The 53,307-nt window shown below is 44.5% G+C and carries 75 protein-coding genes, 5 tRNA genes and 1 other annotated feature (1 of these 81 only partly in view); of the genes, 4 read left to right on the forward strand and 76 right to left on the reverse strand.

Going from position 1 to position 53,307, the window contains the following annotated elements:
- Positions 1-156: 156 nt before the first annotated feature.
- Positions 157-885 carry an HAD family hydrolase gene (locus ACUB3H_RS07405; protein ID WP_459130045.1) on the reverse strand — a complete coding sequence of 243 codons (729 nt, stop codon included), beginning with the start codon at positions 883-885 and terminating at the stop codon, positions 157-159.
- A gap of 169 nt (positions 886-1,054) precedes the next feature.
- On the opposite strand from ACUB3H_RS07405, the gene ACUB3H_RS07410 reads away from it, so the two are divergent.
- Entirely contained in the window at positions 1,055-1,990 is a 936-nt protein-coding gene (locus ACUB3H_RS07410) for a magnesium transporter CorA family protein (protein WP_459130046.1), read from the forward strand.
- A 19-nt stretch (positions 1,991-2,009) separates the two neighbouring features.
- Here ACUB3H_RS07410 and ACUB3H_RS07415 read toward each other — a convergent pair whose 3' ends face one another.
- Genes ACUB3H_RS07415 through pyrB form a run of 6 tightly spaced genes read right to left on the reverse strand, consistent with a single transcriptional unit; the run spans position 2,010 to position 7,118 of the window.
- On the reverse strand, positions 2,010-2,909 hold the full coding sequence (locus ACUB3H_RS07415; protein ID WP_459130047.1) for a dihydroorotate dehydrogenase: 900 nt from the start codon (positions 2,907-2,909) through the stop codon (positions 2,010-2,012).
- Entirely contained in the window at positions 2,902-3,648 is a 747-nt protein-coding gene (locus ACUB3H_RS07420; protein ID WP_459130048.1) for a dihydroorotate dehydrogenase electron transfer subunit, read from the reverse strand. Before ACUB3H_RS07420 ends, ACUB3H_RS07415 begins: the two co-directional genes overlap by 8 nt.
- On the reverse strand, positions 3,638-4,483 hold the full coding sequence (gene pyrF, locus ACUB3H_RS07425; RefSeq protein ID WP_459130049.1) for an orotidine-5'-phosphate decarboxylase: 846 nt from the start codon (positions 4,481-4,483) through the stop codon (positions 3,638-3,640). Before pyrF ends, ACUB3H_RS07420 begins: the two co-directional genes overlap by 11 nt.
- A complete protein-coding gene (locus tag ACUB3H_RS07430) occupies positions 4,467-5,735 on the reverse strand; it encodes a dihydroorotase (protein ID WP_459130050.1) in 1,269 nt (422 codons plus the stop codon). The genes pyrF and ACUB3H_RS07430 overlap by 17 nt, the downstream gene beginning before the upstream one ends.
- Before the next feature lie 35 nt (positions 5,736-5,770).
- Entirely contained in the window at positions 5,771-6,202 is a 432-nt protein-coding gene (locus ACUB3H_RS07435; protein WP_459130051.1) for an aspartate carbamoyltransferase regulatory subunit, read from the reverse strand.
- Position 6,203: 1 nt separating this feature from the next.
- Entirely contained in the window at positions 6,204-7,118 is a 915-nt protein-coding gene (gene pyrB / locus ACUB3H_RS07440) for an aspartate carbamoyltransferase (protein ID WP_459130052.1), read from the reverse strand.
- 123 nt (positions 7,119-7,241) lie between these two features.
- Here pyrB and ACUB3H_RS07445 point away from each other — a divergent pair, with 123 nt between their 5' ends.
- Positions 7,242-8,183 (forward strand): D-2-hydroxyacid dehydrogenase, encoded by a 942-nt coding sequence (locus ACUB3H_RS07445; protein WP_459130053.1) that lies wholly within the window; start codon positions 7,242-7,244, stop codon positions 8,181-8,183.
- On the opposite strand, the gene ACUB3H_RS07450 is transcribed toward ACUB3H_RS07445, so the two are convergent.
- Positions 8,164-8,472: a DUF1893 domain-containing protein gene (locus tag ACUB3H_RS07450; RefSeq protein ID WP_459130054.1), complete on the reverse strand. Its 309-nt coding sequence runs from the start codon at positions 8,470-8,472 to the stop codon at positions 8,164-8,166. The genes ACUB3H_RS07445 and ACUB3H_RS07450 overlap by 20 nt on opposite strands.
- An 89-nt stretch (positions 8,473-8,561) precedes the next feature.
- On the opposite strand from ACUB3H_RS07450, the gene ACUB3H_RS07455 reads away from it, so the two are divergent.
- Positions 8,562-9,593, forward strand: a complete 1,032-nt coding sequence (locus tag ACUB3H_RS07455) for a M42 family metallopeptidase (protein ID WP_459130055.1) — start codon at positions 8,562-8,564, stop codon at positions 9,591-9,593.
- A gap of 34 nt (positions 9,594-9,627) precedes the next feature.
- Here the strand turns inward: ACUB3H_RS07455 and rpsI are convergent, their stop codons facing one another.
- The 59 genes from rpsI to ispD form a co-directional block, all read right to left on the reverse strand.
- Entirely contained in the window at positions 9,628-10,017 is a 390-nt protein-coding gene (gene rpsI / locus ACUB3H_RS07460; protein ID WP_459130056.1) for a 30S ribosomal protein S9, read from the reverse strand.
- Between the two features lie 8 nt (positions 10,018-10,025).
- Positions 10,026-10,454, reverse strand: a complete 429-nt coding sequence (gene rplM, locus ACUB3H_RS07465) for a 50S ribosomal protein L13 (protein WP_459130057.1) — start codon at positions 10,452-10,454, stop codon at positions 10,026-10,028.
- 59 nt (positions 10,455-10,513) lie between these two features.
- Positions 10,514-10,999 (reverse strand): HutD family protein, encoded by a 486-nt coding sequence (locus ACUB3H_RS07470; protein ID WP_459130058.1) that lies wholly within the window; start codon positions 10,997-10,999, stop codon positions 10,514-10,516.
- Positions 10,992-11,717 carry a tRNA pseudouridine(38-40) synthase TruA gene (truA, locus tag ACUB3H_RS07475; RefSeq protein ID WP_459130059.1) on the reverse strand — a complete coding sequence of 242 codons (726 nt, stop codon included), beginning with the start codon at positions 11,715-11,717 and terminating at the stop codon, positions 10,992-10,994. Before truA ends, ACUB3H_RS07470 begins: the two co-directional genes overlap by 8 nt.
- A complete protein-coding gene (locus tag ACUB3H_RS07480; RefSeq protein WP_459130060.1) occupies positions 11,710-12,510 on the reverse strand; it encodes an energy-coupling factor transporter transmembrane component T family protein in 801 nt (266 codons plus the stop codon). Before ACUB3H_RS07480 ends, truA begins: the two co-directional genes overlap by 8 nt.
- Positions 12,507-13,355 carry an energy-coupling factor transporter ATPase gene (locus ACUB3H_RS07485; protein ID WP_459130061.1) on the reverse strand — a complete coding sequence of 283 codons (849 nt, stop codon included), beginning with the start codon at positions 13,353-13,355 and terminating at the stop codon, positions 12,507-12,509. Before ACUB3H_RS07485 ends, ACUB3H_RS07480 begins: the two co-directional genes overlap by 4 nt.
- On the reverse strand, positions 13,331-14,152 hold the full coding sequence (locus tag ACUB3H_RS07490; RefSeq protein ID WP_459130062.1) for an energy-coupling factor transporter ATPase: 822 nt from the start codon (positions 14,150-14,152) through the stop codon (positions 13,331-13,333). Before ACUB3H_RS07490 ends, ACUB3H_RS07485 begins: the two co-directional genes overlap by 25 nt.
- Positions 14,153-14,190: 38 nt before the next feature.
- On the reverse strand, positions 14,191-14,532 hold the full coding sequence (gene rplQ / locus ACUB3H_RS07495) for a 50S ribosomal protein L17 (protein WP_459130063.1): 342 nt from the start codon (positions 14,530-14,532) through the stop codon (positions 14,191-14,193).
- 12 nt (positions 14,533-14,544) lie between these two features.
- The gene (locus tag ACUB3H_RS07500) at positions 14,545-15,498 is read right to left on the reverse strand and encodes a DNA-directed RNA polymerase subunit alpha (RefSeq protein ID WP_459130064.1); all 954 of its coding nucleotides are present in this window, start codon (positions 15,496-15,498) and stop codon (positions 14,545-14,547) included.
- A gap of 23 nt (positions 15,499-15,521) precedes the next feature.
- Entirely contained in the window at positions 15,522-16,145 is a 624-nt protein-coding gene (rpsD, locus tag ACUB3H_RS07505; protein WP_459130065.1) for a 30S ribosomal protein S4, read from the reverse strand.
- 8 nt (positions 16,146-16,153) lie between these two features.
- Entirely contained in the window at positions 16,154-16,549 is a 396-nt protein-coding gene (rpsK, locus tag ACUB3H_RS07510) for a 30S ribosomal protein S11 (protein WP_459130066.1), read from the reverse strand.
- A gap of 9 nt (positions 16,550-16,558) precedes the next feature.
- Entirely contained in the window at positions 16,559-16,927 is a 369-nt protein-coding gene (rpsM, locus tag ACUB3H_RS07515; RefSeq protein WP_459130067.1) for a 30S ribosomal protein S13, read from the reverse strand.
- An 11-nt stretch (positions 16,928-16,938) separates the two neighbouring features.
- Complete coding sequence (rpmJ, locus tag ACUB3H_RS07520) at positions 16,939-17,052, reverse strand: 50S ribosomal protein L36 (protein ID WP_178252557.1); 114 nt, start codon at positions 17,050-17,052, stop codon at positions 16,939-16,941.
- Positions 17,053-17,056: 4 nt separating this feature from the next.
- Positions 17,057-17,275 carry a translation initiation factor IF-1 gene (gene infA, locus ACUB3H_RS07525; RefSeq protein ID WP_459130068.1) on the reverse strand — a complete coding sequence of 73 codons (219 nt, stop codon included), beginning with the start codon at positions 17,273-17,275 and terminating at the stop codon, positions 17,057-17,059.
- Positions 17,276-17,545: a hypothetical protein gene (locus ACUB3H_RS07530; RefSeq protein WP_459130069.1), complete on the reverse strand. Its 270-nt coding sequence runs from the start codon at positions 17,543-17,545 to the stop codon at positions 17,276-17,278.
- Positions 17,530-18,306, reverse strand: a complete 777-nt coding sequence (map, locus tag ACUB3H_RS07535; RefSeq protein ID WP_459130070.1) for a type I methionyl aminopeptidase — start codon at positions 18,304-18,306, stop codon at positions 17,530-17,532. The genes ACUB3H_RS07530 and map overlap by 16 nt, the downstream gene beginning before the upstream one ends.
- The gene (locus ACUB3H_RS07540; RefSeq protein ID WP_459130071.1) at positions 18,303-18,953 is read right to left on the reverse strand and encodes an adenylate kinase; all 651 of its coding nucleotides are present in this window, start codon (positions 18,951-18,953) and stop codon (positions 18,303-18,305) included. Before ACUB3H_RS07540 ends, map begins: the two co-directional genes overlap by 4 nt.
- 2 nt (positions 18,954-18,955) lie before the next feature.
- Positions 18,956-20,221 (reverse strand): preprotein translocase subunit SecY, encoded by a 1,266-nt coding sequence (secY, locus tag ACUB3H_RS07545; RefSeq protein WP_459130072.1) that lies wholly within the window; start codon positions 20,219-20,221, stop codon positions 18,956-18,958.
- Positions 20,221-20,661 (reverse strand): 50S ribosomal protein L15, encoded by a 441-nt coding sequence (rplO, locus tag ACUB3H_RS07550; protein ID WP_459130073.1) that lies wholly within the window; start codon positions 20,659-20,661, stop codon positions 20,221-20,223. Before rplO ends, secY begins: the two co-directional genes overlap by 1 nt.
- 8 nt (positions 20,662-20,669) lie before the next feature.
- On the reverse strand, positions 20,670-20,849 hold the full coding sequence (gene rpmD, locus ACUB3H_RS07555; protein WP_459130074.1) for a 50S ribosomal protein L30: 180 nt from the start codon (positions 20,847-20,849) through the stop codon (positions 20,670-20,672).
- Between the two features lies 1 nt (position 20,850).
- Positions 20,851-21,366 (reverse strand): 30S ribosomal protein S5, encoded by a 516-nt coding sequence (gene rpsE / locus ACUB3H_RS07560; protein ID WP_459130075.1) that lies wholly within the window; start codon positions 21,364-21,366, stop codon positions 20,851-20,853.
- An 8-nt stretch (positions 21,367-21,374) separates the two neighbouring features.
- Positions 21,375-21,743 (reverse strand): 50S ribosomal protein L18, encoded by a 369-nt coding sequence (rplR, locus tag ACUB3H_RS07565; RefSeq protein WP_459130076.1) that lies wholly within the window; start codon positions 21,741-21,743, stop codon positions 21,375-21,377.
- 12 nt (positions 21,744-21,755) lie between these two features.
- Positions 21,756-22,292: a 50S ribosomal protein L6 gene (rplF, locus tag ACUB3H_RS07570; RefSeq protein WP_459130077.1), complete on the reverse strand. Its 537-nt coding sequence runs from the start codon at positions 22,290-22,292 to the stop codon at positions 21,756-21,758.
- 8 nt (positions 22,293-22,300) lie between these two features.
- Positions 22,301-22,699 carry a 30S ribosomal protein S8 gene (gene rpsH, locus ACUB3H_RS07575; protein ID WP_459130078.1) on the reverse strand — a complete coding sequence of 133 codons (399 nt, stop codon included), beginning with the start codon at positions 22,697-22,699 and terminating at the stop codon, positions 22,301-22,303.
- A gap of 8 nt (positions 22,700-22,707) precedes the next feature.
- Positions 22,708-22,893, reverse strand: coding sequence for a type Z 30S ribosomal protein S14 (locus ACUB3H_RS07580; protein WP_459130079.1), 186 nt, complete (start codon positions 22,891-22,893; stop codon positions 22,708-22,710).
- An 8-nt stretch (positions 22,894-22,901) separates the two neighbouring features.
- The gene (gene rplE / locus ACUB3H_RS07585) at positions 22,902-23,441 is read right to left on the reverse strand and encodes a 50S ribosomal protein L5 (RefSeq protein ID WP_459130080.1); all 540 of its coding nucleotides are present in this window, start codon (positions 23,439-23,441) and stop codon (positions 22,902-22,904) included.
- 8 nt (positions 23,442-23,449) lie between these two features.
- Entirely contained in the window at positions 23,450-23,761 is a 312-nt protein-coding gene (rplX, locus tag ACUB3H_RS07590) for a 50S ribosomal protein L24 (protein ID WP_459130081.1), read from the reverse strand.
- An 8-nt stretch (positions 23,762-23,769) separates the two neighbouring features.
- Positions 23,770-24,138, reverse strand: a complete 369-nt coding sequence (gene rplN / locus ACUB3H_RS07595) for a 50S ribosomal protein L14 (RefSeq protein ID WP_459130082.1) — start codon at positions 24,136-24,138, stop codon at positions 23,770-23,772.
- 9 nt (positions 24,139-24,147) lie between these two features.
- On the reverse strand, positions 24,148-24,402 hold the full coding sequence (gene rpsQ / locus ACUB3H_RS07600; RefSeq protein WP_459130083.1) for a 30S ribosomal protein S17: 255 nt from the start codon (positions 24,400-24,402) through the stop codon (positions 24,148-24,150).
- Between the two features lie 9 nt (positions 24,403-24,411).
- Positions 24,412-24,606 (reverse strand): 50S ribosomal protein L29, encoded by a 195-nt coding sequence (gene rpmC, locus ACUB3H_RS07605; RefSeq protein ID WP_459130084.1) that lies wholly within the window; start codon positions 24,604-24,606, stop codon positions 24,412-24,414.
- Complete coding sequence (gene rplP / locus ACUB3H_RS07610; protein ID WP_459130085.1) at positions 24,596-25,027, reverse strand: 50S ribosomal protein L16; 432 nt, start codon at positions 25,025-25,027, stop codon at positions 24,596-24,598. The genes rpmC and rplP overlap by 11 nt, the downstream gene beginning before the upstream one ends.
- Complete coding sequence (rpsC, locus tag ACUB3H_RS07615; protein ID WP_459130086.1) at positions 25,014-25,784, reverse strand: 30S ribosomal protein S3; 771 nt, start codon at positions 25,782-25,784, stop codon at positions 25,014-25,016. The genes rplP and rpsC overlap by 14 nt, the downstream gene beginning before the upstream one ends.
- 8 nt (positions 25,785-25,792) lie before the next feature.
- Positions 25,793-26,128, reverse strand: a complete 336-nt coding sequence (gene rplV / locus ACUB3H_RS07620; protein WP_459130087.1) for a 50S ribosomal protein L22 — start codon at positions 26,126-26,128, stop codon at positions 25,793-25,795.
- 8 nt (positions 26,129-26,136) lie between these two features.
- Positions 26,137-26,421, reverse strand: a complete 285-nt coding sequence (gene rpsS, locus ACUB3H_RS07625; RefSeq protein WP_459130088.1) for a 30S ribosomal protein S19 — start codon at positions 26,419-26,421, stop codon at positions 26,137-26,139.
- A gap of 12 nt (positions 26,422-26,433) precedes the next feature.
- On the reverse strand, positions 26,434-27,264 hold the full coding sequence (gene rplB, locus ACUB3H_RS07630; protein WP_459130089.1) for a 50S ribosomal protein L2: 831 nt from the start codon (positions 27,262-27,264) through the stop codon (positions 26,434-26,436).
- Positions 27,265-27,272: 8 nt separating this feature from the next.
- Positions 27,273-27,560, reverse strand: a complete 288-nt coding sequence (gene rplW / locus ACUB3H_RS07635) for a 50S ribosomal protein L23 (protein ID WP_459130090.1) — start codon at positions 27,558-27,560, stop codon at positions 27,273-27,275.
- Positions 27,560-28,183 (reverse strand): 50S ribosomal protein L4, encoded by a 624-nt coding sequence (gene rplD / locus ACUB3H_RS07640; RefSeq protein ID WP_459130091.1) that lies wholly within the window; start codon positions 28,181-28,183, stop codon positions 27,560-27,562. The genes rplW and rplD overlap by 1 nt, the downstream gene beginning before the upstream one ends.
- Before the next feature lie 11 nt (positions 28,184-28,194).
- The gene (gene rplC / locus ACUB3H_RS07645) at positions 28,195-28,827 is read right to left on the reverse strand and encodes a 50S ribosomal protein L3 (protein ID WP_459130092.1); all 633 of its coding nucleotides are present in this window, start codon (positions 28,825-28,827) and stop codon (positions 28,195-28,197) included.
- Positions 28,828-28,875: 48 nt separating this feature from the next.
- Complete coding sequence (rpsJ, locus tag ACUB3H_RS07650; protein WP_459130093.1) at positions 28,876-29,184, reverse strand: 30S ribosomal protein S10; 309 nt, start codon at positions 29,182-29,184, stop codon at positions 28,876-28,878.
- 221 nt (positions 29,185-29,405) lie between these two features.
- A complete protein-coding gene (gene tuf, locus ACUB3H_RS07655; RefSeq protein WP_459130094.1) occupies positions 29,406-30,599 on the reverse strand; it encodes an elongation factor Tu in 1,194 nt (397 codons plus the stop codon).
- Between the two features lie 13 nt (positions 30,600-30,612).
- A complete protein-coding gene (fusA, locus tag ACUB3H_RS07660; protein WP_459130095.1) occupies positions 30,613-32,676 on the reverse strand; it encodes an elongation factor G in 2,064 nt (687 codons plus the stop codon).
- A gap of 21 nt (positions 32,677-32,697) precedes the next feature.
- Complete coding sequence (gene rpsG / locus ACUB3H_RS07665) at positions 32,698-33,168, reverse strand: 30S ribosomal protein S7 (protein WP_459130096.1); 471 nt, start codon at positions 33,166-33,168, stop codon at positions 32,698-32,700.
- A gap of 56 nt (positions 33,169-33,224) precedes the next feature.
- Positions 33,225-33,638, reverse strand: a complete 414-nt coding sequence (rpsL, locus tag ACUB3H_RS07670) for a 30S ribosomal protein S12 (RefSeq protein ID WP_459130097.1) — start codon at positions 33,636-33,638, stop codon at positions 33,225-33,227.
- 83 nt (positions 33,639-33,721) lie between these two features.
- A complete protein-coding gene (gene rpoC / locus ACUB3H_RS07675) occupies positions 33,722-37,231 on the reverse strand; it encodes a DNA-directed RNA polymerase subunit beta' (RefSeq protein WP_459130098.1) in 3,510 nt (1,169 codons plus the stop codon).
- 11 nt (positions 37,232-37,242) lie between these two features.
- Positions 37,243-40,860 (reverse strand): DNA-directed RNA polymerase subunit beta, encoded by a 3,618-nt coding sequence (gene rpoB / locus ACUB3H_RS07680; protein WP_459130207.1) that lies wholly within the window; start codon positions 40,858-40,860, stop codon positions 37,243-37,245.
- Positions 40,861-41,045: 185 nt separating this feature from the next.
- Complete coding sequence (rplL, locus tag ACUB3H_RS07685) at positions 41,046-41,417, reverse strand: 50S ribosomal protein L7/L12 (RefSeq protein ID WP_459130099.1); 372 nt, start codon at positions 41,415-41,417, stop codon at positions 41,046-41,048.
- A gap of 16 nt (positions 41,418-41,433) precedes the next feature.
- Entirely contained in the window at positions 41,434-41,925 is a 492-nt protein-coding gene (rplJ, locus tag ACUB3H_RS07690; protein ID WP_459130100.1) for a 50S ribosomal protein L10, read from the reverse strand.
- Positions 41,926-41,927: 2 nt separating this feature from the next.
- Positions 41,928-42,048: a sequence feature (ribosomal protein L10 leader region), on the reverse strand.
- Positions 42,040-42,720, reverse strand: coding sequence for a 50S ribosomal protein L1 (gene rplA, locus ACUB3H_RS07695; RefSeq protein ID WP_459130208.1), 681 nt, complete (start codon positions 42,718-42,720; stop codon positions 42,040-42,042). Its footprint overlaps the feature before it by 9 nt.
- A gap of 52 nt (positions 42,721-42,772) precedes the next feature.
- Entirely contained in the window at positions 42,773-43,198 is a 426-nt protein-coding gene (gene rplK / locus ACUB3H_RS07700; RefSeq protein ID WP_459130101.1) for a 50S ribosomal protein L11, read from the reverse strand.
- Between the two features lie 32 nt (positions 43,199-43,230).
- Entirely contained in the window at positions 43,231-43,758 is a 528-nt protein-coding gene (nusG, locus tag ACUB3H_RS07705; RefSeq protein ID WP_459130102.1) for a transcription termination/antitermination protein NusG, read from the reverse strand.
- Between the two features lie 11 nt (positions 43,759-43,769).
- Positions 43,770-43,988, reverse strand: coding sequence for a preprotein translocase subunit SecE (secE, locus tag ACUB3H_RS07710; RefSeq protein ID WP_459130103.1), 219 nt, complete (start codon positions 43,986-43,988; stop codon positions 43,770-43,772).
- Positions 43,989-43,994: 6 nt separating this feature from the next.
- The gene (gene rpmG / locus ACUB3H_RS07715) at positions 43,995-44,144 is read right to left on the reverse strand and encodes a 50S ribosomal protein L33 (RefSeq protein ID WP_459130104.1); all 150 of its coding nucleotides are present in this window, start codon (positions 44,142-44,144) and stop codon (positions 43,995-43,997) included.
- Positions 44,145-44,337: 193 nt separating this feature from the next.
- A tRNA-Thr gene (locus ACUB3H_RS07720) sits at positions 44,338-44,414 on the reverse strand.
- Positions 44,415-44,453: 39 nt separating this feature from the next.
- A complete protein-coding gene (gene rlmB / locus ACUB3H_RS07725) occupies positions 44,454-45,158 on the reverse strand; it encodes a 23S rRNA (guanosine(2251)-2'-O)-methyltransferase RlmB (protein ID WP_459130105.1) in 705 nt (234 codons plus the stop codon).
- The gene (locus ACUB3H_RS07730; protein ID WP_459130106.1) at positions 45,151-45,543 is read right to left on the reverse strand and encodes a Mini-ribonuclease 3; all 393 of its coding nucleotides are present in this window, start codon (positions 45,541-45,543) and stop codon (positions 45,151-45,153) included. Before ACUB3H_RS07730 ends, rlmB begins: the two co-directional genes overlap by 8 nt.
- On the reverse strand, positions 45,528-46,898 hold the full coding sequence (cysS, locus tag ACUB3H_RS07735) for a cysteine--tRNA ligase (protein WP_459130107.1): 1,371 nt from the start codon (positions 46,896-46,898) through the stop codon (positions 45,528-45,530). The genes ACUB3H_RS07730 and cysS overlap by 16 nt, the downstream gene beginning before the upstream one ends.
- Positions 46,895-47,149, reverse strand: coding sequence for a cysteine-rich small domain-containing protein (locus tag ACUB3H_RS07740; RefSeq protein WP_459130108.1), 255 nt, complete (start codon positions 47,147-47,149; stop codon positions 46,895-46,897). Before ACUB3H_RS07740 ends, cysS begins: the two co-directional genes overlap by 4 nt.
- The gene (gene ispF / locus ACUB3H_RS07745; protein ID WP_459130109.1) at positions 47,136-47,609 is read right to left on the reverse strand and encodes a 2-C-methyl-D-erythritol 2,4-cyclodiphosphate synthase; all 474 of its coding nucleotides are present in this window, start codon (positions 47,607-47,609) and stop codon (positions 47,136-47,138) included. Before ispF ends, ACUB3H_RS07740 begins: the two co-directional genes overlap by 14 nt.
- On the reverse strand, positions 47,597-48,235 hold the full coding sequence (ispD, locus tag ACUB3H_RS07750; protein WP_459130110.1) for a 2-C-methyl-D-erythritol 4-phosphate cytidylyltransferase: 639 nt from the start codon (positions 48,233-48,235) through the stop codon (positions 47,597-47,599). Before ispD ends, ispF begins: the two co-directional genes overlap by 13 nt.
- A 91-nt stretch (positions 48,236-48,326) precedes the next feature.
- On the opposite strand from ispD, the gene ACUB3H_RS07755 reads away from it, so the two are divergent.
- Positions 48,327-48,403 (forward strand) — tRNA-Arg (locus ACUB3H_RS07755).
- Positions 48,404-48,494: 91 nt separating this feature from the next.
- On the opposite strand, the gene ACUB3H_RS07760 is transcribed toward ACUB3H_RS07755, so the two are convergent.
- The 9 genes from ACUB3H_RS07760 to ACUB3H_RS07800 form a co-directional block, all read right to left on the reverse strand.
- Positions 48,495-48,980, reverse strand: a complete 486-nt coding sequence (locus ACUB3H_RS07760; RefSeq protein ID WP_459130111.1) for a GNAT family N-acetyltransferase — start codon at positions 48,978-48,980, stop codon at positions 48,495-48,497.
- Positions 48,981-49,175: 195 nt separating this feature from the next.
- A tRNA-Arg gene (locus ACUB3H_RS07765) sits at positions 49,176-49,252 on the reverse strand.
- Positions 49,253-49,287: 35 nt separating this feature from the next.
- Positions 49,288-49,363: transfer RNA gene (locus tag ACUB3H_RS07770), tRNA-His, on the reverse strand.
- A gap of 10 nt (positions 49,364-49,373) precedes the next feature.
- Positions 49,374-49,450: transfer RNA gene (locus tag ACUB3H_RS07775), tRNA-Pro, on the reverse strand.
- 27 nt (positions 49,451-49,477) lie between these two features.
- The gene (locus tag ACUB3H_RS07780; RefSeq protein WP_459130112.1) at positions 49,478-49,924 is read right to left on the reverse strand and encodes a YfcE family phosphodiesterase; all 447 of its coding nucleotides are present in this window, start codon (positions 49,922-49,924) and stop codon (positions 49,478-49,480) included.
- Complete coding sequence (gene rdgB / locus ACUB3H_RS07785; RefSeq protein ID WP_459130113.1) at positions 49,905-50,489, reverse strand: RdgB/HAM1 family non-canonical purine NTP pyrophosphatase; 585 nt, start codon at positions 50,487-50,489, stop codon at positions 49,905-49,907. Before rdgB ends, ACUB3H_RS07780 begins: the two co-directional genes overlap by 20 nt.
- The gene (rph, locus tag ACUB3H_RS07790) at positions 50,452-51,165 is read right to left on the reverse strand and encodes a ribonuclease PH (protein WP_459130114.1); all 714 of its coding nucleotides are present in this window, start codon (positions 51,163-51,165) and stop codon (positions 50,452-50,454) included. Before rph ends, rdgB begins: the two co-directional genes overlap by 38 nt.
- A gap of 3 nt (positions 51,166-51,168) precedes the next feature.
- On the reverse strand, positions 51,169-53,115 hold the full coding sequence (gene ligA, locus ACUB3H_RS07795) for an NAD-dependent DNA ligase LigA (protein WP_459130115.1): 1,947 nt from the start codon (positions 53,113-53,115) through the stop codon (positions 51,169-51,171).
- Positions 53,116-53,122: 7 nt separating this feature from the next.
- On the reverse strand, positions 53,123-53,307 hold the final stretch of the coding sequence (locus tag ACUB3H_RS07800; RefSeq protein ID WP_459130116.1) for an ATP-dependent helicase. The gene runs 1,930 nt beyond the window's last position; only the last 185 of its 2,115 coding nucleotides appear in the window; the start codon falls outside the window, past its right edge; the stop codon is at positions 53,123-53,125.

The raw sequence follows: 53,307 nt of genomic DNA on the forward strand, positions 1-53,307 counted from the left end.
CGCTTACCGCGACAACGTTATTATCTTACAACAACCCTTAGGAACTTGTCAAGCACTTTTTTAAAAGTTTTTTTGGTTAACACGTTCTTTACGTGGTTGGTGCTTTATTAATATATAATAAATCCTAAGGTGGGTCAAGCACTTTTTTCTGTTTTTCTATAGAATTTTTATCGTTTTTGGATCTATCTCATAAATCATATCTTTTCGTTCAACGACAATCTTCACCTTTTCTAACATATCAACAGATTCCTTAATGCGAAGAAAAAGGTTTCTATTAGGATTTATCGCCACTGGATTTCCCACAAGTTCAAGGAGTGTATAGTCTCCTCCCGTATCGCCGTAGGCGTAGCTTTCCTTAAGATCGATGTCAAACGTCTCTCTTAGTTCCATCACTGCTCGCTTCTTACTTTCACTATCCCACATGGGAAGCACTTCCCCGTGGAAGATTCCCCCTTCATCCTTTACATAGGTACTCGCTTTATAAACCTTAACGCCATAGGCGTCGGCCATCTTCCCTACGAGAAAGTCGGGAGAACCTGAAATGAAGATGACTTCATGGCCATGCTCCTGGTGCCATTTAATTTGATTTCTCGTATAAACATAAGTCTTCTGCCAGTTCTTTTTAATGACGTGCTTTGCTAAAAATTCGATCTCGTCGAGATTGAAACCAACGAGAGCATTTCGGTAGGCTTCTGCAACAACATACGTATAGTACTCGTAGTCACCTTTTCTTTCGGTCCATTCGGTAAAGGGAACTTCAATGCGATCAAACCACACTCGTTCATCGATCATCTCGTATTGAATGAGTTTATTAAAGTGTTCTATTAGAAGAGAGTTTCTATAAAGCGTGCCGTCGATGTCAAAAAATGCGCCAATTTTTTTCATCTGTATCTCCTTTTAGTTGAAACAGTGCTTTGAAAGCGGTATAATTTTACTATCTTTGTACTAATGAAAGGATTCGAGATGGACGAAAAACCTGGAAGTAGCCAGACAATTTAACACTTGCTTTGTTGTTCCAGGCCTTTCTGCGTCAACAAAGCAGAAAGGAAAACCTATGATTCGTATCTTTCAATCCGAAAAGGATGAACTTTTAGAACGTTACACCCCGGTAGAAAAAGCTTGGATCAGTCTCATCAATCCCACAGAAGAGGAGATGAACACTGTAAGTCAATTCTACCACGTCCCGATGGATCATTTAAGAGCTGCGATGGACGTTGAAGAACGTTCGCGCTCTGAAAGCGAAGACGGCATCACCTTGATCATTGTCGATGCGGCGATTGAAGAACCAGAGGAAGATTACCTCTCCTACTGGACTCTGCCTTTTGCCATCATTCTCGTAGACGAAAACATCATTACCGTTTGTTCACGAGACATTCCACTGATCGACGACTTCGTCAGACAGCGCGTTCGAAACTTCTTCTCTTATAAGAGGAGTCGCTTCGTACTACAGCTTCTTTATAAGAATGCGACCTATTATCTAAACTATCTGAAAAAGATCGACCGCATGAGTAATGTCATTGAAAGAGAATTACATCGCTCCATGCGTAATGAAGAGCTCATTCAGCTCCTAGAGCTTGAAAAGAGCTTGGTCTATTTCTCCACTAGCCTTACAGCCAATGAACTCGTTCTCGAAAAGCTTTTAAAATTAGAAAGCTTTAAACGCTATCCTGAAGATGAAGATCTTCTAGAAGACGTCATCATCGAGAACAAGCAAGCGATTGAAATGGCGAACATTTACACGAATATTCTAAGTGGAACGATGGATGCCTTTGCTTCGATCATTTCAAATAACCTGAATATCGTCATGAAGACACTCGCGATCATCACGATTATACTAAGTATTCCTACTTTGGTATTCAGTTTCTTTGGAATGAACGTCAATCTTCCCTTCGAGAATAACCCCTTTGCTGTAGTATTAGTACTTCTACTCACGGTCTTATTGACCTTCGTAACATACTTGTTCCTAAAAAAAGACAAGCGCTTACGCTAAGAGCCTCCTTTCGGAGGCTCTATTTTTTTGCGATTCCTATGATACTTTTCACTTCATCTTCTTTTAAATACGATTCGATGCCCTCGATGACCTTTAGGGGAAGTAAGGGATCAGAGAACAAACTCGTTCCTAGGGCGATAGCCGAGCTTCCTGCTAAGAGGAACTCGATCGCATCGGTTGCATTTTGAATACCACCCATCCCTAAGATCGGAATATCGACTTCACCGTAGACATCAAAGACCTTTTTAAGGGCTAAGGGCTTGATCGCAGGTCCACTTAACCCTGCTCCTTTTAAATAGAAGACAGGCTCTCTTTTTTTCACATCGATCGCCATACCACTAAAGGTATTCACAAGACTTAAGCAGTCTGCTCCTTCCCTCTCAGCGATCTTTGCCATCGCAACGATATCTGTGACATTCGGCGTAAGCTTTACGATGAGGTGCTTTTTTGTCGCTTTTCTGACACCTCTTACAACTTCTTCAAGCATCTTTGGATTCGTTCCAAAGCCCATACCACCTGCTTTTACGTTAGGACAACTCACATTGAGTTCGATGCTATCGACATCTTCTTTATCGAGAACACCCGCGAGTTCAACGTATTCTTCGATGGTCGAACCATTGATGTTTGCTATGATCTTCGTATCAAAGGTGCGAAGAAATGGGATTTCTTCTTTAATAAAGTGCTCGACTCCAGGATTTTGTAGTCCTACACTATTTAATAATCCCATGGGTGTTTCATGGAGTCTCGGAGCAGGATTTCCCTTTCGCTCCTTCAGTGTGATACCTTTAACGCTGATCGCTCCAAGAATCGATAGATCGTAAAATTCACTGTATTCATGACCGCAGCCAAAGGTTCCACTCGCTACCGTCACAGGATTTTTTAGACTTAGTCCATTGAGATCGACACTTAGTTTACTCATACATGACCTCACTTGCTAAAAAGACTGGGCCATCCTTACAGACGCGCTTGTAGACAAAGTCCTCTCCGCGTTTTACCTTTACAGAGCAACCGACACAAGCCCCTACGCCACAGGCCATTCGCTCCTCTAGTGAAAGATAAGCTTCAATACCCTTTTCATTCGCGAGCTTCTGAATGGCTTTTAAAAGTGGCGTCGGTCCACAGGCGTAGATCGAAACGTTAGAATCCTTCTCTATTCGCTCTTGAAGTTCTTCAATAATAAAACCAGGTCTTTCCTTTTCTAGGTGAATGGTGAGTGTTTTCTTATGAAAAGCATCGGTTCCTACGACTTCTTCTTTAAAGCCCAAGAAAGTCTCGTAAGGAATGCCTTCACGATTCAGTTCTTCTGCAAAGTAGCTAACGGGAGCGACTCCGATACCTCCTCCAACGAGTAGGATCGGTTGATCCGTTTTCTTCTCAAAGCACGTACCAAGGGGTCCTAGGACACTAATGACATCTCCCTTTTTAAGGGTAGTAAGCTTTTCCGTGAGTTCTCCGACAACTTTAATGAGTAAGGAAAGGCTATTTTCATCTTCTGAATAAATGGAGATGGGACGCCTTAGAAGAGGATATTTTCCTTCGAGTTTAAGTTCTACAAATTGGGCAGGACGACTCTTAAACTCTGCTGGCTTTTCGATTCGAAGTAGAAAGGTATCCTTTGATACGAACGTATTTTCAAGTATTTTTCCATCAAAGAGCATTTCTGACTCCATTTAAGTCATCGCGCATGGCTCGTGCTGCTTCTCTTGTAGCTTCTCCTAGAGGTAAGCCATTCTTTTTGTAGGCATAAAGGATGCCTCTCGAACTATTTACGATAGCTCTTAATCCGTCTTCACCAAAGGCAGCTTTTAGGTCTTCGCTCGTTCCACCTTGAGCACCATAACCAGGGACTAAAAAGAGTGTGGTTGGCATTTTCTTTCTAAGGAATTCAAGTTCTCTCGGGTGAGTCGCACCTACGACACAGCCGATGAGATCATCGCTATAAAGAGGATGATTTAAAACCATCTCGCTCACGTGTTCAAAGATGAGTTTTCCATTACACTCAAGGTTTTGGAGTTGACTCGAAGTGGGATTAGATGTCTTTACGAGCACAAAAACGCCTTTTTCATTTTCTTTTGCCAGTTTATAAAAGGCTTCATTGTTATCATCCCCTAAGTATGGGTTTACGGTAATGGCATCACTTGAAAAGTCGCCAGTTCTACCTAGAAAAGCTCTAGCATACGCTTCGGCCGTTGAACCGATGTCACCGCGCTTTACATCACTGATCATGAAGACGCCTTTTTCTTTTCCGTAGTCGAGTACGTTTTTAAAGGCCTTCATACCTTCTAAGCCGTACTGCTCAAAGTAAGCAATTTGCACTTTGTAGCAAGCTGCATACTCTTCTGTGGCATCGATGATGCATTTCGAAAACTGAGTCAAGCGCTCTTCAATTGAAGCATCTTTATAAAAGTCTTCTGGAAAGCTCGTGAGATTGGGATCAATTCCAACACAGACGGCTGAATTTTTCTTCTTCATGGCATCAAAAAGTTTCTTCATAAACGACCTCTCCTCCTACAATTGTCATCTTCACTCGTCCCTTTAGTTCCATGCCAAGAACGGGTGTGTTCTTACCCATGGAGAGCATATCAGCATATGTGGCTTTCCAAGATTCTTTGGGGTCAAAGAGGACGATATCGGCAAAACTTCCTGCTTCAATACTTCCCTCTCCCTCGAGTCCAAAGCATTCACTTGGAGCCTTACTCATCAGGCGAATGAGTTCGACGAGATCCATTTTTCCCGTCTCTACGAGTTCTTTTATACCTAGGCTTAGGCTAAATTCGATACCAGAAAGGCCATAACTTGCTCTTTCTAGCGATGTAAACTTGCTCTTTAATTCATGCGGTGCGTGATCGGATGCGATCATATCGACCGTGCCATCTTGAAGGGATTCGATCACGGCTTCCACATCTTCTTTCGACCGAAGCGGAGGATTCACTTTGGCGATTCCTCCTACGCGAAGCACTTCTTCATCCGTAAAAGTAAAGTGATGAGCGCAGGCTTCGCAGGTGACGGGATAACCTTTCTTTTTCGCTTCTCTTATAAAAGCGAGACTTTCTTTTGTGCTGATGTGGCAGAAGTGTAGGTGAATGTTGTGCTTATCTAATAGATCGATATCGCGCTTTACCATGTTGCTCTCGGCTTCATTGGGAATGCCATCGAGACCTAGTAATTCACTGACAAACCCTCTATTAATCGCACCTACGGTAAAGGTCGAGAGGTCCTCTTCATGTAAAAGGAGATGTCCACCCGTCCTATGAATCACTTCCATGACCTTCTCCATCATGGATCCATCCATAATGGGTCTTCCGTCATCGCTAAAAACGGTGACTCCTTTTTTCGAAAGTTCTTCGATGGCACCTAGTTCTGCGCCTTGCGAACCACGCGTAGCACTTGCTACGATCGTCACTCGAATGGGACTCTTCTTTGTAAGGTCACAGATGGTTTCGTAGTTTTCTACGCTATCTGGGGCAGGATTTGTATTTGGCATAGCAAAGACGTGCGTAAAGCCACCCTTAGCCGACGCTCTTCCCTCTGAAAGGAAGGTTGCCTTATGGGTAAAGCCAGGTTCTCTCATGTGCGTATGAACATCGATAAGTCCTGGAATTACATGGAGTCCCTTGGCATCGATAATATCGCCCTCTGTTCGATCACTGACTTCTTTAATCTTACGCCCATCGATGATGACATTTTTGGGGATAAATTTCTTTTGGGACCAGTCGAGTACGAGTCCTCCTACAATTGTCTTCATGTCACCTCCAAAAAAAGAAGTAAGTTTCCTTACTTCTATCGCTTATACTCTGTAATTTCATCACAGTACTGACATTGATAACGAAGCGTTCCATTCGCTTCTTTAAGCTTAAAGTGAGGCGTTGCTAGGCTATCTACGTGTGTAATGCAACGAGGATTTTGACACTCAAAGAGACCTTCGACTTCTTGAGGAATCGTTAGTGTCGACTTCTCTACGAGAACGCCATCCTTAATGTGACTGATCGTCACGTGCTCATCGATGAGTGCGATGAGTTCAAGGTTTACGTCATGACGACCTTCGATCTTAATCATGTCCTTTTGACCTTGACGATTGCTCTTAACACCCATGAGTAAAACGACGGGTGTTTCCATCGTATCGAGACCGAGCTCAGAGAAGATCTTAATGCCCTTACCAGCTGTAATATGATCGATTACGATGCCGTTTTCAATACCACTGACGTTAATCACGCTACACCTCCAGAAGCTTCATAATGAGCGCCATACGAATATACATTCCATTGATGGCTTGGTCAAAGTAGACGGCTCTTGGGTCGCTATCTACATCGGTTGCAATTTCATTGACTCTTGGTAGCGGATGCATCAAAATGGCATCTTCCTTGGCATACTTCATCTTCTCCTTGTTTAAAAGGAAGGAGTTTTTGAGCTTTAAGTAGTCTGCCTCGTTAAAGAAGCGTTCCTTTTGAATACGTGTCATATATAGGATATCACAATATGGCATGGCTTCTTCCATGGAAGTGACTTCTTCAATCTCAAGATTCGGATGGTTCTCTTTGAGATATTCTAGAATCGAACTCGGCATGCGAAGTTCCTTAGGGCTTACGAGATAGAACTTCTTGGTGTTAAAACGAGCGAGCGTCTTAATGAGTGAGTGAACGGTACGACCATACTTTAAGTCACCGATAAGAGCGATAGTGTGTCCTTCGAGTGTTCCTTTGTACTTTACGATCGTAATGAGGTCGGTTAGAGTCTGCGTTGGATGCTGATGACCACCGTCTCCTCCGTTAATGATCGGAACTCTTGTGTTGTTACTTGCGAGTAGTGCTGCACCTTCATAGGGGTGGCGCATCGCAATGATATCTACGTAGCCACTCATGATGCGAATCGTGTCGGCTAAACTCTCTCCCTTTTTAGAAGAGGTGGAGTTTGCGTCACTGAAGCCCATGACGTTTCCGCCTAAGCGGAGCATGGCAGCATCAAAGCTGAATTTTGTTCTCGTCGAGGGTTCGAAAAATAAAGAACCCAAAATCATACCCTTGCATTTCTCAGAGTATTTTTTTGGGTTTTTCATAATATCAAGACCCGTAGCGATGAGTTCATTGTACTCATCGTTCGTAAATTGACCCGGCTCGATAAAGTGTTTCATATGTTTCCTTTCCATTTCTCAGAATAGATTAAAGGTGTTCTTTTCCTGAACTATATTACCAAATGGTCCCCTACACTGCAAGAATTATTTTTCTTTTTGGGTAAAAAAAAATCGGAGGTTATTATGAAAGAATTTCTCGTACTCATTCCCTTAGAAGATCAAGAAAAGAAGCGACTAGAGTCTTACAGTCAAGACTATAAGATTGTTTTTAAGTCCCCAAGTGATGTCACAAAAGAAGAGGTAGAAAACGCCTCGATCCTTTGGGGAAACCCAGATCCCAGTCTCTTAAAGGATGCGAAGAAGCTCGAGTGGATGCAGACACAATCTGCAGGCTACGAGCAATATACCGCTCCTGGTGTATTAAGAGATGAAGTGATTCTAACGAACGCACGTGGTGCCTACGGTCAAGCGATCGCAGAGCACATGCTAGCAAGTCTCAGTTTTCTAATGAAGAAACTGAACCTCTATGTAAAGAACCAAGAGAAGCACCTTTGGAAGAGCGAAGGTAAGGTACGTTCCTTTACGTCTCAACACGTCCTCGTCGTAGGCTATGGAAATTTAGGTTCTAGCTTTGCAAAGCTTATGAAGGGACTCGGTTCAACCGTTTCTTGCTATGCGAGAAGACCGATTGAAGATGGAATCGTTTCAAGGACCTACCTACCATCAGAGAAAGAGGAAGCACTAAAGAACAAGGACGTCATCGCACTCTTTCTTCCATCAAATGAAGAGACGAAACACTTTTTAAGCACGAAGGAATTTAACCTCATGAGTCCAAAGACGATTGTTTTAAACGCTGGTCGTGGAGATGCCATCGATACCGACGCACTCATGACGGCTCTTAAAGAGAAGAAAATTCATTCTGCAGCCATCGATGTCATTGAAGAAGAGCCACTAAAAGAAGATCATCCCATCTGGGAGCTTGAAAACATCCTCATTACACCGCACATTGCCGGTTGGTTCCACATTCATGAGACATATGAGAGGCTCATGGAGATCGCCTTTAAGAACTTAGAGAGTTTTCAAAATAAAAAAGAGATGACCAATGTCATCTCGCGTGTTCTCTAACCAGCGGATCAAAGAGCTCATCGAGCTCTGCTCCAGAAATAAAGTAATCGAATTCGAGGTCCACACCATAGCGGTTCATAAGTTCCAAAGCACTCTTCGAAATATAACGAGCATGAACAGTCTCTACACCCTCTCTCATTAGAATCTGTGCTGCCTGATAGCCAATGACTCGGTTTTCAACAATACTATTTTGTAGATCGACATTCTTTTCTACAGCATCTAAAATGGGTTTTAAACCGTAGTTCTTGCTTTCGAAAAGTACTTGTTCATCTTTAATTACGCGGAACATGGCCCCTCCTTTATTCAAGTCTAACAAAGAAAAGAAAGTCTCTTATTATTTAGAGGTAAATTTTATGTTATTGTAGCTATGGAGGTATCATGAAAAACTACAACAGCTATTTAAAAGACATTCTATCCATCCCCTCTCCTACAGGTCATACGAAGGAAGTGATGGATTACATTGAAAAGACGACAAGAAACTTCGGCTTTGACGTCACGAGAACAAAAAAAGGTGCCGTTCAAGTTAGAGTAAAAGGTAAAGACAGCACGAAAGCTCGCCTCATTGCAGCCCACTGTGATACGTTAGGTGGCATGGTCCGAGAGATCAAATCGAACGGAAGAATTAAGTTCATCAATGTCGGTGGTCAAAGCTATCCATCGATCGAGGGTGAAAACTGCCTCATCCATACGTATGAAGGTAAGACGTATGAAGGAACGGCAATGCCTGTAAAGTGCTCCGTTCACCTCTTCCCAGAAGAAACGAGAGAAGAAAAGCGTACCAAGGATACGGTAGAAATTCGTATCGATGAAGAAGTGTCGTCAAAAGAAGATACCGAAAAGCTAGGTATTGAAGTAGGAAATATCATAACCTTTGATACGAGAACGATTTTTACAGAAAGCGGTTTTATTAAGAGTCGCTATCTAGACGATAAGTGCTGTGGAGCGATTCTACTTACTCTTCTTGAAAACATCAAAACGAAAGAGATCGAACTAAATAACGACGCCTACTTCATGTTCTCAGACTTTGAAGAGGTCGGTCATGGAATCTACGACGTCCCAGAAACGATCGAAGAAGTGTTATCTGTAGATATCGGTTGTGTCGGTGAAGGTCAACAAGCGAGCCCTTACGAAGTGACGATCTTTGCAAAAGATGGATCAACTCCCTACCATGAGGGCCTTACCGCAAAACTAAGAGGTCTTGCAAAAGAACACGAAATTCCTTATAACATCGACATCGTAGAGCACTACGGTTCTGATGCCTCAGCTGCCATCCGTCAAGGTAAGGATATGCGCTTTGCTTTGATCGGACCAGGTGTAGAAGCCACTCACCATTATGAAAGAACGCATCAAAAGGCAGTAGAAGCAACGTACGATCTGCTCCTACAATATGTAAAAACAACTGTAGAGTAAAGAAAAAAAGCAACTGAAAAGTTGCTTTTTTTGATTAACGTTTTGAGAATTGTGGTGAACGACGAGCTTTCTTAAGACCGTATTTCTTACGTTCCTTCATACGTGGGTCACGTGTTAAGAAACCAGCTCTCTTAAGAATAGGCTTTAGTTCTTCTGAGGAGCGAACGAGTGCACGGCTAATTCCGTGACGAATTGCTCCTGCTTGACCTGTAAAACCACCGCCATGAACATTAACGACTACGTCGTATTGACCAATCGTCTTTGTGATCTCTAGCGGGCGTTTTAAGTCTTGAATTAAGAGCTCATAGCCAAAGTATTCATCTACTGGACGCTTGTTGACTGTAATGACGCCACTGCCCGGAACGAGACGAACACGTGCGATAGATTGTTTTCTACGACCTGTACCTTGATATTGTGCTGTCATAGTTCCTCCTACAGTTCGAGTGTCTCAGGTTGTTGAGCTTGATGATTGTGCTCAGGACCTGCAAAGACACGTAGTTTCTTCAGCATTTGTGCACCGAGAGCATTGTGTGGAAGCATGCCCTTGATGGCTTGATAAAGGATCTTTTCCGGTTGCTTTTCGAGCATTTGTGTAAAGGTACGTTCCTTTAGACCACCCGGAAATCCTGTATGCCAGCGGTACATCTTGTCATTACGTTTGTTACCGGTCACCTCGACTTTGTCAGCATTAATAATAATGACATAGTCGCCAGTATCAACGTGTGGAGTATAAATTGGTTTTGTTTTTCCGCGTAAAATAGCGGCTACTTGTGACGCTAAACGTCCCAATGTTTTACCAGTTGCATCGACAACGTACCATTTACGTTCGACTTCTGCTGGTTTTGCAACGAATGTTTTCATTCCTTTTCCCTTTCGATAAAAAAATGGGGCTTGGAAAATAGATTACCTGATATAGATTATCACAGAGCCCCTATAAAGTCAACGGATTCCTGGATTTTCACGACAAAAGCTTTTTCTACAAAGAGCTCTTCTTCAGGTTCTAAAAAGTAGACGGTGTTTCCTTCTAAGACAACTGCTCTTCCTTTTATAAGACCTGTGGAGTAGTTCACTTCGACATCGCGTTTCGTAATGACATTGAAGTCGGTCGTCTTTCCAAAGCTTTTCGTCTCATCACTACCTAAAAAGGTAATGATGTCACCACGCTCTACGCTTTGTTCTTTGCCGTTAATTAGAAGCTTCACCGGATCCGTTAAGACACTGAAGTAGCGCTTGTAGCCTGTAAAATCTGAAAAGGTACTCTCTTCCACTTCAATCTCTGCGACACTTATTCTTAAGTCAAATGTCCTATCGGCTAAGCTCGCTCCCTTGGGAAGAAGTAGTATCGTGGTCGTCGTTCCACCGCTCCAAGAAGTCTTCTCAAACTCCTCTATAGACCTTTTAATCATAGTGAATCTCCTTTAAGAGAAGCCCTTCTGCGGGAGCTACTTTTCTCGTTAAACGTCTGGAGTGTTCCTTAAGGATCGTTTCTACCATCTCGCTCTCTACGTTTCCCTTCCCTACTTCGACTAAAAAGTGCGTGAGGATTCGGACCATCTTGTAGAGAAAGCCGTCGGCTTCGTAGCGAATGACAAGCCCACCATCCACCTCTTTTAGATCGATCGAATAAATGGTACGAATCGTACTTCCTTCACCCTTTCTACGATTCGAAAAAGAGAAGAAGTCGTGCGTTCCCACGAGGCTCTTGGAAGCATTTCTCATCGCTTTTACATCTAAAGGCTCCTCAATGATCCAAGCGTAGGGCCTTTTAAAGAGATCGTCTTTAAAGAGAATCGTGTACTCATAGACCTTTCTCTTTGCGTCAAAGCGAGGGTGAAAAGAGTCTTCTACGACTTCCGTAGAAAAGACCTTAAGGTCCATGGGAAGTGCACGGTTTAGTGCATAGGTGAGCTTTTCTGGGGGAATCGCATTACCTAGCGTGACGCTCGCCACTTGATAGATTGCATGAACGCCCCTATCGGTTCTCGAAGCGAGTTGGACCTTTACTTCTTCTTTAAAAAGCATAGAAAGTGTATCTTCCAGTACACTTTGGACCGTGCGGTCACTTAATTGCCTTTGTGAACCGAAGAAACCTCTTCCGTCATAGCCTAGAATGAGCTTAAACATAGCCAAGACCTATGATTCCACCTAGGATGATAAAGATAATGGCGTAAGCGACAAAGTCTCTCTTTTCGTACTTTAAGGGGTTAAGCTTCGTTCTTCCTTCTCCCCCTTGATAGCCTCTCGCTTCCATGGCGTTTGCTAGTTCATCAGCTCTCTTAAAAGAACTGATAAAGAGCGGTACGAGGAGTGGAATGAGGCTCTTAGCACGTGTGATGAGGTTTCCTCCTTCAAAGTCAGCTCCTCTTGCCATCTGAGCCTTCATGATCTTATCCGTCTCTTCCATGAGCGTTGGAATAAAGCGAAGTGCGATCGTCATCATCATCGCGAGTTCATGGGCGGGAAAACCTAGGGGCTTTAAGAAGCTAAAGGCTTTTTCTAGACCATCTGTGAGTCTCAGTGGACTCGTCGTATACGTAAGTAAGCTCGTTCCCATGATGAGAAGCGTGAGTCTCATGATCATCTCAGCCGTCATGATGAGTCCTTCATCGGTAATCGTGATCACCCAGAAGGAGAATAAGACCTTACCAGTCTTCGTAAAGAAAAGGTTCATGATGGTTGCAAAGACTAAGAGGAAGAGAATCGGCTTCAGTCCTTTTAAGACGAACTTAAAGGGAACTTTACTGATAAAGATGAGTAGTAACGTAAGTGCTGTCACGACGGCATACTGTAGTACGGTGTGGCAGAGGAAGATGGCGATAATAAAGATCATCGTTCCCATGAGCTTAACTCTGGGATCGAGTTTATGAATGATCGAATCGGCAGGATAGTACTGTCCTAATGTGATATCCTTCATCATTTGAGGGCCTCCTCGATCGTATCTGCAATGATCACAGGGTCAAATTCATTCGATGTAAAGGGAAATCCACAGGCACGAAGTTTCTGCGTGAGCTTACTAAGTCCTGGAATTCCTAGGTCGATGCTCTCTAAGAAATCGGCTTCTTCAAAGGCCTCTTTTGTAGGCTTATCGAGGACAATTTCCCCTTTTCTCATCGCAATGATGCGCTCAGCAACTTTTGCGACTTCATCCATCGAGTGACTTACGAGTAGAAGTGTTAGATTTCGTTCCTTTCGAAGTCTTTGGAGCTCATCTAAAAGCTCTTCTCTGGAGTGAGGATCGAGTCCTGCCGTTGGCTCGTCTAGCATAAGAACCTTTGGTTCCATGGCGAGTACTCCCGCTAGTGCGACTCTTCTCTTTTCACCGCCTGAAAGGTCAAAAGGGGACCTTTCACTGTACGTTTCAAAGTCCAAATCGACGCTCTCCATGGCTCTTTTAATGCGTTCTGTGAGTTCTGGTTCTTTAATACCTAAATTTTTTGGACCAAAAGCGATGTCTTTAAAGACCGTTTCTTCGAAGAGCTGGTATTCAGGGTACTGAAAAACAAGCCCTACGACCTTTCTCAAATCCTTTAGGTTCTTACTCTTTGAATCGATGTGGAAGCCTTCTACATTGAGCTCTCCGCTATCGGGCTTTTGGAGGCCATTGATGTGCTGAATGAGCGTACTCTTGCCACTTCCTGTATGACCGATGAGTGCCACGAATTCACCATCTTTTATAGATAGGTTGATGTTCTTTAAGGCTTGCACCTCATAGGCAGCTCCTCGATTGTAATAGCTATTTAAGCCCTTGATTTCAATTGACATAGCACTGCTCCCAAGTCTTCCATCGAAAAGACGTCGCCTACATGAATTCCGCGTTCTTCTAAAAGTAACTTCAGCTGTATCACATCTGGTATATCGAGATTGAGTTTCTTTAAGTGCTCGGGGTCACTAAAGATTACCTTTGCAGTCCCTACGCGATCGACGACACCTTCACTCATCACATAAATGCGATCGGCTTCCATCGCTTCTTCCATAAAGTGCGTAATGAGAACGATCGTAATGCCCTTTTGATGGAGTTCTTTTAGGATCTCGATCATTTCTCTTCTACCGTGTGGATCGAGCATGCTCGTCGCTTCATCGAAGATGATGATCTCAGGATTCATCGCAAGGACTCCAGCGATCGCGATACGTTGCTTTTGACCTCCACTTAACATGTGAGGGGGTCTTGTGACATACTCACTCATCCCCACCTCTTCAAGCGCTCGATCGACTCTTCTTCGAATTTCTTTAGGCTCTACTCCGAGGTTTTCTGGACCAAAGGCCACATCCTCTTCGACGATCGAGGCTACGATCTGGTTGTCTGGATTTTGAAAAATCATTCCAGCCATTTCACGAATTTGAAAGACTTCCTCTGGATTCTTCGTATCCATTCCATTTACAGTAACCGTTCCACTCTTAGGAATGAGAAGACCATTTAAAAGCTTAGCGAGGGTGCTCTTTCCCGAGCCATTGTGACCGATGAGCGCGACAAATTCTCCCTTTTCAATGGTAAGGGAGATGTCTTTTAAAACTTCTTTATCTTCTTGGTAGCTAAAATAGACGTGGTCTAATTGAATCACTTGCCCTCCAACAGAAAAAAGGGACCATAGGGTCCCCTTTATACGAGTTCAATCTTTGCTAATAAAGCGCCATCGCCTTGTCTCGGTCCGAGTTTATAGATGCGCGTATAACCGCCGTTTCTATCTTGGAAATTGGGACCAACTTGTTCAAACAGGGTTTTCACGACTTCATCATCTGTCAAGTAGCCTGCTACTTGGCGTCTTGCATGAAGATCTCCTCTTTTAGCAAGAGTGATCATCTTTTGAACGCTTTTTTGCAGTTCTTTTGCCTTGGCATCGGTAGTAATGAGTGAACCATGACGAATCAGTTCAGTGGTGAGGTTTCTAAGCATCATCATGCGATGAGCGGAAACTCTACCTAATTTACGATATCCGGGCATGGGTAATCCTTTCTACTCATCCTTCTCGCGGAGACTGAGCCCAATTTCTTCGAGCTTCTCTTTGATTTCGGCGAGTGATTTCTTTCCTAGATTTCTTACTTTCATCATTTCTTCTTCAGTCTTTGAAAGTAATTCTTCGATGGTATTGATACCTGCCCGTTTCAGGCAGTTTCTCGATCTCATGCTGAGTTCGAGTTCTTCTACAGTCATCTCTAAGACCTTTTCCTTGGTATCGTCGTCGCGTTCATAGAGGATTTCCATGTTGTTGACATCTTCTGTGAGTTCGACGTAGAGAGCCAAGTGGTCATTTAACACCTTAGCTGCGAGAGAAATGGCCTCTTCTGGTTTAATACTAGCATTGGTCCAAATCTCATGAACGAGCTTGTCGTAGTTTGTAGAACTACCTACACGAGTAGGCTCGACTTTGAAGTTCGCTTTACGAACGGGAGAGAAAGAACTGTCGACTGCGATGACATTTAAAGCTTCATCGACGGTCGCTTTGTTTTCTTCAGCACTTACGTAACCACGCCCCTTCGCTAAGCACATTTCCATGTAGAACTTCTTGTTCTCTGTAAGTGTGCAGATGTAAAGCTCTGGATTGATGATTTCTACGTCAGCATCGGCAATGATATCCCCAGCAGTAATCTTTTGAGCTTTATCAAGGTCGATGCGAAGAATCTTCTCTTCTTCGTCGCTCGTAATTTTTGCAACTAAGTCTTTTAAGTTCAAGATGATATCGACGACATCTTCTTTTACACCATCGATCGTAGAAAACTCGTGAAGAATATCATCGAATTTAACCCACTTGATGGCAGCGCCTGGAAGGCTTGATAGCATGATACGTCGTAGAGCATTTCCCAAGGTAAGGCCAAAACCACTTTCGAGCGGTTCTACAGTGATCTTTAGGTAATTTTCGCTTTCGTTGAAGTCTGTAAAGGTGAGATTCGGTTTTTCGATTCCGATCATTGTGACCTCCTACTTTTGTCCTATTACCTTGAGTAAAGTTCGGTAATGAGTTGTTCTTCGATTGGTAGATCGATGTCTTCCTTAGAAGGTAGGCGAACAATTTTTCCTACCATGTTCTCTTGATCCATCTCTAACCATGCGGGAACAGTCTGTGCCTTCTCCATTAAAGTTTTGAAACGCTCAGATTTCTTTGAGCTCTCTTTTACTGCGATGACATCGCCATCTTTTAATGTGATGGATGGAATAGTCGTTTTCTTACCGTTTACTGTAAAGTGTTCGTGTGTAACGAGTTGACGAGCTTCTTTACGGCTGGAAGCGAGTCCAAGACGGTATACGACGTTGTCAAGACGGAGTTCGAGGAGTTGAAGAAGATTCATACCTGCGATACCTTCCATCTTTTCAGCACGTTTAAAGGTATGGTTAAATTGCTTTTCAAGCATACCGTAATAGCGCTTAACCTTTTGTTTCTCACGTAAGTGCTTTCCGTAGTTACTTAATTTTGTAATACGTGTTGCACCGTGTTGTCCAGGAGGTGTGGAGCGCTTGTTGAATGAGCACTTTTCTGAATAGCACCTCTCGCCTTTTAAGAACAATTTTTGTCCTTCGCGGCGGCAAATGCGACATGAGGGTCCTGTATATCTAGCCATGGTTCCTCCTATACGCGACGTCGCTTCGGCGGGCGACAACCATTGTGTGGAATCGGGGTAACGTCTGAGATACTGTAGATCTCAAGACCTGTTGCTTGGAGCGCACGGATAGCAGCTTCACGGCCACTTCCTGGTCCCTTTACAAATACTTCAACGATCTTTAAGCCGTGTTCCATAGCAGCCTTTGCAGCAACTTCAGAAGCCATTTGAGCTGCGAATGGAGTAGCTTTCTTAGACCCACGGAAACCTAAAGAACCAGCAGAAGACCAGCTCAATGCATTTCCTTGGGAATCGGTCAAAGTAACGATCGTGTTATTAAAAGAAGATTGAATATGAGCTTGACCGCGCTCTACATTCTTCTTCTCACGCTTTTTACGGCGAATGACTTTTTTCTGTTGAGCCATGAATCCCTCCTACTTCTTCTTATTTGCAACGACCTTCTTAGGTCCTTTGCGTGTTCTTGCATTCGTCTTCGTACGTTGTCCACGTACTGGAAGTCCCTTACGATGACGAATACCGCGATAGCAACCAATTTCCATCAAGCGTTTGATGTTCATTGAAACCTCACGACGGAGGTCACCTTCAACGGTGTAGTTGTTTTCTAACTGTTGACGGAGTTTTGCGATCTCGTCCTCAGTAAGATCCTTTACACGCGTATCAAAACTGATTTCTGTATCGCGTAAGATCTTTTGAGAAGTAGTAAGGCCGATGCCATAAATATACGTTAACGCAACTTCAATGCGTTTTTCTCTGGGTAAGTCTACGCCAGCAATACGTGCCATATGCTTTCCTCCTATCCCTGTCGCTGCTTATGCTTGGGATTTTCACAAATAACCATGACTCTGCCTTTACGCTTAATCACTTTGCATTTTTCGCAGATCGGTTTAACGGATGGTCTAACTTTCATTTTCTTAACCTTTCCCTCGCCAGGTAATTCTACCTTTTGTTAAATCATAGGGTGATAATTCTAGTGTAACACTGTCTCCGGGCATAATTTTGATGTAATTCATCCTTAATTTGCCGGACAGATGAGCTAAGACCTCAAGGCCATTTTCTAGCTCTACTTTAAACTTTGCGTTTGGTAGTGCATCGACAACGATGCCCTTTACTTCGATACAATCTTTCGCCAATCATTCCTCCTTGGAAAGCGCAGCGCTTAGAGCTTTTCTAATGCTCGCATCGCTGACGTCGGCTGTTTCAAAAACATTAAGAATACAATTGGTTTTCTGCAAATGCCTTAGTTTTTTCTTCTTTGGCTTTAGGAGCTTACGACTTTCGCCGTTAACGATCGTGACGTAATCGTCATCGAGAACATCTTTTACGATAAACCTCTGACCCTTATCATGACCAGAGATACTGATGACTACTTGACCACTCACGAGCTTCATAGGGGAATCCATTCGACCTCTTCATCGTCGCCCGTTAGCACCCTCGGTCCATCCTCAAGGATAGCAACGGAATGCTCATAATGGGCAGATTTTGTTCGATCCAAAGTCTTAGTCGTCCAGCCATCCGAGAGTACTCGGACATCGTACTTTCCGGCATTGACCATGGGTTCGATTGCGAGAACCATGCCAGCTTGAAGCTTGGGTCCTCTAATGTTCGTTTCATAGTTGTAAACTGCTGGATCCTCATGTAAGCGAGTTCCTACACCATGACCAGTGAAGTCTCGAACTACGGAAAAACCATGACTTTCTACGTGTCTTTGAATCGCCTTCGATATTTCTACCAGGCGAAAACCAACTTGGCATTGTTTCAGACCTTCGAAGAAGCTTTGCTTCGTTACGTCAATGAGCCTTTGGTCGTCTTCACTTACGATGCCTACAGGATACGTCCTTGCAGCATCAGCGTGATAACCGTCGAGCAATACACCGATATCGATACTGACAATATCCCCTTGATGCAGCCGCACATCTTTCGAAGGAATGCCGTGAATTACGACATCGTTTACGGAGATACAACTTGATGCTGGGAATCCTTGGTAATTGAGGAAGGAAGGAGTACCCCCTCCTTCTTCAATGACCTCACGGATCACCTTGTCCAGTTCGAATGTACTTTTGCCTTCCTGAATCAACGGTTTGACTCGTTGGAATGCTTGACTCAGGAGTTTGGCACTGTTACGCATCTTTAAAATTTCTTCACGAGATTTGATGTGAATCATCGAATATCCTTTAGGGCTTCAACGACCCTATTGAAAACCTCGTCTGGTGCACCAGAGCCATCGATAGGCTTTAGTGTACCTTGTTGGCTGAAGTATTCAACCAACGGTTCGGTTTGATTTTTATAGACCTCTAAGCGACTTTTAACAGTCTCTGGTTGGTCGTCTTTTCTCTGAATGAGATCGCTGCCACATGCGTCGCAGACGTTCTCAGTCTGAGGTGGATTAAAGCTAACATGATAGGTTTTTGAGCACTTAGAGCAGACTCTTCTACCCGTTGCTCTCTTTACCAGTTGATCTTCATCAACTTGAAGGAGCACCACTGCATCCAACGGTTTTCCTTTTAGTCGTAGTACTTCTGTGAGGTTTTCTGCCTGAGCGACATTTCTAGGATAACCATCAAACAAGAAGCCACGATCTAAATCAATTGAATCTAACGCACTTGCCACCAAAGCCATAACTAACTCATCTGGCACAAGTTTGCCATTCTCAACGTACGGTTTTGCCGTGAGTCCTAAGGGAGTCTCGCGTGCAATCTGATCTCTCAGAATATTACCCGTGGAGACATGGGGAATGTCGTACTTCGAGGTGAGTAGTCCTGCTTGTGTACCCTTGCCCGCGTTAGGGGGGCCTATCAATAAGAGACGCATTTCTACCTCAAAAATCCTTTATAGTGACGCATCACCATTTGAGCTTCAATTTGCTTCATCGTTTCGATAGCAACACCTACGATAATGAGTAGGCTCGTACCACCGAAGTTGAGTTTAAGCTGACTGAAAGCCATGATGATGTTTGGAATAATTGCGATCAAAGCAAGGAAGATGGCGCCGACGATGGTCAAGCGGTTCAACGTCCTTGTGATGTAACTTTCCGTAGGTTGTCCAGGACGAATACCTGGAATAAATCCACCGTTCTTTTTCATGTTATCTGCGATTTCTACAGGGTTAAAGGAAACGGCCGTGTAGAAATAGGTGAAGAAGACAATGAGAATGGCATAGAGCACATTGTAAAGAACAGAGTGTGAGCTAAAGTACGTATTCATCCAGCGATAGAATCCAGATTGTGGCATAAAGGATGCGATGGTGATCGGAACCATGAGGATACTGATCGCAAAGATGATCGGGATAACACCCGTTTGGTTGACTTTTAATGGAAGGTGTGAAGAGTGTCCACCGTACATCTTACGTCCAACGACGCGTTTTGCATACTGTACAGGGATCTTTCTCGTTCCTTCTGTGACATATACCACGCTAGCAATGATGAGAATTGCTACAAAGAGGTACAGAATGAGGCTTAGAATATTTACGGAGCCGCTACGAATCTGCAGAATGATCTGATAGAACGACTGCGGAGTACGTGCAACGATACCAGCAAAGATAAATAAGCTCATACCATTACCGATTCCGTTTTCATTGATGCGTTCACCCAAGAACATGAGGAACGCTGTTCCAGCTGTAAGACAGAGTGTCGTTAAGAACACGCTGAATCCATTGTAAGGAACGATATAAGCACGGAACATCGTAAGACTCATTGCAAGTGACTGAAGGAGTGCAAGTACAACGGTTAAATAACGTGTATACTGAGCAATTTTCTTGCGGCCGCTCTCACCTTCTTTAGCAAGATTTTCTAAAGATGGGATAGCAATTTGCAAGAGGTTCATAACGATCGATGCGGTAATATAAGGCGTGATACCGAGAGCGAAGAGCGTTAAGTTCTTAAACGCACCACCACTCATCAGGTTGTAGAATTCAAGCAGTCCTTGACCGCCTTTATTCATCTCAGCGAGTACTCGGGCTTTATCTACTCCAGGAACTGGAATATTTGCACCGAGACGGAATACGAAGAGCATCGCTAGTGTATAGAGAATCTTTCTTCGTAGATCCGGAATCCCCCAGGCCTTTTTTAATGTATCGAGCATTAGATCACCTCAGCTGTTCCGCCGGCTTTTGTGATTTTTTCTTCTGCAGACTTTGAGAATTTGTGTGCTCTAACCTTTACAGGCTTAGAGATTTCACCATTTCCTAAGATCTTTACTCCATCAAAAATGTGGTTAATAACACCCTTCTCTAAGAGAATTTCTGGTGTGATTTCTTCAAGTCCTAATTCTTCGATGCAATCGAGGTTAACAATTGCATAGACAGTTTCAAAACGTGCATTTGAGAATCCACGTTTCGGTAGACGGCGATAAATCGGAAGCTGTCCACCTTCAAAGCCGAGGCGAACGCCTCCGCCCGTACGGCTGTTCTGACCATTGTTACCGCGGCCACCCGTTTTACCGGTACCGCATGCCTGGCCACGCGCAACACGAACTTTTCTGCGCTTGGAGCCTTCGGCTGGTCTGAGATTACCTAGTTGCATGGGCCCTCCTATTTCTCTTCGACTTCCACTAAGTGGCTAACGCGTTGGATCATTCCACGAATAACGGGACTATCCTCGCGTTCTACAGTTTGACCAACTTTGCGAAGGCCGATGGCTTCCACGTTTTTGCGGTGGACTGGTTTTGTACCGATTGTGCTCTTTACGAGCTTAATCTTAATTGTTGCCATATTAAACCTCCTTGCCAAGGATCTCACTGATCGTCTTGCCGCGGAGTTTAGCCACCTTGTTGATTGTCATCAAGTTTGAAAGACCGTTCATCGTTGCACCAACCATGTTTCTTGGGTTGGTTGAACCGATGCTTTTTGCACGAACGTCCTTGATGCCTGCAAGCTCTAATACGCTACGTACAGGTCCACCTGCGATAACTCCAGTTCCTTCAGGAGCTGGCATTAAAAGCACTTCTCCACTTCCGTGGATGCCTTTGATGACGTGTGGGATTGTCGTTCCACGGCGTGGAACGTTGATCATATTCTTTTTGGCCTCAGCGATGGCCTTTTTAATAGCATTCGGAACTTCCTTGGCTTTACCGGTACCAATGCCGACGCGTCCATCTCCATCACCTACGACGACGAGTGCTGCAAAGCGGAAGTTTCTACCACCCTTAACAACCTTCGTTACGCGGTTGATGTGGACTACTTGTTCAAGGAATTCCGGACGGGAATTTTCAGTTTGTTCTGTTCTCATGCTTCCTCCTAGAACTTAAGTCCTTGTTCGCGAGCTGCTTCAGCTAGTTCTTTGACGCGTCCATGGTAAAGATACCCACCGCGGTCAAAAACGACGTTTTCAATGCCCTTTTCAAGAGCTTTTTTAGCGATTAATGTACCGACTGCCTTGGCAGCTTCTTTATTACCGCCATTGGAGAACTCACCTGCAATTGCTTTATCAAGCGTACTTGCAGAAACGAGAGTAACTCCTTGAACATCATCGATAATCTGTGCAAAGATGTTTTTATTACTTCTAAACACATTAAGGCGCGGGCGTTCGGAGGTGCCGGAAATAGTTCCTCTGACGCGTTCATGACGATGCACTCGCGCGCGGTTTCGATCAAATCGTTTAACCATTCATATCCTCCTTTACTTACCTGACTTACCTTCTTTGCGGCGTACGTATTCGCCAACGTAACGGATACCTTTACCTAGGTAAGGCTCCGGCTTACGCCATGCGCGAATCTTCGCTGCATAGTTACCAACTTGTTGCTTATCTACACCCTTTACGACAATTTCAGTTTGTGATGGAACTTCTACTGTAATTCCTTCTGGATCTGTCATAACAACTGGGTGTGAAAGACCGAGTGTGAGGTTTAGGTCCTTGCCGTTTTTCGCAGCACGGTAACCTGTACCTTCGATCTGTAGTTTCTTTTCGTATCCCTTCGTCACACCTTCAACCATGTTGTTGATGAGTGCACGGTAGAGTCCGTGGTAAGCGCGTTGTTGTCTTGAATCACCGCGTTTCTTAACGATAATTTGGTTATCTTCAACGACGACTTCCATGGAACGATCAAATGGCAATTGAAGCGATCCAAGAGGTCCCTTTACAGAGATCTGTTGGTTTTCAATCTTCACTTCAACACCGCTTGGGATACTGATGGGAAGTTTACCTATTCTTGACATGGCTCCTCCTACCAGACGTAACAGATGACTTCGCCACCGACACCGGATTTGCGAGCCTCTTTGTCCGTCATGATTCCTTTCGATGTTGAAATCATTGCAATACCTAGACCACCAAGTACTTTTGGTAGTTCTTCAAACTTTGTATAAACGCGAAGACCTGGTTTAGAAATTCTCTTAATACCAGTGATGACGCGTGTACGATCTGGACCGTACTTGAGTTCGATCTTGATGACGCCTTGTGTTTGGCCTTCAACAACTTCGAATCCCTTAATGAAACCTTCACGATGAAGGATTTCTGCGATAGCCACTTTCATTTTGGAAGCAGGAACTTCAACAGTGGCATGACGCTCTTGATTGGCGTTACGGATGCGGGTAAGCATATCCGCAATCGGATCTGTTGTAATCATTTTTCCTCCTACCAGCTGGCTTTTCTAACTCCCGGAATCTCACCTTTATAAGCGAGTTCACGGAAGCAAATTCTGCAGATGCCAAATTTGCGAATGACTGCGTGCGGACGGCCACAAAGATTGCAGCGTGTATAAGCACGTGTGCTATATTTTGGCTTTCTAGCTTGTCTAACTTTTTGTGATGTCTTTGCCATTATTCCTCCTACTTCCGATATGGAAGACCCATAAGGGTTAGTAGTTCACGAGCTTCCTCGTCCGTCTTGGCAGTAGTAACAAATGTGATGTCCATACCGCGAACAGCATCTACTTGATCATATGAGATTTCAGGGAAGATCAATTGCTCTTTAACACCCATGGAATAGTTTCCACGACCGTCAAAGGAGTTAGGATTTAAACCACGGAAGTCTCTTACACGTGGAAGAGAAATGGAGATGAAGCGGTCTAAGAATTCATACATGCGATCTCCACGAAGTGTAACCATGAGACCAATCTTCATTCCTTCACGGAGTTTGAAGTTAGCGATGGATTTCTTTGACTTCGTAACGACAGGTGCTTGACCTGTGATCGCTGTAAGCTCTTTTTCAGCAGCTTCCATAGCCTTTGGGTTATCCTTGATCTGTCCAAGACCCATGTTAATAACGATCTTTTCGAGCTTAGGGATTTGCATAACGCTCTTGTATTGGAATTTATCCATTAAAGCGCTTTTTACTGTATTCGTATATTTTTCTTGTAATCTGGTCATAACGTCTCCTACTCTAAGGTCTCTTTCGTGAGTTTAGAAACACGAACCTTACGACCGTCTGCGAGTACATCGTGACCTACACGCGTTCTCTTCTTTTCGGTTTTATCCAAATACATGACGTTCGAAATATGAATGGGAGCTTCTTGTGTGATGATACCGCCTGTATTGTTTCTCATGTTAGGCTTTTGGTGCTTCTTGACCATGTTAACGCCTTGAACAATGACGCGATTCTCACGAGGGAATACGCGAACAACTTCTCCAGTATCACCCTTATGCTCACCAGCGATTACGATAACCTTATCGCCTTTTTTAATCTTCATGGATCCTCCTACAGTACTTCAGGAGCAAGTGACAAGATCTTCAGGAATTTCTTCGCACGAAGTTCACGAGCCACAGGTCCAAAGATACGTGTGCCGATTGGGTTTAAGTCATCTTTAATGATGACTGCAGCGTTGTCGTCAAAGCGGAGGAACACGCCGTCTTCACGATGAATACCGTGTTTTGAACGAACGAGAACAGCTTTTACGACATCCCCTTTCTTAACGGAACCACCAGGGATGGCTGCTTTTACTGAGCAAACGACTGTGTCACCGACGTTAGCATAGCGAACGTGGCTTCCGCCCAGTACTCGAATGACGAGAAGTTCTCTGGCACCTGAGTTATCAGCTACCTTGAGTCTGCTTTCTTGTTGAATCATGAGAACCTCCTACTTCACTTTTTCTACGATTTCGACGAGTCTCCAGCGTTTGTTCTTGCTTAGAGGTTTCGTCTCCATCAGACGAACCTTATCTCCGATCACTGCTTCATTTTGCTCATCATGAGCATGATACTTCTTAGAAACCTTGACTTTTCTGGAGTATAAGGGGTGAGATACATACTTTTCTACTTTGACGGTAATTGTCTTATCCATTTTATCGGAAACAACGAATCCGACGATGGATCTTCTTTGATTTCTTTCCATAGTCATCTCCTATGCCTTAAGTTCCGACTCACGGATAATCGTCTTCACACGAGCGATGTCGCGTTTTACAAGTTTAATTCGAGAATTGTTTTCCAATTGACCAGTCGCGAGCTGGAAGCGAAGATTAAAGAGCTCCGTTTTCAGATCGACGAGCTTCGAATTGAGTTCTTGTGGAGTCATCGTGCTTAGTTCCTTAGCCTTCATTCGAACCTCCTTCTTCGCCCTTCATGACGAACTTGCACTTGATCGGGAGTTTCATGGCAGCTAGTCTCATAGCCTCTCTTGCTAGATCTTCACTGACAGCTGAAAGCTCAAATAGTACACGACCAGGCTTAACGACTGCTGCATGGTATTCAGGAGAACCTTTACCAGCACCCATTCGAGTTTCAGCAGGTTTTCTTGTTACAGGTTTGTGTGGGAAAATTTTGATCCAAACTTTACCACCACGCTTGATCTTACGGTTGATTGCGATACGAGCTGCCTCGATTTGGTTTGCCGTAATCCAAGCTGGTTCTAGTGCTACTAGACCATATTCACCATAGGTGATTTCATTACCACGCGTAGCAACACCAGTCATACGACCACGGTGTACACGACGGTGTTTTTCACGTTTAGGCATTAACATTTGAAGCTCCTTTGTTTCCTTGGCGCTGAGGACGACGACGCTTGTCGCCACGGCCCTTGCCTTGAGCGCCACGAGGAGTGCGTTTCTTTGGCTCCAAGCGATAGAGGACTTTTCCCTCTTCAGCTTTAACAAGGACTTCTCCCATGTTGAGCCAAACCTTTACACCGATCTTTCCATAGGTTGTATCAGCTTCTGCTACACCGTAATCGATGTTGGCACGAAGTGTACTTAACGGAACGTTTCCTTCAGAGTAGCCTTCGCTACGAGCGATATCTGCACCGCCCAAACGTCCAGAAACGAGGACTTTAATTCCATCAGCACCGTTTTTAATTGCGCGACCAATGACTTGTTTCATGGCACGACGGAAGCTGACACGACGTTCAATACTATCTGCAACGTTCTCAGCGAGAAGCTTTGCATCGAGGTCTGGATTTTGTACTTCAGAAACATCGATGTGAACATTTTTACCAGTCTTTCTTGAAAGGTCTGAACGGATGAGTTTAATTGTCTCTCCGCCCTTACCAACGATCATTCCAGGCTTTGATGTAAAAATGTTAATAGCTACGTTGTTGTTACCGGTACGGTCGATGTAGACGCGTGAAATACCAGCTGTATAGTAGTTTTTATAAACGTATTCTCTGATTTCTTGGTCTTCTACAATGAGTTCTGCGATATTCTTCTTATCTGCATACCATTTGGAATCCCAGTCTTTAATGATACCAACACGTAAACCGTGTGGGCTAACTTTTTGACCCATGCTTCCTCCTACTCCTTCTCAGCCACGACCACACCTAAATGACTAGTGCGGTGAAGAATTGGGCTAGCACTACCTCTTGAACCGGCTTTGTAACGCTTGAACAAAGGACCTTGGTTAGCAAATACTTCTTTTACATAGAGGTTTTCAGCTAGAAGTTCATGATTGTTCTCTGCGTTTGCTACAGCACTGTCTAATACTCTGAGGAGCATTCTGGCCGTTTTTCTTGGTGTGAAGCGAAGAATTGCTTGTGCATCTTCTACGCTCTTACCGCGAATGAGGTCGCAGACCGGCTTCATTTTACGAGAGGAGACTCTGACATATTTTGCGATTGCTTTAGCTTCCATGGCTCCTCCTATTTACCCTTTAGCTTAGCCTTTTTGTCGGCTGCGTGACCACGGTATGTTCTCGTTGGAGCAAACTCTCCAAGCTTATGACCAACCATGTTTTCTACGATATATACTGGAATATGCTTTCTTCCGTCGTGAACAGCTACTGTGTGTCCTACGAATTGTGGGAAGATGGTTGAAGAACGAGACCAGGTCTTAATGACCTTCTTTTCATTCTTCGCATTCATTTCTTCAATCTTTTTTAAGAGTCCCTTATGAATGTAAGGGCCTTTCTTTAATGATCTACTCATTTCAGCTCCTAACTACTTCGAACGCCTATGGATAATGTATTTATCCGAGTGCTTGTTCTTCTTGCGAGTCTTGAAGCCCATGGTTGGTTTACCCCATGGTGTAACAGGACCCGTTCGTCCGATCGGTGCCTTACCTTCACCACCACCGTGCGGGTGATCGTTCGGGTTCATGACAGATCCACGAACATGAGGACGAATGCCCATGTTACGTACACGACCTGCTTTACCGTAGTTGACGATTTCGTGTTCAATGTTACCAACTTGACCGATCGTTGCGCGGCATTCCTTGCGGATCATGCGCACTTCGGAGGAAGGAAGACGTACTTGAACGTAGTTTCCTTCTTTAGCCATAAGCTGTGCAAAGTTTCCTGCTGAACGAACGAGTTGAGCGCCCTTACCAGCTTTTAACTCGATATTGTGAATGACAGTACCGAGCGGAATGTTGATTAGTGGGAGTGTGTTACCGATTTTAATGTCGACGTTCTCACCACTCATAACTGTGTCACCTACTTGAATCTTGTGAGGTGCTAAGATGTAACGTTTTTCACCGTCAGCATATTGAAGAAGTGCAATGTATGCTGTGCGGTTTGGATCGTATTCGATTGCAATAACGGTTGCAGGAATGTTGTCCTTATTACGTTTGAAGTCGATGATACGATATTTTCTGTGACTTCCGCCGCCTTTGTGGCGAACAGTAATCTTACCTTGATGGTTTCTACCAGCACGCTTTTTGAGGCTTTCGACGAGCGACTTTTCAGGCGTGCTCTTTGTGACTTCGCTGAAATCTTGAAGCGCTGCATTGCGAAGGCCAGGTGATGTGGGTTTAAAGGTCTTAACTGCCATGTTTCCTCCTATAGGCCTGCGAAGATTTCGATTTCTTTGCTGTCTTCGGTCAGAGTCACAATCGCTTTTTTCCAGCTGGATGTCATGCCGGAGAAGCGACCTTGGCGTTTCTCTTTACCGCGAACATTCATGGTGTTTACACTGACGACTTTGACACCGAAGATTTCTTCGACGGCATCTTTGATTTGATACTTGTTGGCATTGGGATCGACGCGGAACGTATAACGTTTCATGCTCGTCTCTGCCATACTATTCTCCGAAACGATCGGAGCAATGATGATATCGTATGGGTTCATTATTTATAAACCTCCTCGATCTTTTCTAATGCTTCTTTGGTGAGAACCAAGAGAGGATGATTGATGATTTCATAAGTATTCATCGTGTTAGTATGAAGAAGAAGCGTCTTTGGAATGTTACGAACAGCACGTTCTACATTTACGTTTTCTTCTCCGATGATGAAGAGCGCTTTCTTATCGATTCCCATATCACTGAGAACCTTGACCATGTTCTTGGTCTTTGCTTCTTCAAGTTCGAGCTTATCTACGACGATTAATGCACCGTCTAGAACCTTTTGGCTTAGAACGCTCTTAAGAGCTAAACGACGAATCTTTTTAGGGAGACGATAGCTGAAGTCACGTGGCTTCTTAGCGAAGTTGATACCACCGCCAACCCATTGAGGTGCACGGATGGAACCTTGACGAGCACGACCATTTCCTTTTTGACGGAAAGGCTTTCTACCACCGCCAGAAACATCGGAACGTGTCTTTGCACTGAAGGTGCCTTGACGTTGGTTAGCAAGGTAGTTTACAACAGCTTCTTGAACGACATATTCATTCGGTTCAATACCGAAGATTTCATCCGATAGCTGGAGGTCGCCGACTTGTTGACCTGCTTGATTGATCATTTTAATTGTAGGCACGGTTTACCTCCTTATTTCGTATTCTTCACGGTTGATTTGATACGAACGATTCCTTTTTTAGGACCAGGAACGGCACCCTTAACGAGTAAGAGGTTGCGATCAACGTCAACGCGAACGATTTGTAAGTTTTGAATGGTTACGGTTTCATAACCCATGCGTCCTGGTCCGTGTAGACCTTTGAAAACGCGAGCTGGTGTACTGGATGCACCATGTGAACCGTTTAGGCGATGGAACTTTGAACCGTGGCTCATAGGTCCTCTGCCGTGATTCCAACGACGGATGTGACCTTGTGTTCCTTTACCTTTTGATGTACCTGTGATGTCTACCTTTTGGCCTGCTTCAAAGATATCAACTTTGATTTCTTGGCCGAGTGTGTAGTCTGCACTCTTTTCAACTTTAACTTCTGTGAGTCGTCTTCTTGGTGTAACACCTGCTTTTTCAAAGTGCTTTAGAAGAGGACGATTCATGCGATGTGGCTTCATTTCATCGAAACCAATTTGAATTGCTTCGTAGCCATCTTTTTCGTTGGTCTTAAGTTGTGTTACAACGACTGGACCTGCTTCGATGACTGTTACCGGGATCTGCACACCTTCGTTGTTGAAGATTTGCGTCATACCGATCTTTTTACCGAGTATAACTGCCATTTTTCCTCCTGATTTTACAGCGGATCACGCTCGTGATCGTACTAAAATTTACAGCTTTATCTCAATATCCACACCAGCAGGAAGATCGAGCTTCATGAGAGAATCTACGGTCTTTTTACTGGGGCTTGTGATATCGATCAAACGTTTATGCGTGCGAAGCTCAAATTGCTCGCGGCTGTCCTTGTTGACGTGTGGTGAACGAAGGATCGTGATGATTTCTTTCTTCGTTGGTAGTGGGATTGGACCACTTACTTCTGCACCTGTCGTCTTCGCGGTTTCGACGATCTTTTCGGCCGACTGGTCAAGAATTTTGTGATCAAAGCTCTTGAGTTTAATTCTGATTTTTGTTCCTTCCAATTTTTCCTCCTATTATTCGGGAAACGCTTCCGGGCGTTCCCATATGATGATACCCTTCGTTTTCCTTCATTTCTCGAGGAAAACTCGCTCCAACAAAATTGTCCCGAAGGCGGGTAACCTTTGTTATCAACGTTGTAGGGCACACTCATAGATAATAAAACACAAAAGCCTTGATGTCAAGGCTTTTGCGAGAAATTGTTGATTTATTTTTTGTTTCGAGATTACTCGATGATGCTGATTACAGAACCAGCACCTACTGTGTGACCACCTTCGCGGATAGAGAACTTTAAGCCTTCTTCCATAGCGATTGGATAGATGAGCTCGATTTCCATGACGATGTTGTCACCAGGCATACACATTTCTTGTCCTTCTGGGAATTGGATAGAACCTGTAACGTCTGTTGTTCTGAAGAAGAACTGTGGACGGTATCCAGGGAAGAAAGGACTGTGACGTCCACCTTCATCCTTGTTGAGGACGTAAACTTGTGCTGTAAATTTCTTGTGTGGGCTTACTGTTCCTGGTTTAGCAAGAACTTGTCCACGCTCGATTTCGTTACGTTGAACACCACGGAGGAGAAGACCGACGTTGTCACCAGCCATACCTTCGTTAAGTGTCTTTTGGAACATTTCAACGCCTGTAACAACAACCTTACGGCGTTCTTCTGTTAGACCAAGAAGTTCAACTTCATCACCAACATGGATTGTACCACGCTCGATACGACCAGTAGCTACTGTACCACGACCTGTGATGGAGAATACGTCCTCGACAGGCATTAGGAATGGCTTGTCTGTATCACGCTCTGGTGTAGGAATGTAAGTGTCGATTGTTTCGAACATTTCTACGATAGCATCTCCCCACTTTGAAGAAGAATCTTCAAGAGCCTTGAGAGCTGAACCGCGGAAGATTGGTGTGTCGTCGCCTGGGAAATCGTACTCATCGAGGAGTTCGCGGATTTCCATTTCAACGAGTTCGAGAAGTTCTTCGTCGTCAACAACGTCGCATTTGTTTAGGAAAACAACGATGTAAGGAACACCTACTTGACGAGAAAGAAGGATGTGCTCACGTGTTTGAGGCATAGCACCGTCAGCAGCACTTACTACGAGGATGGAGCCGTCCATTTGAGCAGCACCTGTGATCATGTTCTTAACGTAGTCGGCGTGACCTGGGCAGTCTACGTGTGCATAGTGACGACTTGGTGTTTCATATTCTACGTGTGATGTAGAAATTGTGATACCACGTTCTTTTTCTTCTGGAGCCTTGTCGATTTGGTCGAAAGCAAAGGATTCTCCGAAACCATAACGGTCGTGAAGAGTTTTTGTGATAGCAGCTGTTAGAGTTGTTTTACCGTGGTCTACGTGACCGATTGTACCGATATTAACGTGTGGTTTACTACGTTCGTATACGCCTTTTGCCATTTTTTCCTCCTAATTATTTGATTACTTTTGCGGCAATAGAATCCGGGACTGGTTCATAGTGGTCGAACTGCATTGAGTAGTTAGCTCGGCCCTGTGACTTAGAACGAAGGTCTGTTGAATAACCGAACATCTCCGATAGCGGAACTTGTGCTTTGATGATTTGAGCATTGTTAACTGCTTCCATACCCTCTAAGCGTCCGCGACGGCTGTTCAGGTCTCCCATAACGTCACCTAAGTATTCTTCAGGTGTCGTTACATCGACTTTCATGTACGGTTCAAGAAGTTCAGCTCCTGCTTTTTGAAGTGCTTTCTTGATTGCCATAGAACCTGCAATCTTGAAGGCCATTTCTGAAGAGTCGACTTCGTGGTAAGAACCGTCGTATAGCTCTACTGCGATATCTACGACTTCGAATCCGCCTAGGATACCGCTTTGGAGTGCCTCTTGAATGCCTTGATCGACAGCTGGGATGTATTCTTTAGGAATAGCACCACCGACGATCGCATTCGTGAAGGTGTAACCGGAACCTGGTTGCCCCTTACTAACTCGAATTTTAACATGACCATACTGTCCACGTCCACCACTTTGGCGCGCATATTTCTCATCGACTTCTGCATTGCCCTTAATGGTTTCGCGGTATGCTACTTGTGGAGCACCAATATTAGCTTCTACTTTGAATTCGCGAAGTAAGCGGTCTACGATAATTTCAAGGTGTAATTCACCCATTCCTGCGATGATCGTCTGACCTGTTTCTTCGTTTGTGTACGTTTTGAAGGTCGGATCTTCTTCAGCAAGCTTTACGAGTGCAAAGCCCATCTTTTCTTGACCAGCGCGTGTCTTTGGTTCGATAGCAACGCTGATAACGGGTTCTGGGAACTCCATGCTCTCTAAGATGATCGGATGATCGACATCACAGAGTGTGTCACCTGTAGTTGTATTTTTTAGGCCGACTGCTGCAACGATTTCACCGCTGTAACCTTCTTCAATTTCCTCACGGTGGTTAGCGTGCATGCGTAGGATTCGACCAATGCGTTCACGGAAATCTTTGGTGCTGTTGAGCACGTAGCTTCCGCTCTTAAGAACGCCAGAGTAGATGCGAATGAAAGTAAGCTTACCAACGAATGGGTCTGTCATTACTTTAAACGCTAGCGTACCTAATGGAGCCTCATCATCTGATGGGCGTTCCTCTGTCTCCCCTGTCTTTTGGTTCACACCTTTAATAGGTGGAATATCGACAGGTGATGGCATGTAGTCAATGACTGCATCAAGGAGCATCTGTACGCCTTTATTCTTATATGCGCTACCGCAAAGCATGGGAACGATCATATTTGAAATCGTTGCCTTACGGATTGCTTTTTTGATTTCTTCTTTAGAGATCTCTTGACCTTCAAAGAATTTTTCCATGAGCTCATCATCTGTCTCGACAACAGATTCAATCATCTTTTGACGATATTCATTTGCTTTGTCGAGATAGTCAGCTGGAACGTCTACGACGTCGATGACTTTACCGAGGTCGTCTTTATAGATGTCAGCTTTCATTTCGATGAGGTCGATGATTCCGACGAATGTATCCTCTGCTCCAATGGGAAGTTGGATCGGCACAGGGTTCGCTCCTAGACGCGTTTTGATGTGATTTTCAACGCGGAAGAAGTCAGCACCTGTGATGTCCATCTTGTTGACGAATGCGATACGAGGTACACCATAGTGGTCAGCTTGTCTCCAAACTGTTTCTGATTGAGGCTCAACACCGCCCTTAGCACAGAAGACTGCGACCGAACCGTCAAGAACACGCAGTGAACGTTCAACTTCAGCTGTGAAGTCTACGTGACCGGGAGTATCGATGATGTTAATCGCATAATCTTTCCATACGCAGGTGGTAGCTGCAGAAGTGATCGTGATACCACGCTCCTGCTCCTGAACCATCCAGTCCATGGTAGCGGATCCCTCGTGAGTTTCGCCAATTTTGTAGTTCTTTCCCGTATAGAACAAGATACGTTCACTCGTCGTCGTCTTACCGGCATCGATGTGAGCCATGATTCCGATATTTCTTGTCTTACTGAGTGGGTAAGATCTTGGCATACGTTCTCCTTTCGGGTTCGATTAGTATTTGAAATGAGCAAAGGCTTTGTTTGCTTCTGCCATTCTATGCACTTCTTCACGCTTCTTCACAGCACCGCCGGTGTTGTTGAAGGCATCTGAGATTTCAGCTGCTAAGCGATCGGTCATTGTGCGTTCTTTTCTTTTTCTTGCGATGGTAATTAACCAACGAAGTCCAAGCGTTTGACGTCGTTCTGGACGAACTTCAATTGGAACTTGATAGTTCGCACCACCGATACGGCGTGCTTTGACTTCAACTAATGGCATGATGTTTTCCATAGCTTGTTGAAAAGCTTCTAGAGCAGGCTTCTTGGTATTCGCTTCAACTTTTTCTAGCGCCTTGTAAACGATATCTTGAGCGACACCTTTTTTGCCGTCTAGCATGACATTGTTGATCAGTTTTGTAACGACCTTGCTGCCATACACTGGATCAGCTAGGACATCCCTCTTAGGGGTATTTCCTTTTCTCGGCACGTTCCTTCCCTCCTTAAAATAGATTTTTTCATTGGTACTGAACCGTAAAATTTATATTATTTCTTTGGTCGTTTAGCACCGTATTTCGAACGAGCTTGCTTGCGGTTAGCGACAGCGGCTGTATCGAGGACACCACGTACGATGTGATAACGCACACCAGGGATATCACGAACACGACCACCACGAATCAAAACGACGCTGTGCTCTTGAAGGTTGTGACCTTCGCCTGGAATGTAAGCTGTAACTTCCATACCGTTTGTTAGACGCACACGCGCAACTTTTCTAAGAGCTGAGTTCGGTTTCTTAGGTGTTACTGTCTTTACAGCAGTACATACGCCACGTTTTTGTGGTGCACTGTGTTCACTGGGGCGGTTTGCAAGCGTATTGAATGTACGTTGTAAAGCGGGTGCCTTGGAGTGAACAACTTTTGTGTCGCGACTCTTTCTAACCAATTGGTTTATCGTTGGCATAATTACTCCTTTCTCTCATATTTTTTAGGGCAAATGGAAAAAATTCCATACCTAATAGATAATAGCACGTCTGTAGTCAAGCGTCAAGATTCCACGACGGGCGTTTCTTCTGACTCTGGACGTTCTGTGACGATGTTTCGGTACTTACTAATTCCCGTACCTGCAGGAATGAGTTTACCGATGATGACGTTTTCTTTGAGACCGATTAAGTGGTCCACTTTTCCCTTGATGGAAGCTTCAGTTAGGACACGAGTCGTCTCCTGGAAGCTCGCTGCGGAAAGGAAGGATTCTGTAGAAAGCGAAGCTTTCGTAATACCGAGGATAATATGCTCTGCTTTTGCAGGGGCCTTTCCTTCTTTTTCAAGTTCTTTATTGACCTTGAGGAAGTGCTGATAATTTTCAGTCGTTCCTGGAATCAACTCGGAATCACCGCCATCTGTGATACGAACCTTTGAAAGCATTTGCTTAGCAATGATTTCAATGTGTTTATCGTTGATATCTACACCTTGTGAGCGGTAAACCTTCTGAACTTCTTTTACGATGTAGTTTTCTACACCCTTGACACCTGTGATGCCAAGAATTTCAGCTGGATATAAAGAACCGTCGGTGAGCTGTGTTCCTTTTTCTACGAAGTCGCCTTCTTTGTAGCGAACCTTGGATCCGAAGATCACCTGATTCACATCTTCATTGCCGTCCTTATCGGTGATGACAATTTCTTTTTTGCGGCCGTTTTCACGGTAACTTACCGTACCGTCGATACGGCTAATGAGCGCTAAGCCCTTTGGCTTTCTCGCTTCGAATACTTCTTCGACACGAGGAAGACCTTGTGTAATGTCGGCTCCACCTGCGACACCACCTGTGTGGAAAGTACGCATTGTAAGCTGTGTGCCTGGTTCACCGATGGACTGTGCAGCGATAATACCTACCGATTCACCGACCTTTACTTCTCTACCGTCAGCGAGGTTCTTACCGTAGCACATGCTGCAGACGCCATTTTCCGTCTGACACGTTAGAACCGAGCGAACCTTTAGCTTTGTAATACCGGCATCGATGATATCTTGAGCAATATCTGTAGAAATCATCTCGTGCTCTGCACAGAGGAGATTTCCCTTACTGTCATAGATGTTTTCTGTCGGGAAGCGGCCGATGATACGCTCATCAAAGCGTTCGATCAGTTGGTTACCCTCCATAATCGCATAGACTTCAATACCTTGATCGGTGCCACAGTCGTGTTCACGAACGATGACATCTTGGCTTACGTCTACGAGACGACGTGTTAAGTATCCACTGTCGGCCGTACGTAGAGCCGTATCTGCAGAACCCTTTCTAGCACCTGTCGTAGAAATGAAGTACTCGAGGATCGATAGACCTTCTCTAAAGTTCGATGTGATCGGAACTTCGACCGTTTTACCTGTAGCAGAAGCCATCAGACCACGCATACCACCAATTTGACGAATCTGGTTGATGTTACCACGCGCACCAGAGTAACTCATGATGTGGAGGTTGTTGAGTGAATCCATGCTATTCTTTAGCGCTTCTGTCACTTGATCGGTCGTCTGCGACCAGATCTTAATGATCATTTCTAAGCGCTCTGCATCAGAGATCTTACCTTTTCTAAAGGCTGAGGTATACTTATCGACCTCTGCTCTAGCAGCACCGATGATATCGTACTTCTCTTTTGGAATGACCATGTCGGCCATACTGATGGTGATGGCACCCTTTGTCGAGAAGTGGAAACCGGTGTCCTTAATGCGGTCTAGCATCATAGCCGTTTGAACGCTTCCCTTAAGGTCATACGTTCTTCCGATGATCTTACCTAGAACCTTACTCGTTACGAGTTCATCGATCGCGAGTGCATACGGATCTTCTTTTCTGCGCTTTAGCGAGATATCTTGAGGAATCTGTTGGTTAAAGATAAAGCGTCCGACGGTGCTTTCTACGAGCTTACCTGGATCATCTTCACTGAGTTTTACACGAACCTTGACTCTTGCGTGAAGGTGAACACTACCTGTTTGGTAGGCACGAAGCATTTCGTCGTAGTCTTTAAAGACACTTCCCGTTCCCTTGACACCTTCTTCTTCGATGGTTAAGTAGTAGCTACCGAGAACCATGTCTTGTGAAGGCGTTGCGATCGGATTACCGTCTTTGGGAGCGAGGATGTTATTAATAGATAGCATTAAGAAGCGAGCTTCGGCTTGTGCTTCGACACTTAGCGGTACGTGAACAGCCATCTGGTCACCGTCAAAGTCGGCGTTATAAGCATTACATACGAGTGGATGTAGCTTAATCGCTTTTCCTTCGACGAGGACAGGTTCAAAGGCTTGAATACCTAAGCGGTGAAGTGTAGGAGCGCGGTTTAAGAGCACGGGATGCTCTTTAATGACCTCTTCTACAATATCCCAAACTTCTTCTTTTTCACGTTCTACAGCGCGCTTCGCAGTCTTAATGTTATGAGCATAGCCATCTGCGACGAGCTTTCTCATAACGAAAGGCTTAAAGAGCTCTAGTGCCATCTTCTTAGGAAGACCGCATTGGTAGAACTTTAATTCAGGTCCGATGACGATAACGGAACGACCAGAGTAGTCGACACGTTTACCTAAGAGGTTTTGACGGAAGCGACCTTGCTTACCTTTAAGCATGTCGCTAAGGCTCTTAAGTGGTCTCTTACCAGGACCTGTTACTGGACGGCCGCGTCTGCCGTTATCGATTAAGGCATCGACGGCCTCTTGAAGCATACGCTTCTCGTTTTTAACAATAATTTCTGGTGCCTTTAAATCTAAAAGGCGTTTTAAGCGGTTATTTCTATTGATGACTCGACGATAGAGGTCGTTTAAGTCACTCGCTGCAAAGCGTCCACCATCGAGTTGAACCATCGGACGAAGGTCTGGTGGGATGACGGGAACGACGTCTAGAATCATCCATTCAGGGCGGTTTCCGCTCTTTCTAAAGCTTTCTACGACATCTAAGCGTCTTACAGCCTTAGAGAGCTTTTGACCTGATGAATCTTCGATGGTCTCGCGGAGTTCTTTTGCGATTTCATCGAGATCGAGTTCTAGTAGAAGCTCTTTAATCGCTTCTGCACCCATGCCGGCACGGAAACGATTTCCATACATAGCACGGTTTTCTGCGTATTCAGCTTCGGAAAGAATTTGATATTTTACGAGTGTCGTATCGCCTTCTTCAATGACAATGTAAGAAGCAAAGTACAACACTTTTTCTAGGTTCTTTGGAGAGATATTTAGAAGAATTCCCATTTTTGATGGGATTCCTCTAAAGTACCAGATGTGGCTCACAGGTGCAGCTAGTTCAATGTGTCCCATGCGCTCGCGGCGAACGGAAGCCTTCGTTACTTCGACTCCGCACTTATCACAGACGACACCCTTATAGCGAATGCGCTTGTATTTTCCACAGTGACATTCCCAGTCTTTCGTGGGTCCAAAAATCTTCTCGCAAAAGAGCCCTTCGCGTTCTGGTTTCAGGGTACGATAGTTGATCGTTTCCGGCTTCTTTACTTCACCATAAGACCACTCGCGGATCTTTTCTGGAGAAGCTAGGCCGATTCGGATCGATTCAAAATTATTGAATTCTAACAAAGTGCGCTCCTTTATTCATCAAAGTCTTCGTCCGACTCACCGAGTTCTCCCGTTTGGAATCCCTCTTCAAAGTCCTCGTCGGTAACGATCAGTTCCTGTAGTGAGTCCATAGGCTCAAATTCATCTTCGTTTTCAAGGTTAATTTCATTGCCATCTTGATCTAGTACTTTGATGTCTAGTGCTAAAGACTGGAACTCTTTAATGAGTACCTTAAAGGACTCAGGAATACCAGGCTCTGGAATATCTTCGCCTTTTACAATGGCTTCATAAGCCTTTACACGACCTACGACGTCGTCACTCTTAATCGTAAGCACCTCTTGGAGCGTATGAGAAGCACCGTAGGCTTCAAGAGCCCAAACTTCCATTTCTCCAAAGCGCTGTCCACCAAATTGAGCTTTACCACCGAGTGGTTGTTGTGTAACCAAGGAATAAGGTCCGGTTGAACGAGCGTGGATCTTATCATCTACGAGGTGGTGAAGTTTTAGCATATACATGTAACCGACACTGACAGGATTATCGAAGTATTCACCACTTCGACCATCTCTCACCCAAAGTTTTGCATTCTTTGGATATCCTGCTTGTTCGAGCAGCTTTTCAATGGCTGCTTCGTTAGCACCGTCAAAGACAGGGGTTGCGATGTGCCAGCCTAGCTTCGATGCAGCTAAACCTAAGTGCACTTCGAGTACTTGTCCGACGTTCATACGAGACGGAACACCCATCGGTGAAAGTAAGATTTGTAGCGGTGTACCATCGTCTAGGAAGGGCATGTCTTCTTTCTTTAGAACTTTAGAGATAACACCCTTGTTACCGTGGCGTCCTGCCATCTTGTCACCGACGTTGATCTTACGTTTTTTCGCAATATAGACGCGCACGAGTTCATTGACTCCAGGCGTCATTTCATCATTATTTTCTTTTGTAAAGACTTTGACGTCTACGACGATACCGCTAGCACCGTGTGGTACTTTAAGGCTCGTGTCACGAACTTCTCTCGCCTTCTTACCGAAGATCGCACGAAGTAGACGTTCTTCTGGCGTAAGTTCAGTCTCTCCCTTTGGTGTGACCTTACCTACGAGAATATCTCCACTATCTACTTCAGCACCGATGCGAACGATACCACGGACATCGAGGTTCTTCAGAGCATCTTCACCGACGTTTGGAATATCTCTTGTGATCTCTTCTGCACCGAGTTTTGTATCTCTCGCTTCGGATTCGTATTCTTCAATGTGAATGGAGCTAAGAACGTCACGTTCAACGAGCTCTTCACTGATGAGAATAGCGTCCTCAAAGTTATAACCTTCCCAGGTCATAAAGGCGACGAGGATGTTCGTACCAAGTGCGAGGTCACCGTGATCGGTTGAAGGGCCGTCTGCGAGCATGTCGTGCTCGTTTACGTGATCGCCTTTATTGACGCGAATCACTTGGTTTACACACGTTCCTTGGTTGGAGCGTTTGAATTTTAAGAGTTCATATTTATCGAGTCCGCCGTCGGAATCTCTTCTTACAATAATGAGGGAGTCTGATGCGCGGATGACTTCACCAGCGTGTTTCGCTAGGACCATAGAACCTGAGTCCTGTGCGACCTTGGCTTCAATACCCGTTCCTACAATAGGGCTTACAGAGCGCAGAAGCGGAACAGCTTGCTTCTGCATGTTACAACCCATCAGTGCACGTACGGAGTCGTCGTTTTCAAGGAATGGGATGAGCGCAGTTGCGATCGATACCATTTCGTTGGCACTGACGTCCATGTAGTCAGCATCACTGGCATTAAATTCTTTAATATCACCGTTCATGCGACCGATGATGCGTTTGTTGATAAAGCGGTTTTCACTATCGAGGTGTTCGTTTCCTGGAACGAAGACCATGTTCTTTTCATCGTCTGCATCGAGGTAAACGATCTCGTTTGTAACGACACCCGTTTCTTTATCGATCACGCGATAAGGTGCTTCGATGAAACCGTATTCGTTAATTCTACCGTAGGTAGAGAGGTAGCTAATAAGACCGATGTTTGGACCTTCAGGCGTTTCGATCGGACACATTCTTCCGTAGTGAGAATAGTGAACGTCACGAACTTCGAATCCTGCGCGGTCACGACTTAGACCACCAGGTCCTAGTGCAGAAAGTCTTCTCTTATGAGAGAGCTCTGCAAGCGGGTTGTTCTGATCCATGAACTGAGAAAGCTGTGAAGAACCGAAGAATTCTTTAATGGCAGCCGTAACAGGCTTAATGTTAATTAAGCTTTGCGGTGTAATCGTGTCAGAGTCTTGTGTCGTCATGCGCTCACGAACGACGCGTTCCATTCGAGAAAGACCGACGCGGAATTGATTCTGTAAAAGTTCTCCTACCGAGCGAATACGACGGTTCGATAAGTGGTCGATATCGTCCGTTTCACCCACACCTTGAGAGAGGTTAAAGAAGTAGCTGATGGATGCGATGATGTCATCGACCGTTAGATTTCTGGGGATGAGTTCATTCGCACGTTCATGCATGACGCGAATACGCTCTTCATCGGTATCAAACTTATCTAAGATCTCTTTTAGAATCGGATAGTGAACGCGTTCATTGATGATCTCTGGGTCGTATCCTGTAATGAAGCACTCTGGATCGACCATGTTGTTACCGAGAATGATGACATCGTGCTCGTGAGCTGTAACAACGAGGCGTTTTACGCCGAGGTTTTCAATGGCACGTAAGTTCTTCTTATTGAGCTTAAGTCCCTTTTCAAAGACGATCTCACCTGTCTCAGGATCGATGACATCTTCTGCTAAGAGGTGACCAAAACCACGTTCCATAAGACCTAAGTTTTGATTGTACTTAAAGCGTCCCACGCGAGCAAGGTCGTATCGTCTGTCGTCAAAGAACATGCTTTCGATGAGGTTTGACGCACTTTCAACGGTAGGTGGCTCACCTGGACGGAGTTTTCTGTAGATTTCAAGTAATCCTTCCTCGCGGTTGTGAGAAGGATCCTTGTCGAGCGTCTTTAGTAAGCGCTCACTTTCTCCAAAGAGGTTAATGATCGATTCGTTGGTCTCATATCCCATGACACGAACGAGTGCTGTAATAGGTAGCTTTCTCGTGCGGTCAATACGAATGGATAAGCTTTCAGTGGAGTCGGTTTCAAATTCTAACCAAGCGCCGCGGTTTGGAATCACTTGTCCAGAAACTAATACGGCACCGCTCTTATCAAACTTTTTGCTGAAATACGTCGATGGAGAACGTACGAGCTGACTGACGATGACGCGTTCGGCTCCGTTAATGATAAACGTACCGCGCTCGGTCATGAGCGGAAAATCACCCATGAATACGTCTTGTTCCTTGATTTCACCCGTTTCCTTATTGGTGAGTTTAGCCTTTACACGAAGCGATACTGAGTAGTTTACGTCTCGATCTTTACTCTCTTGTTCCGTGTACTTCGGCTCTGAATCAAACTCATAGCCAGTGAACTCAAGTAACATCTTTTGGGTGTAGTCATAAATTGGGGAAATATCGTCGAGAGCATACTGAAGTCCTTTTTTCATAAACCAGTCGAACGATTTCGTTTGAATTTCCACGAGATTTGGAAGTTCAAGTAATTGATCGAACTGGGAGAAACTCATACGTTCCCGATTTCCCATTTTAACCGGATGCACCATGTAAGTTTTCACCCCTCTTTTCCTAGAATAAGTCGATTTAACGGGCTATATAGCAATTTGTAACACGACAAAATAAGCGTACGAAGCCACGTTAAAATGTACCTTTCTATGTTACCACAGCTAATAATGAATGTAAAGGATTTCTTGGTACAAAAAAAGAGCTGCATTGCAGCTCTTTTTGGAAACTATTTGAGTTCGACTTCTGCGCCAGCTTCTTCAAGTTGTTTCTTGATAGCTTCAGCTTCTTCTTTTTCAACGCCTTGTTTGACTGGTGATGGAGCACCGTCAACGAGGTCTTTTGCTTCTTTAAGTCCGAGGCCTGTGATCGTACGAACAACTTTGATAACGCCAACCTTAGAAGCACCAGCTGATTTAAGGATAACGTCGAATTCTGATTGTTCTTCAGCTGCTGGAGCATCTCCACCAGCACCACCAGCAACAACAGCTACTGGAGCTGCAGCGCTTACGCCAAATTCCTCTTCCATAGCCTTAACGAGGTCGTTAAGTTCGAGTACGGACATTTCTTTTATAGCTTGAATGAATTCTTCTTTTGTCATGATTTCCTCCTAAAAATTATTCTGCATTTTTGTCAGCAACAGCTTGAATAGCTCTTGCTAATGAACTGAGTGGTGATTGCATTGAGCCTAAAAGTTTGCTCAATAGTACTTCTCTTGATGGAATATCTGCGATTGCTAGAACGCCCTTTAGATCGTAGTATTCGCCGTCGATAACACCAGCACGAATTTCGAGCTTATCATTTTTCTTAGCGAATTCTTTGGCGATTTTAGCAGGAGCAGTAGCTTCGTCATAGCTGATGGCGATTCCATTCGGACCAACTAGAACTTCGCTAAGAGCTTCAAAGGGAGTATCCTTAACTGCAAGTTTTACGAGACGGTTTTTGTAAACGCGGTACTCGACATTGCTGTTTCTGAATTGATTTCTTAGTTCTGTGACTTCTTCTACCGTAAGTCCACGATAGTCAACGACGACAGCTGAAACAGCCTTTGCAATTTTTTCGGAGATCTCTTGAACCTTAGCTTCTTTAAGTTCGCGATTCTTTGACATCCTTCCTCCTAAAAAAAGTTGCCTTCCCGAAGACAGGAAGGCAACATGAAAAGCTCTTTTCTTGTTCCCTCCTCGACAGGATTTATGGTTACCTGTGGTCTTCGGAGTGATAGATTACATAGTTTTATTCAGTTTGATTCCAGGGCCCATGGTCGATGTCAATGAAACGTTTTTCATGTATTGACCTTTGGCTGCTGCTGGCTTAGCCTTTACGATTGCATCGAGCATTGCTTCAATGTTTTCTGCAAGCTTATCGGCTTCAAAGCTGAGTTTACCGACTACGACGTGTACCATGTTGGATTTGTCGAGACGGTATTCGACTTTACCGAGCTTAATCTCTTCGACTGCTCGTTTGATATCGAATGTGACTGTTCCTGATTTCGGGTTTGGCATCAAACCTTTCGGTCCGAGCACACGACCCAAGCGACCGATAAGACCCATCATGTCTGGTGTAGCTACGATAACATCGTATTCAAACCAGTTTTCTTTTTGGATCTTTTCGATCATATCCTCAGCACCTACGAAATCTGCACCAGCTTCTTGAGCTTCTGTAGCTTTATCGCCCTTAGCGATGACAAGAACCTTTTGCGTCTTTCCTGTGCCGTGAGGAAGAACGATCGCACCACGGATCTGTTGATCTGCGTGACGACCATCAACTCCCAAGCGGAAGTGTAATTCGACGGTTTCATCAAATTTAGCAGGCTTCATCTGTTTTAAGATGGCTACTGCCTCTTTGACTTCATACGTCTTGTGGGTGTCGACAAGTTTCATATTGTCGGCGACTCTTTTTCCAATACTCATTTGTTCTCCTTTGTGGTCCAAACGATGACTCTCCCACAGGATAAGCTTATTCTTTTACTGTAACGCCCATGCTTCGTGCTGTACCTGCAACTAAACGCATTGCAGCTTCTACACTAGCAGCATTCAAATCCTGCATCTTTAACTTCGCGATCTCTTCAAGCTGTGCTTTTGTGATCTGTCCAACTTTGTTCTTATTAGGAACGGCTGATCCACTTTGTAGACCAAGTGCCTTCTTAATGAGAACGGCTGCTGGTGGAGTCTTTGTGATGAAGGTGAAGGAACGGTCTGCATAAACCGTAATAACAACCGGGATCGTTAAACCGTCTTGGTTTGCTGTACGGGCATTGAATTCCTTCGTGAACTGAACGATGTTGACACCGTGCTGACCTAGTGCAGGTCCTACAGGCGGTGCCGGAGTAGCTTTACCTGCTGGGATTTGCAATTTAATCAGACCAACTACTTTCTTAGCCATATATTGCTCCTCCTAAAAAATATATTGAAAGCTTAAAGCTTTTCAATCTGTCCATATTCGAGTTCGACGGGAGTCTCTCGTCCGAACATCGAAATCAATACTTCGACCGTTTCTTTCTCTTCGTTGATACTCGATACGGTACCTACATAATCGGTAAATGGACCGTCGATGATATTGACGTTGTCCCCGATCTCTGCATTTAAGATGACCTTAGCCTTCTTAATGCCCATGTTTTTAAGCTCTTCATCGGTAAGCGGTACAGGTTTAGAACCAGGTCCTACAAAGCCTGTAACACCTTTCGTATTACGCACTACATACCACGTCTCGTCGGTCATGACCATGCGAACGATGACATAGCTTGGAAAAGCTTTGCGCATCTTCACTTTCTTAACGCCGTCTTTGAGCTCGACTACTTCTTCTAGAGGTACCTCAATGTCTGTGATGAGGTCCTGCATGTCGCGGCTTTCTACGATGCGCTCCAAACTGGCCTTGACCTTGTTTTCATGACCTGAATACGTATGTACGACGTACCATTGAGCCTCATTTACAAGTTCTGCCATGCCTTCCCCTATTATAACCAGTGGAAGAAGAGTTGTTGGAAGAACAGGTCAAACGCACCCATAGTAATAGCTAAGAGGAGCGTCATGACGATTACGATGAGAGTGTGGTGGATTAATTCTTTTCGAGTAAGCCACGTCACTTTACGAAGCTCGCCACGCATCGACTTGTATCCTTGAGAAATACGTTGACCGAGCGGCAATTTTTCTTTCTGGTTTTTTACTTCTGCCATGATGACCTACTTCGTCTCTTTATGGTTTGTCGAACGACGGCAAACCTTGCAGTATTTCTTAAGCTCTAAACGATCGGGATCGTTCTTCTTATTCTTTGTGGTGTTGTAGTTTCTGCTCTTGCATTCATCGCAAGCTAATGTAATTTTTACTCTCATAGAATCCTCCTAGTACCAATTCTAAAACACTTTATCACACGCAAAGTGCATGTGTCAATGGAAACACTAAAAAAATAGCTCCTGGGCTATCTTTCGTAAGTATAGCACAACCGTGAGCGCATAACAAGTTTTAAATCTTACTTTTACTCAACTTTTTAAGTAAAAAAGACAGAGCCAAGCTCTGTCTTTTGAGTGGAGCCTTTGAGCGGATTCGAACCGCCGATCTCCGCCTTACCAAGGCGGTGCTCTAGCCTACTGAGCCACAAAGGCAAGGTTACTAGAACAATATAAATGAAACGCAGGAAAAAATCAAGCGTTTTGTCGGAAGTATTCGTAACAAGATATTCCTAAAGCGACCGAAGCATTCAATGATTCAAATTGTTTCGTGTCGATCGTATAGAGAACATCACACTTCTTTTCGACGAGTGCGCTGATGCCTTCGTCTTCACTTCCAATGACGAGGACGGTTGCTTTAGGAAAACTAATTTCCTTTAAACTCGTCTCATGGTGAGCGCTTGCTCCGTAGACCCAGTAGCCACGCTTTTTAAGTTCATCGAGTGCAAAACTCAAGTTCGATACACGGCTTACCGGTAGATGCGATGCGCTTCCTGCACTCGCTTTATAGCAGAGTGCATCGACGGTTGCAGAGCGTCTCTTTGGAATGATGACACCTTCTGCTCCAAAGCTATAGGCACTTCGAATGATGGCACCGAGGTTTTGAGGATCGGTGATGCCATCAAGCATTACAATGAGTCCACCCTGAGCGAAGTCCTGCCACTCCGCATAGGCGACGGCAGCTACGCTTGCAATGACACCTTGATGACCCTCATGAATCGCATCCATCTTATTTCTTTCAAGCCAGGTGTAGGGGATCTTCTTTTCTGTAAGAAGTCTTAAGATGCGTTCAATGCTCTTAGGATTTAAGTCCTTTTGGAGGATGACCTTATTGATCGTCTGTTCCGATAGGAGCGCTTCCTCTACTGCATGCTTTCCATAGATCTTATCTTCATTCATGGTCTTCTCCTTCGATCACTTGGAGCGAAAGCTCGATGATCTCTTCAATGCGTTCAAACTCTTCTTCTAGATAGAGTTTTCCTAGGAGACACTCTAAGCCCGTGGCATAGCGGTATTCACCGATGCTACTTGCTTTGGAGGATCCGCCTTTGGCATTTCTTCCGTACTTAACGGTCTCCCACTCCGATTCTGTGAGCTCGTCTTTAATCGCATGGACAATCTTTGCTTGCGATTTGGCGTTTACAATTTGAAAGGCCTTTTTATTGAGCTCCTGAACGCCATGTAAATCGGTTAGGAGGAGGTGTTTTCGAACTTGAAGTTCGAAAACAGCATCTCCTAAGTAGGCAAGCTCTAGTGCGTTTCGCTTTTTTACATCGTCTTCCACGTAGTTTTATCCTTTGAATCCATGATGATGACGCCCATGGCTTTTAGTTCTTCACGGATGGCATCGGCTCTTTCAAAGTTCTTTTGAGCCTTGGCTTGAAGTCTCTCTTGAATGAGTTCTTCGACGCGCTCGACATCGACTGTCACTTCATCTTCTTCAAAGAGTCCGAGGTTTAATACGCTTTCGATCTCTTCAAGCTCATAGCGCTTCTCTTCATCCTTCATGGAGTCGTCTTTTAAAATGTCGTAGATAACAGTTAAAGCATTGGCTGTATTTAAGTCATCTGATAGAGCGGCTTTAAAGTCATCGAGGTGTTTATTCGATTCCTGAGGTGCAGGAAGTCGAAGTGTCTTTTCTTTAAGCTTCTTATACGCTTCCTTTGCTTGATCCATCGAGTCATAGCTAAAGAGAAGCTGTTTACGATAGTGTGAGCCGAGTAAGAAATATTTGTAGTGCATGGGGTCGTAACCGAGTTCTATGAGACGTGTGAGGTGCAAAAACTCTCCCTTACTCTTACTCATCTTACCGTCTTTTTCGATTAAGAACTCTGCGTGATACCAGTGGTTGACCCAAGGTTTTCCGGTGTAGCTCTCACTTTGAGCAATTTCATTCGTGTGGTGCGTAGGAATGTGATCGACGCCACCGCAGTGGATGTCTAACGTTTCTCCTAGCATGATCATAGAAAGCACTGAGCATTCGATGTGCCAGCCGGGATAACCGTAACCGAAAGGTGAATCCCACTTCATCTCTTGGTCGTCAAACTTACTCTTCGTAAACCAGAGGGCGAAGTCTAAGGGATTCTTTTTCGCTTCGTCGACTTTTACATCGTGGCGGCTTGCAAGTTGTAGCTGGTCTAAGGGCATCTTAGAGAGCTTGTTGTAATCAGGGAATTTCGAAATGTCAAAGTAGACGTTACCACCGGAGCGGTAAGCGTATCCCTTTTCTTCTAAGACGAGGATGAAATCGATGAACTCTTGAATGTGATCGGTCGCGCGCTCGACTCTCGTAGGACGCTTTAGCTTCATGGCATCGAAGTCACGGAAGAAGGCGTTCATGTAGTATTCTGCAATCTCCCAGACCGTCTTATTCTCTCGCTTCGCACCCTTTAGCATCTTGTCATCACCGCTATCGGCATCGCTTTCTAAGTGGCCGACGTCTGTGATGTTCATGCCACGGTCTACGCCGTAGCCTAAGTATTCGAGTGCTCTAACGAGGATGTCTTCGTTTACATATGTTCTTAAGTTTCCGATGTGAGCGTAGTTATAAACGGTTGGCCCACACGTATAGATTTTAAAGCGCTCATGTAAAGGCTTAATCTCTTCGAGCTTTTGAGTCATGGTATCGTAAAGCTTCATTTTTCAAATCTCCTATTAAAGATGATGGGCATCTTACTCATAACAAAGGAATAGCTGTCTTTTCGGTGCGGTCTCGTACAGCCACTGCAGTCCTTAATACCATCGTGCAGGCTGAAATCTCCTCCACACTCTGTTCCTAAGAGAAAGAGTGGACAGTAACAGAATAGACAGTTGAAATCTTCTTCCGCTACGCCTTTATGGCAAGGAAAGTACTCACATTCTTTATTCGTAAACTTCTTATAGTGTTCCATGTTTTAGTAGGACTACGGCGGAGCACGCCAGTCCTTCCCCCTTTCCAATGTCACCGAGACCCTCGGTCGTCGTTGCTTTTATGTTCACATCACATTTGAGGACTTGCTCGAGTGATGCTTTGATGCGTTCTTTAAAGAGTGAAACCTTTGGTTTCTGCCCGACTAATGTGATGTCAGCATTTTCGATTTCATAGCCCTTTTCTTTCATAAGATGAAGGACATGATCGAGTAATTTCATCGAATCGATCCCTAAGTATTTTTGATCCGTATCAGGAAAGTGTTCTCCGATGTCACCGAGACTTAACGCACCTAGGATGGCATCCATGAGTGCATGCGTTAGAACGTCGGCGTCAGAGTGACCTTTTAGACCGTAGTCTAGACCTAGGTCGACGCCACCTAGGATCATTCTTCTTCCCTCTTCAAAGAGGTGAAAGTCGATACCTTGTCCTATTCGGTACATAGTCTCTCCTTATCTTTAGGAAGCGTAAGCTTCACGTTTTCGAAGTCTCCTAATACAACTTTTACGGGTTGAATCCGCTCAACTATGGAAGCATCATCGGTATAAAGGATACCGGGCTCTCGAAGTTCGATCGCCCGCTTTAGGACCTTTACAGGAAACCCTTGAGGTGTCTGTGCAAGATAGATGGTTTCACGAGGTGGTGTATCTAAGACTACACTGTCCTTTACGACCTTTACTGTATCGGTCGCAGGAACGGCTAGGAGAAAGGAGTTTCCTTCCCTAGCTTCCTGAAGCGCACGATCGAGCGCTTCTTTTGAAAGAAACGGTCTAGCGCCGTCGTGGATAAGAACGTAATCGTCATCATTTAAAATGCTTAGGCCATTCATGACGCTATCCATGCGCTCTACTCCACCTGGAACGATCGCTTTTACCTTATCCATTCCCTCAAACTTTTTTCGAATCTCTCTGTCACTCGTTACAAGAACGATTTTTTTAATTTCTTTAGCGTTATTAAAAATGGATACGGTCTCTTCGATCACCGTATGTTCTTTATAGGGTAAAAGGAGCTTATTTTCCCCCATACGTCTGGAGGAACCGCTCGCCATAATGAGTGCTACAATGCTCATAATCACCTCTTAGAATCAGTATAAACGATCTCTACTGTAGGTGCAATGTAGTTGCCCCTGAAAGAAAAAAGGAGTACAATACACCTATTACGGGGCATTAGCTCAGTTGGATAGAGTATCAGACTTCGAATCTGAGAGTCGGGGGTTCGAATCCCTCATGCCTCGCCATAGAAACCTTCGGGTTTCTTTTTTTGTCTAAAAAAGACCAATTACTCGGTCTTGGAGTCCTAAGAGATTGATTGATCTCGTCATTATACATCTAATAATCAAAATCATAATCCCCTACAGATATGGTCTGCGTCAGTTTTTCACCTTTATAAGGCTTTCGAACCTCGATCAAATTTAAGACCGTGTAGCCACGCTTTTTAAGAAATCTTATGATCTTGTGATTATTGGGGTGAACATAGTTATAAACCATATCTTCACCAAAGGAAGCGGCAATTTCCTCCGCTTTACCATATAGTGCCGTAGCAACACCTTGGCGACGATATTCCTCGCGAACATACATGGATTCCCCCCAAACGATTTCACCATCAATACGGCAAACTAAATAACCTGCGTATTTGCCATCTATAAGTGCCGCAAACACAGGAAACTTATGAAAAAGATATTCTTCCATTTCCTCGCGTCCAGCTTCGATATTAGGTTTTGAAATGATTCCTTTATAAGAATTTAGTTCCACTCGAAACAGCGCAACCATTTCAGAAAGTGCTTCATTTACTTCTTTTATTTCTACGAGATCCATCTTCTTCCTCAACAAAAAATTTTAAGTTTTTCTCATTTCCGTGCATCACAACTCATTTCGTAATGAGATTCTATCATAAGAACCCGTTGAATTCCGCTGTCCATTCCTAATTTTTGTGCACATGCACACTTTTTAGGAATGAGAGATAAAAAAACCGAAAACCTTTGAACACAAAGGCTTTCGGAAAATTGATTCTGGCGTCGCTAAGAGGATTCGAACCTCCGGCCTACCGCTTAGGAGGCGGTCGCTCTATCCACCTGAGCTATAGCGACAAATAAAAAATACAGTGGCTAACACTGTATAGTAATGGGGCGGCTAAAGGGATTCGAACCCTTGTATGCAGGAGCCACAATCCTGTGTCTTAACCACTTGACGATAGCCGCCATAAAAAAATGGTCGGGGTGACAGGATTCGAACCTGCGACCCTTTGGTCCCAAACCAAATGCGCTACCAAGCTGCGCTACACCCCGAGACTAACAGAATTCATTATAAGACGTCTATAAAAAGCTGTCAAGCGATTTTTGCGTAAAAGTTTGAATCAATCCGTCCTTAATTTCAATAAACCCGTAAGGATGCTTTGAATCTCGAATACTTCCGGGGTTCATGAGATAGAGTTCTCCATCTCTCGTCGTGAGCCCCACGTGTGTATGACCGTAGAGAGCGACTTCACATTGAAGTTCTCTCGCTCGTAAGCTAAGACGAGTGAGGTCGTACTTCACACCATAGAGGTGTCCGTGGGTTAAAAAGAAGCGGACGTTTTCAAAGACTTCGATGCGCTCTTTTGGAGCACTCACATAGTCACAGTTTCCTTGAACCTTGATGCCGTTATTTAGATCCCCGATGCCGTCACCTAAGTGAATCACGCGATCGGGGTTTTCTAAAGAAAGGACCTTCTCGATCGAAAAGGAATCGCCGTGGGAATCACTAAATACGACGATCTTCACGTAGAAGTTCCTCTAGGGCTTTCATGGCATAGTAGCGGTGTGAGCACGTTTGTTTTTCTTCAAAAGTGAGTTCGGCAAAGTGTCTTCCATCTTCTAATACAAAGATGGAATCGTAACCGAAGCCATTTTCTCCCTTTTCTTCCGTTCCAATGCTACCAGGAATCTCTCCCTGTGCTTCATAGACTGTTTCTCCATCGAGAAGTACGACAGCTGAGATAAAGCGAGCTGAACGGTCCAAAGCACCTTCTACTTCTTCAATGAGTTTCTTTCGCTTTTCTTCAAAAGGAATGTCACCGCCGTAGCGAGCGGAGTGAATCCCTGGACGGTTTCCTAAGGCCTTTACTTCAAGCCCTGAGTCATCACTTAAAACAGCATGATCGGTGAGCTTCTTTATCGCTTCTGCTTTAATGCGTGCATTCTCTAAGTAGGTTTCACCATTTTCTTCAATATCTACAGTAATTCCTAGATCCTTTAAGCTTAATAGCTCGATTCCCCAGTCTTTTACGAGAAAGCGCATCTCCTCCACTTTACCAGAATTTTGGGTGGCGAATACAATAGTCTTCATAGCTCTCCTCCATGGCTTTAAAAATGGCATGAATGTCTTCTGTCGCTACATCCAAAAGTTCGTTGAGTTCGTCCCTTGAAAAGACGTTCTTCTCTCCCGTCGCTTGAATCTCTATGAGTTTGTCCTTGTCGTCCATGACGATATTGCAGTCAATTTCCGCCCTGGAGTCCTCCTGAAAGCAGAGGTCTGAGTGGACAGTTCCATCGACGATGCCCACAGACACTGCTGCGACCTTTCTTAAGATCGGGTCCCTCGTAAGTTCTCTTTCGTTCATGAGGGTATCAATCGCTAAGCGAAGTGCGAGGTAGGAACCACTGATCGCCGCCGTTCTCGTACCACCATCAGCTTGAAGGACATCGCAGTCTACGTATAAAGTACGCTCTCCGACGAGACTTAAGTCGATGGCCGAGCGCACGCTTCGCCCGATGAGTCTTGAAATCTCTACAGTTCTTCCGTCGAGCTCACCACTGATTGTGCGGCGTTTTTTTCTGACTAAAGGGGACCCTGGTAACATCGAATACTCCGCTGTTAGCCAGCCTTCTCCAGAGTCCTTTTTAAACGTCGGTACGCCGTCTTCTGCAACGACTGTGCATAAAACCTTCGTATTTCCATAACTTACAAGCACGCTTCCCAGAGGATTTTCTGTGAAGCCACAGATAAACTCAATTTTTCTCACAATCTATTCCTTTTCTAATCCGTAGAGTGTCTCAAGGTCTAGTAGTGGAATGCCAAGACTTTCTGCCTTATCCTTCTTAGACCCCGGCTTCTCCCCTACGAGAACATAATCGGTCTCTTTACTTACACTTGAACTAACTCGTCCACCGCGAGAGGTGATCCATTCTTCGATCTCTCGCCTTGGCATGTCGAAACTTCCCGTAATGACGAAGGTTTTAGAAAGTGTCTGTTCCTTCTTCTCTTCTGTCTTTGGAAGGCCTAAGGCCATGAGCTTTCGAATGACCTCTCGATTCGATTCGTTTTTAAAGTAATCGAGGATGGAGTGAGCTGTCTCTTTTCCGATTCCGGGAACCTTTAAGAGCTCCTCCTCAGATGCGAATAAAAGGGCTTCGAACGTACGGAAGGTGTCTGCAATGTCTCTTGCAGTGACTTTTCCTACTTCATGAATCCCTAAAGCAAAGAGGAAGCGCGAGAACTCTCTTGATTTACTATCTTCAATGCGCTCTAGGATATTTCCTATGCTCTTCTCACCTAAGCGGTCCTTTTTCGAAAGATCGTCTCGATGATCCTTAAGCGAATAGAGATCCGAAAAGTCCTTTAGGAGTCCTTCATCGATAAAGCGCTTTAAGAGTTTTTCACCTAAGCCTTCGATGTTCATGGCATCGCGAGAAACGAAGTGAACAAGGCTTCGATAAAAGACCTCGGGGCAAGAGCTATTAGGACAATACCTTCCTGCGATAAGTTCATCTTTTACGAGTTCACTAGAACAAGCGGGACAGTGGGTAGGAATTTCAATCTCTTTCGTGTCACTTCGATCTCCCTCTTCCACACGAACGACCTTGGGAATGACTTCACCGGCCTTTTTGATGTAGATCTTATCGTTGATTCTTAATCCCAGTTCTTCAATGTACTCTTCATTATGAAGGGTCGCACGACTGATCGTAGAACCACTGATCGTAATGGGATCGAATACGGCCGTAGGTGTAATAGCACCCGTTCTTCCGACGCTCCATTCGACTTCACGAAGCGTCGAGAGGGCTTCAAGTGTTCTAAATTTATATGCGATCGCCCAACGAGGGCTTTTTGCGGTGACACCTAAGTTCTTTCGGATGCGTTCTTCGTTTACCTTAATGACCATGCCGTCGATATCAAAGGAAAGTGTTTCACGCACCTCTTCAAAGCGTTCAATGTCACGAATGAAGTCTTTGACTTCGGTATAGAAGAAGCCTTCTGAAACGCGAAAACCTAAGTGTTTTAAGTAGTCGAGCTTTTCCTTATGCGTTTCGAAGCTTCTCTCTGACTTTAACGAGTCAAAGACAAAGAGGTTTAGGTTTCTAGAACTTGTGACTTTGGGATCCTTTTGTCTTAAGGAACCGCTCGCTGCATTTCTAGCATTCATAAACTTCTTTTCAGAAGTTTCATTGAGTTCTAAGAATGACCTTTTAGGCATGTAGATTTCTGCTCGCACGGAGATCGTGACGGGTTCTGAGAGGACGAGCGGTACCGTTTTAATGGTCTTTACATTATTCGTTACATCTTCACCGACTACGCCATCACCTCTCGTTGACCCTTCAACGAGTTTTCCGTTTTCGTACTTTAATTCAACGCTTAAGCCGTCGATTTTGTACTCTACGATGTAGGTCGGCTTCTCCCCTTCTCTTCGAATGGACTCTTCAAAGCGAAGGAGATCCTCTTCGTCATAGGAGTTATCGAGGCTCTGTAAGGGAACCTCGTGAACGACTTGTTTAAAGCGTCCACTCACACTTCCACCGACTCGCTTTGTAGGAGAATCCTGTAGTGCTTCTTCAGGATGCTCCTTTTCAAAGAGAGCGATGCTCTTTAAGAGCTCGTCGTATTCGAGATCCGTTACGGACGGTTCTTCTAAGATGTAATATTCATGCTCGTAGCGTCTTAGTTTTGAGACGGCTTCGAGGTATTCTTTCTTATCCATGGTACTCCTATAATACGGTGAGCGGTGCGTAATCGATGTGCATCTTTTTAATATCTCCGCTATCAAAGACCACCTGAACGACCTTGGCGCTTTGATCGAAGCTTACAACGACGCCTTCGCCAAACTTCGGATGCTTCACGCGCTCCCCTGCATGATACTCGGCATCAGTCGTAACGCGCTTTAAAAACGGCA

It is taken from the genome of Guggenheimella bovis, from assembly GCF_054492335.1.

Bases quoted from the DNA above. Each gene is read 5' to 3' on its own strand.
- ACUB3H_RS07405 (WP_459130045.1), bottom strand. From the start codon at position 885: ATGAAAAAAATTGGCGCATTTTTTGACATCGACGGCACGCTTTATAGA.
- ACUB3H_RS07410 (WP_459130046.1), top strand. From the start codon at position 1,055: ATGATTCGTATCTTTCAATCCGAAAAGGATGAACTTTTAGAACGTTAC.
- ACUB3H_RS07415 (WP_459130047.1), bottom strand. From the start codon at position 2,909: ATGAGTAAACTAAGTGTCGATCTCAATGGACTAAGTCTAAAAAATCCT.
- ACUB3H_RS07420 (WP_459130048.1), bottom strand. From the start codon at position 3,648: ATGCTCTTTGATGGAAAAATACTTGAAAATACGTTCGTATCAAAGGAT.
- pyrF (WP_459130049.1), bottom strand. From the start codon at position 4,483: ATGAAGAAACTTTTTGATGCCATGAAGAAGAAAAATTCAGCCGTCTGT.
- ACUB3H_RS07430 (WP_459130050.1), bottom strand. From the start codon at position 5,735: ATGAAGACAATTGTAGGAGGACTCGTACTCGACTGGTCCCAAAAGAAA.
- pyrB (WP_459130052.1), bottom strand. From the start codon at position 7,118: ATGAAACACTTTATCGAGCCGGGTCAATTTACGAACGATGAGTACAAT.
- ACUB3H_RS07445 (WP_459130053.1), top strand. From the start codon at position 7,242: ATGAAAGAATTTCTCGTACTCATTCCCTTAGAAGATCAAGAAAAGAAG.
- ACUB3H_RS07450 (WP_459130054.1), bottom strand. From the start codon at position 8,472: ATGTTCCGCGTAATTAAAGATGAACAAGTACTTTTCGAAAGCAAGAAC.
- ACUB3H_RS07455 (WP_459130055.1), top strand. From the start codon at position 8,562: ATGAAAAACTACAACAGCTATTTAAAAGACATTCTATCCATCCCCTCT.
- rpsI (WP_459130056.1), bottom strand. From the start codon at position 10,017: ATGACAGCACAATATCAAGGTACAGGTCGTAGAAAACAATCTATCGCA.
- rplM (WP_459130057.1), bottom strand. From the start codon at position 10,454: ATGAAAACATTCGTTGCAAAACCAGCAGAAGTCGAACGTAAATGGTAC.
- ACUB3H_RS07470 (WP_459130058.1), bottom strand. From the start codon at position 10,999: ATGATTAAAAGGTCTATAGAGGAGTTTGAGAAGACTTCTTGGAGCGGT.
- truA (WP_459130059.1), bottom strand. From the start codon at position 11,717: ATGTTTAAGCTCATTCTAGGCTATGACGGAAGAGGTTTCTTCGGTTCA.
- ACUB3H_RS07480 (WP_459130060.1), bottom strand. From the start codon at position 12,510: ATGATGAAGGATATCACATTAGGACAGTACTATCCTGCCGATTCGATC.
- ACUB3H_RS07485 (WP_459130061.1), bottom strand. From the start codon at position 13,355: ATGTCAATTGAAATCAAGGGCTTAAATAGCTATTACAATCGAGGAGCT.
- rplQ (WP_459130063.1), bottom strand. From the start codon at position 14,532: ATGCCCGGATATCGTAAATTAGGTAGAGTTTCCGCTCATCGCATGATG.
- ACUB3H_RS07500 (WP_459130064.1), bottom strand. From the start codon at position 15,498: ATGATCGGAATCGAAAAACCGAATCTCACCTTTACAGACTTCAACGAA.
- rpsD (WP_459130065.1), bottom strand. From the start codon at position 16,145: ATGGCTAGATATACAGGACCCTCATGTCGCATTTGCCGCCGCGAAGGA.
- rpsK (WP_459130066.1), bottom strand. From the start codon at position 16,549: ATGGCTCAACAGAAAAAAGTCATTCGCCGTAAAAAGCGTGAGAAGAAG.
- rpsM (WP_459130067.1), bottom strand. From the start codon at position 16,927: ATGGCACGTATTGCTGGCGTAGACTTACCCAGAGAAAAACGCATTGAA.
- rpmJ (WP_178252557.1), bottom strand. From the start codon at position 17,052: ATGAAAGTTAGACCATCCGTTAAACCGATCTGCGAAAAATGCAAAGTG.
- ACUB3H_RS07530 (WP_459130069.1), bottom strand. From the start codon at position 17,545: ATGGATTCCCCTATGAAGCTCGTGAGTGGTCAAGTAGTCATCAGTATC.
- map (WP_459130070.1), bottom strand. From the start codon at position 18,306: ATGATTCACATCAAATCTCGTGAAGAAATTTTAAAGATGCGTAACAGT.
- ACUB3H_RS07540 (WP_459130071.1), bottom strand. From the start codon at position 18,953: ATGCGTCTCTTATTGATAGGCCCCCCTAACGCGGGCAAGGGTACACAA.
- secY (WP_459130072.1), bottom strand. From the start codon at position 20,221: ATGCTCGATACATTAAAAAAGGCCTGGGGGATTCCGGATCTACGAAGA.
- rplO (WP_459130073.1), bottom strand. From the start codon at position 20,661: ATGCAACTAGGTAATCTCAGACCAGCCGAAGGCTCCAAGCGCAGAAAA.
- rpmD (WP_459130074.1), bottom strand. From the start codon at position 20,849: ATGGCAACAATTAAGATTAAGCTCGTAAAGAGCACAATCGGTACAAAA.
- rpsE (WP_459130075.1), bottom strand. From the start codon at position 21,366: ATGAGAACAGAACAAACTGAAAATTCCCGTCCGGAATTCCTTGAACAA.
- rplR (WP_459130076.1), bottom strand. From the start codon at position 21,743: ATGGTTAAACGATTTGATCGAAACCGCGCGCGAGTGCATCGTCATGAA.
- rplF (WP_459130077.1), bottom strand. From the start codon at position 22,292: ATGTCAAGAATAGGTAAACTTCCCATCAGTATCCCAAGCGGTGTTGAA.
- rpsH (WP_459130078.1), bottom strand. From the start codon at position 22,699: ATGATTACAACAGATCCGATTGCGGATATGCTTACCCGCATCCGTAAC.
- ACUB3H_RS07580 (WP_459130079.1), bottom strand. From the start codon at position 22,893: ATGGCAAAGACATCACAAAAAGTTAGACAAGCTAGAAAGCCAAAATAT.
- rplE (WP_459130080.1), bottom strand. From the start codon at position 23,441: ATGACCAGATTACAAGAAAAATATACGAATACAGTAAAAAGCGCTTTA.
- rplX (WP_459130081.1), bottom strand. From the start codon at position 23,761: ATGAAGATTAAAAAAGGCGATAAGGTTATCGTAATCGCTGGTGAGCAT.
- rplN (WP_459130082.1), bottom strand. From the start codon at position 24,138: ATGATTCAACAAGAAAGCAGACTCAAGGTAGCTGATAACTCAGGTGCC.
- rpsQ (WP_459130083.1), bottom strand. From the start codon at position 24,402: ATGGAAAGAAATCAAAGAAGATCCATCGTCGGATTCGTTGTTTCCGAT.
- rpmC (WP_459130084.1), bottom strand. From the start codon at position 24,606: ATGAAGGCTAAGGAACTAAGCACGATGACTCCACAAGAACTCAATTCG.
- rplP (WP_459130085.1), bottom strand. From the start codon at position 25,027: ATGTTAATGCCTAAACGTGAAAAACACCGTCGTGTACACCGTGGTCGT.
- rpsC (WP_459130086.1), bottom strand. From the start codon at position 25,784: ATGGGTCAAAAAGTTAGCCCACACGGTTTACGTGTTGGTATCATTAAA.
- rplV (WP_459130087.1), bottom strand. From the start codon at position 26,128: ATGGAAGCTAAAGCAATCGCAAAATATGTCAGAGTCTCCTCTCGTAAA.
- rpsS (WP_459130088.1), bottom strand. From the start codon at position 26,421: ATGAGTAGATCATTAAAGAAAGGCCCTTACATTCATAAGGGACTCTTA.
- rplB (WP_459130089.1), bottom strand. From the start codon at position 27,264: ATGGCAGTTAAGACCTTTAAACCCACATCACCTGGCCTTCGCAATGCA.
- rplW (WP_459130090.1), bottom strand. From the start codon at position 27,560: ATGAACCCATACGATATCATCATTGCTCCGATCGTTTCGGAGAATAGT.
- rplC (WP_459130092.1), bottom strand. From the start codon at position 28,827: ATGGCAGTTATACTCGGTAAAAAGATCGGTATGACGCAAATCTTCAAC.
- tuf (WP_459130094.1), bottom strand. From the start codon at position 30,599: ATGGCAAAAGGCGTATACGAACGTAGTAAACCACACGTTAATATCGGT.
- fusA (WP_459130095.1), bottom strand. From the start codon at position 32,676: ATGCCAAGATCTTACCCACTCAGTAAGACAAGAAATATCGGAATCATG.
- rpsL (WP_459130097.1), bottom strand. From the start codon at position 33,638: ATGCCAACGATAAACCAATTGGTTAGAAAGAGTCGCGACACAAAAGTT.
- rpoB (WP_459130207.1), bottom strand. From the start codon at position 40,860: ATGGTGCATCCGGTTAAAATGGGAAATCGGGAACGTATGAGTTTCTCC.
- rplL (WP_459130099.1), bottom strand. From the start codon at position 41,417: ATGACAAAAGAAGAATTCATTCAAGCTATAAAAGAAATGTCCGTACTC.
- rplJ (WP_459130100.1), bottom strand. From the start codon at position 41,925: ATGTCAAAGAATCGCGAACTTAAAGAAGCTAAGGTTCAAGAGATCTCC.
- rplK (WP_459130101.1), bottom strand. From the start codon at position 43,198: ATGGCTAAGAAAGTAGTTGGTCTGATTAAATTGCAAATCCCAGCAGGT.
- nusG (WP_459130102.1), bottom strand. From the start codon at position 43,758: ATGGCAGAACTTGTAAATGAGGCTCAATGGTACGTCGTACATACGTAT.
- secE (WP_459130103.1), bottom strand. From the start codon at position 43,988: ATGGCAGAAGTAAAAAACCAGAAAGAAAAATTGCCGCTCGGTCAACGT.
- rpmG (WP_459130104.1), bottom strand. From the start codon at position 44,144: ATGAGAGTAAAAATTACATTAGCTTGCGATGAATGCAAGAGCAGAAAC.
- rlmB (WP_459130105.1), bottom strand. From the start codon at position 45,158: ATGAATGAAGATAAGATCTATGGAAAGCATGCAGTAGAGGAAGCGCTC.
- cysS (WP_459130107.1), bottom strand. From the start codon at position 46,898: ATGAAGCTTTACGATACCATGACTCAAAAGCTCGAAGAGATTAAGCCT.
- ACUB3H_RS07740 (WP_459130108.1), bottom strand. From the start codon at position 47,149: ATGGAACACTATAAGAAGTTTACGAATAAAGAATGTGAGTACTTTCCT.
- ispF (WP_459130109.1), bottom strand. From the start codon at position 47,609: ATGTACCGAATAGGACAAGGTATCGACTTTCACCTCTTTGAAGAGGGA.
- ispD (WP_459130110.1), bottom strand. From the start codon at position 48,235: ATGAGCATTGTAGCACTCATTATGGCGAGCGGTTCCTCCAGACGTATG.
- ACUB3H_RS07760 (WP_459130111.1), bottom strand. From the start codon at position 48,980: ATGGATCTCGTAGAAATAAAAGAAGTAAATGAAGCACTTTCTGAAATG.
- rdgB (WP_459130113.1), bottom strand. From the start codon at position 50,489: ATGAAGACTATTGTATTCGCCACCCAAAATTCTGGTAAAGTGGAGGAG.
- ligA (WP_459130115.1), bottom strand. From the start codon at position 53,115: ATGGATAAGAAAGAATACCTCGAAGCCGTCTCAAAACTAAGACGCTAC.